The 57671-nt window shown below is 58.1% G+C and carries 51 protein-coding genes (2 of these 51 running past the window's edge); 9 read left to right on the top strand and 42 right to left on the bottom strand.

Annotated features, from left to right (window positions below; all coding sequences use genetic code 11):
• The 4 genes in view from LW136_RS22470 to LW136_RS22485 are tightly spaced (at most 23 nt apart) and all read right to left on the bottom strand, a layout consistent with a single transcriptional unit that may run on beyond the window.
• On the bottom strand, positions 1 to 271 hold the 5' portion of the coding sequence (locus tag LW136_RS22470; protein ID WP_020307713.1) for a hypothetical protein. It extends 47 nt beyond the left edge of the window; 271 of the gene's 318 nt are visible here — the first part of the coding sequence; its start codon is at positions 269 to 271; its stop codon lies off the left edge, out of view.
• A 23-nt stretch (positions 272 to 294) separates the two neighbouring features.
• On the bottom strand, positions 295 to 3417 hold the full coding sequence (locus tag LW136_RS22475) for an efflux RND transporter permease subunit (RefSeq protein ID WP_011914418.1): 3123 nt from the start codon (positions 3415 to 3417) through the stop codon (positions 295 to 297).
• A gap of 2 nt (positions 3418 to 3419) precedes the next feature.
• Positions 3420 to 5057: an efflux RND transporter periplasmic adaptor subunit gene (locus LW136_RS22480; protein ID WP_003298499.1), complete on the bottom strand. Its 1638-nt coding sequence runs from the start codon at positions 5055 to 5057 to the stop codon at positions 3420 to 3422.
• Positions 5054 to 6340, bottom strand: a complete 1287-nt coding sequence (locus LW136_RS22485) for a TolC family protein (protein ID WP_003296208.1) — start codon at positions 6338 to 6340, stop codon at positions 5054 to 5056. The genes LW136_RS22480 and LW136_RS22485 overlap by 4 nt, the downstream gene beginning before the upstream one ends.
• Before the next feature lie 804 nt (positions 6341 to 7144).
• Between LW136_RS22485 and LW136_RS22490 the strand changes: the two genes are divergently transcribed.
• Genes LW136_RS22490 through LW136_RS22510 form a run of 5 tightly spaced genes read left to right on the top strand, consistent with a single transcriptional unit; the run spans position 7145 to position 11437 of the window.
• A complete protein-coding gene (locus LW136_RS22490) occupies positions 7145 to 7417 on the top strand; it encodes a hypothetical protein (RefSeq protein ID WP_181063899.1) in 273 nt (90 codons plus the stop codon).
• A 14-nt stretch (positions 7418 to 7431) separates the two neighbouring features.
• Positions 7432 to 9600 carry a 2Fe-2S iron-sulfur cluster-binding protein gene (locus tag LW136_RS22495; RefSeq protein WP_234174297.1) on the top strand — a complete coding sequence of 723 codons (2169 nt, stop codon included), beginning with the start codon at positions 7432 to 7434 and terminating at the stop codon, positions 9598 to 9600.
• The gene (locus tag LW136_RS22500) at positions 9601 to 10290 is read left to right on the top strand and encodes a hypothetical protein (RefSeq protein ID WP_003292130.1); all 690 of its coding nucleotides are present in this window, start codon (positions 9601 to 9603) and stop codon (positions 10288 to 10290) included. It begins immediately after the preceding gene.
• On the top strand, positions 10287 to 11090 hold the full coding sequence (locus LW136_RS22505; protein WP_003298494.1) for a multiheme c-type cytochrome: 804 nt from the start codon (positions 10287 to 10289) through the stop codon (positions 11088 to 11090). The genes LW136_RS22500 and LW136_RS22505 overlap by 4 nt, the downstream gene beginning before the upstream one ends.
• An 11-nt stretch (positions 11091 to 11101) precedes the next feature.
• Positions 11102 to 11437 (top strand): DUF1622 domain-containing protein, encoded by a 336-nt coding sequence (locus LW136_RS22510; RefSeq protein WP_003298493.1) that lies wholly within the window; start codon positions 11102 to 11104, stop codon positions 11435 to 11437.
• Positions 11438 to 11670: 233 nt separating this feature from the next.
• Here the strand turns inward: LW136_RS22510 and LW136_RS22515 are convergent, their stop codons facing one another.
• The 3 genes from LW136_RS22515 to LW136_RS22525 form a co-directional block, all read right to left on the bottom strand.
• A complete protein-coding gene (locus LW136_RS22515) occupies positions 11671 to 12000 on the bottom strand; it encodes a DUF2790 domain-containing protein (protein WP_003292133.1) in 330 nt (109 codons plus the stop codon).
• Between the two features lie 1010 nt (positions 12001 to 13010).
• Complete coding sequence (locus LW136_RS22520) at positions 13011 to 13346, bottom strand: hypothetical protein (RefSeq protein WP_011914422.1); 336 nt, start codon at positions 13344 to 13346, stop codon at positions 13011 to 13013.
• A gap of 195 nt (positions 13347 to 13541) precedes the next feature.
• A complete protein-coding gene (locus tag LW136_RS22525; RefSeq protein WP_011914423.1) occupies positions 13542 to 13835 on the bottom strand; it encodes a hypothetical protein in 294 nt (97 codons plus the stop codon).
• A gap of 604 nt (positions 13836 to 14439) precedes the next feature.
• Between LW136_RS22525 and LW136_RS22530 the strand changes: the two genes are divergently transcribed.
• Positions 14440 to 14895 (top strand): DUF305 domain-containing protein, encoded by a 456-nt coding sequence (locus LW136_RS22530; protein WP_003292136.1) that lies wholly within the window; start codon positions 14440 to 14442, stop codon positions 14893 to 14895.
• Between the two features lie 202 nt (positions 14896 to 15097).
• Here LW136_RS22530 and LW136_RS22535 read toward each other — a convergent pair whose 3' ends face one another.
• The 9 genes from LW136_RS22535 to LW136_RS22575 form a co-directional block, all read right to left on the bottom strand.
• The gene (locus LW136_RS22535) at positions 15098 to 15910 is read right to left on the bottom strand and encodes a c-type cytochrome (RefSeq protein WP_014853004.1); all 813 of its coding nucleotides are present in this window, start codon (positions 15908 to 15910) and stop codon (positions 15098 to 15100) included.
• Positions 15911 to 15918: 8 nt separating this feature from the next.
• Positions 15919 to 17079: a copper resistance protein B gene (locus tag LW136_RS22540; protein ID WP_003292138.1), complete on the bottom strand. Its 1161-nt coding sequence runs from the start codon at positions 17077 to 17079 to the stop codon at positions 15919 to 15921.
• On the bottom strand, positions 17069 to 17380 hold the full coding sequence (locus tag LW136_RS22545) for a hypothetical protein (RefSeq protein WP_003298487.1): 312 nt from the start codon (positions 17378 to 17380) through the stop codon (positions 17069 to 17071). Before LW136_RS22545 ends, LW136_RS22540 begins: the two co-directional genes overlap by 11 nt.
• Before the next feature lie 12 nt (positions 17381 to 17392).
• Complete coding sequence (locus LW136_RS22550) at positions 17393 to 19174, bottom strand: copper resistance system multicopper oxidase (RefSeq protein WP_014597614.1); 1782 nt, start codon at positions 19172 to 19174, stop codon at positions 17393 to 17395.
• Between the two features lie 645 nt (positions 19175 to 19819).
• Entirely contained in the window at positions 19820 to 21583 is a 1764-nt protein-coding gene (locus tag LW136_RS22555; protein ID WP_234174299.1) for a protein-disulfide reductase DsbD, read from the bottom strand.
• A 182-nt stretch (positions 21584 to 21765) separates the two neighbouring features.
• Positions 21766 to 22206, bottom strand: coding sequence for a DUF411 domain-containing protein (locus LW136_RS22560; protein WP_014597615.1), 441 nt, complete (start codon positions 22204 to 22206; stop codon positions 21766 to 21768).
• A 26-nt stretch (positions 22207 to 22232) separates the two neighbouring features.
• Positions 22233 to 22505: a heavy-metal-associated domain-containing protein gene (locus LW136_RS22565; protein ID WP_003292143.1), complete on the bottom strand. Its 273-nt coding sequence runs from the start codon at positions 22503 to 22505 to the stop codon at positions 22233 to 22235.
• Positions 22506 to 22578: 73 nt separating this feature from the next.
• Positions 22579 to 24846, bottom strand: a complete 2268-nt coding sequence (locus tag LW136_RS22570; protein WP_376785356.1) for a heavy metal translocating P-type ATPase — start codon at positions 24844 to 24846, stop codon at positions 22579 to 22581.
• A gap of 92 nt (positions 24847 to 24938) precedes the next feature.
• Positions 24939 to 25109, bottom strand: a complete 171-nt coding sequence (locus tag LW136_RS22575; protein ID WP_080505060.1) for a DUF2933 domain-containing protein — start codon at positions 25107 to 25109, stop codon at positions 24939 to 24941.
• 584 nt (positions 25110 to 25693) lie between these two features.
• Between LW136_RS22575 and LW136_RS22580 the strand changes: the two genes are divergently transcribed.
• From LW136_RS22580 to LW136_RS22590, 3 genes are all read left to right on the top strand, one after another.
• Entirely contained in the window at positions 25694 to 26371 is a 678-nt protein-coding gene (locus tag LW136_RS22580; RefSeq protein WP_003292145.1) for a heavy metal response regulator transcription factor, read from the top strand.
• Positions 26372 to 26409: 38 nt separating this feature from the next.
• On the top strand, positions 26410 to 27747 hold the full coding sequence (locus LW136_RS22585) for a heavy metal sensor histidine kinase (RefSeq protein ID WP_272878071.1): 1338 nt from the start codon (positions 26410 to 26412) through the stop codon (positions 27745 to 27747).
• A 185-nt stretch (positions 27748 to 27932) separates the two neighbouring features.
• Positions 27933 to 28262 carry a four-helix bundle copper-binding protein gene (locus LW136_RS22590; RefSeq protein WP_024162553.1) on the top strand — a complete coding sequence of 110 codons (330 nt, stop codon included), beginning with the start codon at positions 27933 to 27935 and terminating at the stop codon, positions 28260 to 28262.
• Positions 28263 to 28481: 219 nt separating this feature from the next.
• Here the strand turns inward: LW136_RS22590 and LW136_RS22595 are convergent, their stop codons facing one another.
• From LW136_RS22595 to mnmE, 26 genes are all read right to left on the bottom strand, one after another.
• Complete coding sequence (locus LW136_RS22595) at positions 28482 to 28781, bottom strand: hypothetical protein (protein ID WP_085987739.1); 300 nt, start codon at positions 28779 to 28781, stop codon at positions 28482 to 28484.
• A gap of 508 nt (positions 28782 to 29289) precedes the next feature.
• Positions 29290 to 30966 carry a TniQ family protein gene (locus tag LW136_RS22600; RefSeq protein ID WP_234174302.1) on the bottom strand — a complete coding sequence of 559 codons (1677 nt, stop codon included), beginning with the start codon at positions 30964 to 30966 and terminating at the stop codon, positions 29290 to 29292.
• 290 nt (positions 30967 to 31256) lie between these two features.
• A complete protein-coding gene (locus tag LW136_RS22605; RefSeq protein WP_234174304.1) occupies positions 31257 to 31796 on the bottom strand; it encodes a TnsD family Tn7-like transposition protein in 540 nt (179 codons plus the stop codon).
• Between the two features lie 249 nt (positions 31797 to 32045).
• A complete protein-coding gene (gene istB, locus LW136_RS22610; RefSeq protein ID WP_003291621.1) occupies positions 32046 to 32795 on the bottom strand; it encodes an IS21-like element IS1474 family helper ATPase IstB in 750 nt (249 codons plus the stop codon).
• On the bottom strand, positions 32683 to 34368 hold the full coding sequence (istA, locus tag LW136_RS22615) for an IS21 family transposase (RefSeq protein ID WP_234173096.1): 1686 nt from the start codon (positions 34366 to 34368) through the stop codon (positions 32683 to 32685). The genes istB and istA overlap by 113 nt, the downstream gene beginning before the upstream one ends.
• A 189-nt stretch (positions 34369 to 34557) precedes the next feature.
• Positions 34558 to 35571 carry a TnsD family Tn7-like transposition protein gene (locus tag LW136_RS22620; RefSeq protein WP_234174305.1) on the bottom strand — a complete coding sequence of 338 codons (1014 nt, stop codon included), beginning with the start codon at positions 35569 to 35571 and terminating at the stop codon, positions 34558 to 34560.
• A 15-nt stretch (positions 35572 to 35586) separates the two neighbouring features.
• Positions 35587 to 37047: an ATP-binding protein gene (locus LW136_RS22625; protein WP_042925938.1), complete on the bottom strand. Its 1461-nt coding sequence runs from the start codon at positions 37045 to 37047 to the stop codon at positions 35587 to 35589.
• Complete coding sequence (locus LW136_RS22630; RefSeq protein WP_042925937.1) at positions 37044 to 39212, bottom strand: Mu transposase C-terminal domain-containing protein; 2169 nt, start codon at positions 39210 to 39212, stop codon at positions 37044 to 37046. The genes LW136_RS22625 and LW136_RS22630 overlap by 4 nt, the downstream gene beginning before the upstream one ends.
• On the bottom strand, positions 39209 to 40063 hold the full coding sequence (locus LW136_RS22635; protein ID WP_042925935.1) for a TnsA endonuclease N-terminal domain-containing protein: 855 nt from the start codon (positions 40061 to 40063) through the stop codon (positions 39209 to 39211). The genes LW136_RS22630 and LW136_RS22635 overlap by 4 nt, the downstream gene beginning before the upstream one ends.
• Positions 40064 to 40345: 282 nt before the next feature.
• Positions 40346 to 42196: a glutamine--fructose-6-phosphate transaminase (isomerizing) gene (gene glmS, locus LW136_RS22640; protein WP_228207886.1), complete on the bottom strand. Its 1851-nt coding sequence runs from the start codon at positions 42194 to 42196 to the stop codon at positions 40346 to 40348.
• Positions 42197 to 42198: 2 nt separating this feature from the next.
• Complete coding sequence (locus tag LW136_RS22645) at positions 42199 to 42981, bottom strand: DeoR/GlpR family DNA-binding transcription regulator (protein WP_023446459.1); 783 nt, start codon at positions 42979 to 42981, stop codon at positions 42199 to 42201.
• A gap of 130 nt (positions 42982 to 43111) precedes the next feature.
• The gene (glmU, locus tag LW136_RS22650; RefSeq protein ID WP_234174307.1) at positions 43112 to 44473 is read right to left on the bottom strand and encodes a bifunctional UDP-N-acetylglucosamine diphosphorylase/glucosamine-1-phosphate N-acetyltransferase GlmU; all 1362 of its coding nucleotides are present in this window, start codon (positions 44471 to 44473) and stop codon (positions 43112 to 43114) included.
• A gap of 138 nt (positions 44474 to 44611) precedes the next feature.
• Positions 44612 to 45040, bottom strand: a complete 429-nt coding sequence (locus tag LW136_RS22655; protein ID WP_003303687.1) for a F0F1 ATP synthase subunit epsilon — start codon at positions 45038 to 45040, stop codon at positions 44612 to 44614.
• A gap of 74 nt (positions 45041 to 45114) precedes the next feature.
• Complete coding sequence (gene atpD / locus LW136_RS22660; RefSeq protein WP_003303688.1) at positions 45115 to 46491, bottom strand: F0F1 ATP synthase subunit beta; 1377 nt, start codon at positions 46489 to 46491, stop codon at positions 45115 to 45117.
• Positions 46492 to 46521: 30 nt separating this feature from the next.
• Positions 46522 to 47388, bottom strand: coding sequence for a F0F1 ATP synthase subunit gamma (gene atpG / locus LW136_RS22665; RefSeq protein WP_234174308.1), 867 nt, complete (start codon positions 47386 to 47388; stop codon positions 46522 to 46524).
• Between the two features lie 50 nt (positions 47389 to 47438).
• The gene (atpA, locus tag LW136_RS22670; protein ID WP_003291823.1) at positions 47439 to 48983 is read right to left on the bottom strand and encodes a F0F1 ATP synthase subunit alpha; all 1545 of its coding nucleotides are present in this window, start codon (positions 48981 to 48983) and stop codon (positions 47439 to 47441) included.
• Between the two features lie 15 nt (positions 48984 to 48998).
• Positions 48999 to 49535, bottom strand: a complete 537-nt coding sequence (locus tag LW136_RS22675) for a F0F1 ATP synthase subunit delta (protein ID WP_003291824.1) — start codon at positions 49533 to 49535, stop codon at positions 48999 to 49001.
• Between the two features lie 12 nt (positions 49536 to 49547).
• Entirely contained in the window at positions 49548 to 50018 is a 471-nt protein-coding gene (locus tag LW136_RS22680) for a F0F1 ATP synthase subunit B (RefSeq protein WP_014822271.1), read from the bottom strand.
• A gap of 92 nt (positions 50019 to 50110) precedes the next feature.
• The gene (gene atpE, locus LW136_RS22685) at positions 50111 to 50338 is read right to left on the bottom strand and encodes a F0F1 ATP synthase subunit C (RefSeq protein ID WP_003290909.1); all 228 of its coding nucleotides are present in this window, start codon (positions 50336 to 50338) and stop codon (positions 50111 to 50113) included.
• Positions 50339 to 50395: 57 nt separating this feature from the next.
• On the bottom strand, positions 50396 to 51250 hold the full coding sequence (atpB, locus tag LW136_RS22690) for a F0F1 ATP synthase subunit A (RefSeq protein WP_234174309.1): 855 nt from the start codon (positions 51248 to 51250) through the stop codon (positions 50396 to 50398).
• Between the two features lie 14 nt (positions 51251 to 51264).
• Positions 51265 to 51669, bottom strand: coding sequence for a F0F1 ATP synthase subunit I (locus LW136_RS22695; protein WP_376785360.1), 405 nt, complete (start codon positions 51667 to 51669; stop codon positions 51265 to 51267).
• 127 nt (positions 51670 to 51796) lie between these two features.
• The gene (locus LW136_RS22700) at positions 51797 to 52669 is read right to left on the bottom strand and encodes a ParB/RepB/Spo0J family partition protein (protein ID WP_014822274.1); all 873 of its coding nucleotides are present in this window, start codon (positions 52667 to 52669) and stop codon (positions 51797 to 51799) included.
• Positions 52670 to 52678: 9 nt separating this feature from the next.
• Entirely contained in the window at positions 52679 to 53467 is a 789-nt protein-coding gene (locus tag LW136_RS22705) for a ParA family protein (RefSeq protein WP_125860632.1), read from the bottom strand.
• Positions 53468 to 53485: 18 nt separating this feature from the next.
• A complete protein-coding gene (gene rsmG / locus LW136_RS22710) occupies positions 53486 to 54133 on the bottom strand; it encodes a 16S rRNA (guanine(527)-N(7))-methyltransferase RsmG (RefSeq protein WP_014822276.1) in 648 nt (215 codons plus the stop codon).
• Complete coding sequence (mnmG, locus tag LW136_RS22715) at positions 54133 to 56025, bottom strand: tRNA uridine-5-carboxymethylaminomethyl(34) synthesis enzyme MnmG (protein ID WP_234174310.1); 1893 nt, start codon at positions 56023 to 56025, stop codon at positions 54133 to 54135. The genes rsmG and mnmG overlap by 1 nt, the downstream gene beginning before the upstream one ends.
• Positions 56026 to 56509: 484 nt before the next feature.
• A protein-coding gene (mnmE, locus tag LW136_RS22720; protein ID WP_234174311.1) for a tRNA uridine-5-carboxymethylaminomethyl(34) synthesis GTPase MnmE crosses the window boundary here: on the bottom strand, positions 56510 to 57671 show its 3' portion. It continues 206 nt past the right edge of the window; only the last 1162 of its 1368 coding nucleotides appear in the window; the start codon falls outside the window, past its right edge — the gene reads right to left on this strand; its stop codon occupies positions 56510 to 56512.

Raw genomic sequence — 57671 nt, forward strand, 5'->3', positions numbered from 1 at the left:
CCAGATCGATTTCGGCAACGTACTTCACGTGCGCCATGCTGCACGGCACATCTATCAGGCGATGCAACGTCTTCTCTATTTTAGCCTGGGGCCTTTTGGTTGTTGACGATACCGTCGATGGGAATCGCGCCTGCACAGTCAGCAGCGACACCGTTTCGCCTCCAAGATCTATGGCTCCATTAGCGTCGCGAATGACTGATGGAGGATGCGAATCGGTGTCGGAGTCGATGCGATTACCCACCGGCCGGACGATCAGGGCGGATTCGAACAAATCGATGCTCGAATCCGCATCATTTAGCAAGCCGAACGGGCCAGGCCACGCTGTTTCACGAGCGTATAGATCGCCGGAATAACAACCAGCGTAAGAATCGTCGAAGAAACCATGCCGCCCACCATCGGCGCGGCGATGCGCCTCATCACCTCCGATCCGGTACCGGTGCCCCACATGATTGGCAACAGACCGGCCATGATGGCAACCACAGTCATTATCTTCGGCCGCACTCGATCCACCGCGCCAATTATCACTGCCTGGTAAAGGTCATCCACCGTCAGCTTTTCACCGGCAGCCTCCCGCTCTGCTCGACGCTCATCGAGCGCGTGGTCAAGGTAGATCAGCATGATCACGCCTGTCTCCGCGGCAACGCCAGCCAGAGCAATGAAACCCACCGCTACTGCAACGGAGAAGTTGTAGCCCAACGCCCACATCAGCCAAACGCCACCTACCAGCGAGAATGGCACTGAGAGCATGACGATCAGCGTCTCGGTAAGCCGCCGGAAGTTCAGATACAGCAGGAGGAAGATCACCACCAGCGTCAACGGCACTACGATTTTCAGCCGCTCGGCCGCTCTCTCCATGTACTCAAACTGGCCGCTCCAGGTGACATAATACCCAGGCGGGAAACTCACTTGCTCCTGTACAGCTTGCTGCGCCTCGCGCACGTAGCTACCGATATCCCTATCACGAATATCCACGTAGATATAGGCCGATAGCAATGCGTTCTCAGTGCGGATGCTCGGCGCGCCCTTAGTGATGCTGATGTCCGTAAGCTGGCCGAGTGGTATCTGTGCACCGCTCGGCGTCGGCACTAGCACTTCAGTGCCGATCCGTTGGGGATCGGAACGCAGCTCTCGCGGATAGCGCACATTGACGCCGAATCGCTCCCGCCCTTCGACAGTGGTGGTCACAAGCTCGCCGCCAAGGGCGGTGCTAATCACCGTTTGCACTTCCCCTACCGTCAAGCCGTAGCGGGCCAAGGCGTCATAGTCGGGCGAAATGTCGAGGTAGAAGCCGCCTGTAATACGTTCGGCAAACGCGCTGGTGGTGCCGGGCACTGCCTGCACAACCGCTTCAATCTGAGTTGCTAGCCGCTCGATCCCGGCGAGGTCCATGCCAAATACCTTGATGCCAATGGGCGTTCGAATGCCGGTGGAGAGCATGTCCAAGCGCCCTTGGATGGGCATAGTCCAGCTATTTGCCACGCCCGGAAATTTCAGCGCGTCGTTCATCTCGGCGATGAGCTTGTCCACCGTCATTCCTGGCCGCCACTCTTTCTCCGGTTTGAGGTTAACCACCGTCTCGAACATTTCCACCGGCGCCGGGTCGGTGGCCGTGGCCGCGCGGCCCGCCTTGCCAAACACCGAGGCCACCTCTGGGAAGCTCTTGATGATCCGGTCCTGCGTTTGCATGAGCTCAGCGGCCTTGGTAATAGACATACCAGGAAGCGAGGCTGGCATATACAGCAGCGTGCCCTCGTTGAGTCGCGGCATGAACTCGCTACCGAGCTGCCGCGCCGGCAAAATGCTAACGACCAAAACCACCAGCGCTACAACGATTGTCATCACCTTCCAACGCAGCACACCTTGGATGATCGGGCGGTAGACCCATATCAGAAAGCGGTTCACCGGGTTCTTGTGCTCGGGGATTATCCGCCCTCGCACGAACAGCAGCATCAGCACCGGCACCAGGGTCACTGATAGCAGCGCCGCAGCGCCCATAGCGAAGGTCTTGGTGAGCGCCAGCGGCGAGAACATCCTCCCCTCCTGCGACTCCAGCGTGAACACCGGTAGGAAGGAGACTGTGATGATCAGCAGCGAGAAGAACAGCGCAGGGCCTACCTCCCGACAGGCCTCGATTATAATATGTACACGCGGCTTCTCCGGCGGCGCTCGCTCCAGGTGCTTGTGGGCGTTCTCGATCATCACAATAGCTGCGTCCACCATCGCACCGATGGCGATCGCGATGCCGCCCAAACTCATGATGTTGGAGTTGAGCCCTAGCCAGCGCATGGCGATGAAGGACATTAGGATGCCAATCGGCAGCATGAGGATGGCCACCAGCGCACTGCGCACGTGCAGAAGAAACACAACGCACACCAGCGCAACGATGATCGACTCTTCAAGAAGCGTGAACTTGAGATTGTCGACAGCGCGCTGGATAAGATCCGAGCGGTCGTACACCGTCTCGATATTCACTCCTTCCGGCAGGCCGGGACGGATCTCCTCTATTTTGGCCTCAAGATTGTCGATCACGGACATAGCATTCTCGCCGTAGCGGGCAACGGCGATGCCGCCGACCACCTCACCCTCTCCATCGAGCTCAACGACGCCGCGACGCTCGTCCGGGCCGAGTTCGACGCGAGCTACATCACGCAGCAGAACCGGAATTCCGCGTGAAGCTTTCAGCACCAGTTTCTCGATGTCCTCTGCACCGCGCAGGTAGCCACGACCGCGCACCATGTACTCGGTCTCGCTCATCTCTACGATGCGGCCACCGACGTCGGCATTGCTGGTACGGATGACTTCAGATATCCGGCTCAACGGGATGTCATAGGCCTGAAGCTTCTGCGGGTCAACGGTGACCTGGTACTGCTGGACAAAGCCTCCGATGCTCGCAATCTCGGATATGCCTTCGGCCTTGGTGAGCTGATAGCGCACGAACCAGTCTTGCAGGGTGCGTAGCTCAGCAAGGGTATGACGTGTGCTGGTCAAGGCGTATTGGTAGACCCAGCCCACACCTGTGGCATCTGGCCCTAACGCGGGTGTCACCCCCGCTGGCAGGTTCTTCGAAGCGAAGTTGAGGTACTCCAGCACCCGCGAGCGGGCCCAATAGATGTCGGTACCGTCCTCGAAGATGACATAGACGAAGGAGGCACCGAAAAACGAGAAGCCTCGCACCACCTTGGAGTTGGGCACCGATAGCAGCGCCGTGGTAAGCGGATAGGTGACCTGATCCTCTACCACCTGCGGGGCCTGCCCAGGATATTCGGTGTACACAATCACCTGCACGTCGGATAGGTCCGGCAGTGCGTCCAGTGGGGTTTTCATTACCGCGTAGATGCCGGCGCCGATGATAATCAGCGTGGCGAGCAACACAAGGAAGACGTTGCGCACCGACCATTCAATGATTTTGGCAAGCATGCTTAATGCCCTCCATGGGAATGGCCGCCGTCCGGCATCACATGATCTGGGTGACTCCCAGACTCAGCGTCGCTACCGTGGCCCGCATCCACCTCACCCGCCGGCTTATGAAGCTCGTTGCTCTCGTAACTGCCGCTATCACTGTGATCGTCGTGTCCAGCATGACGATGAAGTGCATCGGCATTGCCTGGCGCGGCGGGACCGTCAGGCCCGACGGCGGCTCCATGGGCATGGGGATCCGCTTCTGCAGTCGAAGCCGACTTCCCACTCATGCCGCTTAGCGCTGCCTTTAGGTTGCTCTCGGCGTCTATCAGGAAGTTGGCGCGCGTGACTACTGACTCGCCCTCCCCCAGCCCTTCCAACACCTCAAGGTAGCCGTCGGCACGCCTGCCTGTGCGCAGTTCGCGCGGCTCAAAGCGACCTTCGCCCAGGGCAACCAGCGCAATCCGGCGAGTACCGCTGTCGATTACCGCCGAGTCAGGCACTGCGAGCACCGGCGCCTGCTCACCTGCTGCGAGCTGAGCGGTGCCGAACATAGCCGGCTTAAGCAGGCCGTCGGGATTGGTTAGCTCGATGCGAACCCTGGCGGTGCGAGTCTCCGGCGACAGATCGGGATAAACGAAGGTTACCTCGCCCCTAAAGCGCCGGTCGGGATAGGCGCTTACCGTAAGCTGCGCCTTCTGCCCAAGCTGAACTAACGCCAGATCCTGCTCGAAAACCTCAGCGATAAGCCAGACGGTATCGAGATCCGCGATTCGGTAGAGGGCATCCCCTGGCTGAAAGCGCATACCTTCAACCGATGGCTTATCCAATACCACGCCATCCACGGGCGCGGCGATCGTCAAAGTGCGAGTTACCTTGCCAGTACGACGCAACCGTTCAAGCTGTGCTTCCCCGATATCCCAATTGCGTAGCCGCTCAAGGGCAGAATAGGAGAGGGAGGCGAGCCCCTTTTGCGCGGCCGCGCTGCCGCCGGCAAGACTTTGCTGCCCGGCATTGGCGATCAGGAACTCCTGCTGCGCCGACACCAGCTCGGGGCTGTAGACCTCCATAAGTGGCTGGCCTTTGCGAACCGGCTCACCGGTCGTGTTGACGTAGAGCTTTTCGATCCAACCCTCAAACTTGGGCGCCAAGGTGTATTGGCCGCGCTCGTCGACCTGCACCGTACCGACTGCACGCACTGTACGGGTGAGCACGCGGCGCTCAACTGGCGAAGACAGTACACCCAGCAACTGCACCTTCTCAGGGCTGATTACAACGGTGTTTCCCGATTCATCACCCTCATAAACGGGGATGTACTCCATACCCATGGAGTCCTTCTTCGGCACCGGGGAGGTGTCCGGCAGTCCCATGGGATTGCGGTAGTACAGGATCTTGCGCTCGCCCTGCGCGGCAGCAGGCCCCTTGTCGGCGTAGACCGGGATGTAGTCCATCCCCATCGGATCCTTCTTGGGCACTGGCGACGTGTCGGGCAGCCCCATGGGGTTGCGGTAGTACAGAACCTTGCGCTCTTGTGGGGCGGTGCTTCCAGCTACCTCCGAGGAGCCTGTCCTTTGCGCCACCATGTAGCCACCACCGAAGCCGGCGATTGCCGTCGCAAGGGCGAGCGCACCTGCGCCGAAAATCATGCTGCGATTCATAGTTCTGCTCCGACAAGACGTTCCAATTCCACCACTTGGACTCGTTGCTCCAGCGCCAGCGAGAGCAGCGACAGCCTCAGCTGGCGAATCTGTCGCTGGGCATCAAGCAAGGTCGCGAAATCGACGTTGCCGGTCTGATAGCTGGCGAGCGCCGATTGATAGGTGAGCTCCGCCTGCGGCAGGAGCGTTCTGTCAATCAGTTCGTGCTGTCGAAAGGCTGTCTCCAACGCCGACCACGCTTCACCTACGCTGCCCGCGAGACGGCTGTTGACCGCCTCGCGACGAGCCTCGGCGGCGTAGCGCAAGGAAACGGCCTCGCGCTGCTCTGCGCTGCGGCGTTTGCCCCACAGCGGGATATTCATCTCCAGCATCAACTCGAACTCTTCGGCCCGGTTACCCATCTGGACGACGGCAGTGCCGACGGTGATATCCGGAATCCAGTTTCGGCTGGCAAGCGCCTCAGCACGCTGGGCCTCTTGAATTCGTGCATTGAGCTCAGCCAGTTGAGGATTGCCACCGAAGATACGAGCCTGCAGCTCAGCCAAGGTCGGCACTGATGCAGGCAGAGCAGGCCAACCGGCGGGCTCCGCCAGCGGCGAGTTCGCAGGGCGCGCCAAGATGCCGTTCAACCGCGCCGCCGTGCCGCGTCGGTCGCGTTCCAGCGTCAGCAGCTCGCTCTGCAGACTGGTGTGCTCGGTCTGAGCCTTGATCACGTCCTGTTGCGGCGCAAGCCCCACTCTGTAGCGAGCTTGGGCAATACTCTCAAGCTCATCCACCAGCGCCCGCAGCTCCTCGGTGACCTGGATGGCTGCGTGGGCATACTGGTATTCGTTGAAGGCAAGCTTGACGAGACTCCTGAGCTCGACTCGGCTCAGGCGCTCGCGGGCCGCTGCCTGCTCGGCGCCCGCCTCTGCGATCTCGCGAGCAAGCCCCCGCTTGCCGCCAATAGGAAAAGTCTGACGGAACGCGTAACGTGTGCTGCCAACGCCGCTGGGCGATAGGCTCGGGTCGTCGCGGGCGATGCCCATTTCCTCAAAAGTGAGCATCGGGTCCGGGAGCGCACCGGCTACATCGGGACGCTCCCAGGCGGCCTGCCTCTCATGCCCGACAGCCCGGAGCTCTGGGCTCTGCCGTTCAAGCAGGTCTAGCAGCGGAGGCAACGTGGCGCCAAGCTCGGCTGACCCTGGCGAAGCCTGCGCGCCGCTGCTCAGAGCAAGGCCTAGGATGACGGGTGCTAGCAGCCCCCAACTGCGGACGGGCAGCGGCTGAACGATCCAGTTCATAGAATCTCCTTACTGCAGTGCCGGTCCCGTTGATTGCAGCAACGACAACTAGAATATTCGAGGACTTCGGCTTGCGCACCACGCCAGTCATGAGCGGAGAGCGGAAACGGGTGTGCCGACCAGGCGCGATATTTGATCAAGTCATTCATCATGTTTAACTCCGAAGCACGCAAATTTCGGCACAAGGGAAAGCTTGGACCCGTTTATGAGCGAGCCTCGAATAGTTCGTAAATATTGTTTGGCTTTATTGCAGATCAGACCTGTCGTTTATATAACCTAAACTTTACATTTATGTCAGTTACCTAAACTAACATATTTTCAGCGTACTACTCGCAAAACACCTGCTATCTCCGCCGCCGCAAACCACAAATAACCTGCTACCTCCTCTTCAAAATCAATACAACTATTTCACCAACAAACGTGAAAATGTAATGCACAAGTAAGGTTTACGACAGCTTCTTCTCCGTAGGCTATTAGTAATAGCCTGATCTGTAAGGTAGTTTTTCCTACGCCCACAGCCAAAGTCAGAAAAACAACCATTAGGAGGTTGTCATGAGACCGCACCGACGCACACCCCTCGCTCCAATTTGCTTCGTGGGAATACTCCTCGCTGGGACGACGCTCGCTGATGATGACATGCACAAGAAGGATGCCATGCCAGGCGCCATGGGGCAGCAGCCCGCCAGCACCCCGGCGGCACCTCACGCTCCAGCGGCGCACCCTACCGATCCGAAGTCCCCTGCTTCTCAGAATGCGCCCGCAACGCCCGATGCCATGGCCACGCACATGGAGGAGATGGCAGCCATGATGCGCGAACGGGGGCAAGCCATGGAGGCCATGGGCCGACAGATGCAGGAAGGCAGCATGCAGATGCATCAGCAGGCCATGGCGATGAAGGCTGGCGATGCCTCCGCGCATAAGGACATGGACATGCCCGCCACGATGCAGCACATGCAGCAGATGAAGGAGGACATGGAGCACTGCGAGATGCAGATGCAGAAGGTCGACGCCACCATGCAGAAGATGGATTCGAGCATGGGCGGGGGCATGGCCAAGAAGAAGATGGGCCATATGTAGTGGAGGCCGCCGCGGTGCTGACGGAAGGCTTCGTGGGGTGGAAGCGAGTCGCCGCCCTGGCCACGCTGGCGATGCTGCTGGCTCATGGAGCGGCCGGCGCTCAGTCGGCTGCTGATCCACACGCAGCCCATCCGCCAGACAAGACCGGCGGCACGACGGCTGCGCAGCCGGACGCTGCCGGCACGTCATCGGCCCGGGACAGCGGCTCGATGGCTGGTATGCCGATAGGCACCACGCCGCCGGCTGGCGCGCCGATGGGCGATGACGATCACGCCGCGCATCATCCGGACAAGGCCGGAAGCATGGCGGTACCGCAGCCGGCGCCAGCCGATGGCATGCCGGCGCAAAGCAGCAGCTCGATGAACGGCATGCCGATGAGCGCCACACCGCCGGCTGACGCATCGGCGGGCGATGACGATCACGCCGCGCATCACCCGGACGCGACTGCCAGCATGCCGGCTTCGAGTGGTGCATCGATGGCCGGTTCCATGGGCGGCATGATGGACGACATGATGCGCGGCTGCCGCGGAGACGAGTGCGGTCGGGATCGGCGCCTCAACAAGCTGCTGTATCCGCAGCTGATGGCGCTGCCGGATCTACCGCCGGAGCGGCGCGCGAGCGTTGAGCAGCTCGCCCACCACCGGATGCACGAAGGGATCCAGCTATTGGCGTCCCTGTCGTCGGAGGCGTCGCACGCGGTCCAGCGCAACGACTACGGCGGCCTGCAGGAAGCATCCGACCGCATGCGCGTGGCCTGGGGCGAATTCGACAGCGGCTTGTCGGCCTACCGCGCACTGGCCGAAGGACAGGCGCCGCGGGGGATCGCGCTGGCGTGGTTCCGGCGCGAGATGAACCTGACCGATCCCCTGACCACGGCCCCGGCGCACGGCGTCTTCGGCCTGTCGGGCTTCCACTACTTCACGATGGCGTTGCTGCTGGCCTTTGCGCTGCTGGCCGCCTGGATGTACGTGGCGCGAACCCGACGCACGAATGCGGTCCTCGCCACGTTGCGCACCGGGGCACCGGTGCCTCCGGCCCCCGCCGCTGCGCCTCGTTCCGGTGTGGCGCCGGCCCCCGCGGCGTCCGTGTCTCCGGGCGTGCCGGCCGAGGGCGAGCCGCAGGCACGCGCACCCGTGTCCACCATGGGCGGCTGGGTGGGCAAGCTGCGGGTCGCACGCGTCTTCCAGGAGACGCCCAAGGTCAAGACGTTTCGGCTGGCGCCAGTGGAGGGCGTGGGTGCGCTGCCGTTCGAGTTCGAGCCCGGCCAGTTCCTCACGCTTTCGGTGCATTCAGGCGGGAACCAGGTCAAGCGCTCGTATTCGATCGCTTCATCGCCATGCTGCCACGGCTGGTGCGACCTGACGGTCAAGCACGAAAGCGGCGGCATCGTCTCGGGTTACCTGCACGAGCAGGTGAAGGAAGGCGATCTCCTCGATGCGTCCGGCCCCTACGGCCGCTTCACCTTCCGCGGCGTCGAGTCCGACAGTGTCGTGTTCCTGGGCGGCGGCGTCGGCATCACGCCGCTGATGAGTTCCATCCGCTACCTGACCGACCAGAGCTGGAACGGCCGGATCGACCTGGTCTACGCCTGCAAGGACCTGGAAAGCGTGATCTTCCGCGACGAGCTGAACCAACTCGCCCGCCGGCATCCGAACCTGCATGTGTCCATCGTGCTGAGCGACGAGTCATCGGCGGCATGGACCGGCCCGCGTGGGTTCATCACCGCCGAACTGCTGGGGCAGATTCCGCAGATCCGTTCGCGCCGCATCCACTTGTGCGGTCCGTCGGTGATGATGGACGCGGTCCGCAACGAACTGGGCAAGCTGGGCATCGACCTGGCGTCGGTTCATTCCGAGCTGTTCCTGAGCCCCTCCAGGACAGTGCCTCCCGGCCTGGAGGTGTCGGCGGGCGACACGGCGACGGCCGTCACCTGCAGCTTCGAGCGGTCCGGAAAAAAGGCGCCGCTGGCGGCCGGCCAGACCGTTCTCGAGGCCGCCGAAGAGGTCGGCGTTCCGATCGAATATGCCTGCCGGCAGGGTTACTGCGGCCTCTGCAAGATCAAGCTGCTGTCGGGCGAGGTCACCATGGACGTGGACGACGGTCTGACGCCACTCGATCGTTCCTCGGGCGTGATCCTGGCCTGCCAGGCGAAAGCGTCGGCCGATATCTCGGTGGATGCGTAGATGCGCAACCAGGATCGCATCATCGCGACGATCATCTTCTCGATGCTGGTGGTCCTGTGGCTGGGTTTCCTGGTGCACCGCTCTTCCTTCTTCGCCGGAAGCCTCCTGGGTGGCGTGTTCGGCGTCGTAGGCGCGGCGTTCATGCTCGTCCCGCTCACCTACACCGTAATCAAGCGCAGCGCTACGCTGCGCCGCGCATTCACCAGGAAGCATGGCTTCGGCGCATTGCTGCAGGCGCACGTCTATTTCGGCTTGGTAGGCGCGCTGTTGGCCATCCTCCATAGCGGGCACAAGTTCCAGAGTGCGCTCGGCGTCGCGCTGACGGCATCGATGCTGCTGAGCGTGCTCACTGGGTTCATCGGCCAGCATTACCTGCGCTACGTCGCGGAGAACATCCGCGAGAAGAAGGCGCAGATCGACGGGCTGTGGCGCCTTCTGGATGGGCAGTACTGGGCCTACGCGCAAGGACCAACAGCGGGCGTTGCCGGTACGCCCAAGGCCAGCGCCGAACTGCTGCCACTGGCATCCGCCGCCGCCGATCTGCAGTACTCGATCCAGTTCCAGGAGCGGGTGCGCAGGCTGTTCAACGCCTGGCTGTCGGCACACATCGCGTTCTCGATCATCTTCTATCTTCTGCTGGCGTTGCATATCTGGGCTGGCATCTACTTCGGGTTGCGGTGGTTCAGATGAGTCGAAAGGGAAAGATCCTCGCCGCGCTGCTCGCGGTCCTGGCGCCGGTGTCGGCAGTCGCACTGTGGACATACCTTCCGCAAATGCAGCGCGCCGCGACGTGGCAGAACATGGCCTCTCCGGGCCCCCTGTCCAGCGCACATGCGTTTCTCAAAGAGGACTGTGCGGCGTGCCACACGCCGGTGAAGGGCGTGGAGGACGCGACTTGCGTGGCCTGCCATGCAAACGAGACCGTCCTGGTCCAGCGACAACCGACGGCATTCCATGCCGACATCGCCGGCTCGAACAACTGCGTGGCCTGCCACAAGGAACACGACGCCGGCCGCAGCCTGCGTGGTATGGACCATGCGGCTTTGACCGACATCATCGTGCGATGGCTCGATCGGGCCCCGGAGGGTCATGAGGGGGCGGTGCTGCTCGCGCACCTCAAGGCACACCGGCCCGAGGCGCTGCCGGGCAACCTCTCGCTTGCCAACGGCATGACTTACAAGGAGACGCTGCTGGACTGTGCGAGCTGCCACAAGACCACCGACCCGCACGTCCAGGTCTTCGGAAACGACTGCGCGACATGCCACGGCACGACCACATGGTCGATTGCCGAGTACCGGCATCCACCGCCGAGTTCCACCGAGTGCGGCCAGTGCCACCTCGCGCCGCTCAGCCACTACAAGGAGCACTTCGGAATGATGTCCAAGCCGATAGCGGGTGTCAGGAATGCGGAACCTGAGCAGTGCTATCTCTGCCACCAGACCACCTCATGGAACGATATTCGGGGAATAGGCATCTATGACCACCATTGACGGGTGTTTCTATGAACCTTGAGGCACCTCATGCAGCGATTGAGATCGCGGTGATCGGGTTCGAGATTGCAGGGGTGCTCGCTATAACTTTCGGAAGTTTCATAGCGCTCTATCGCTTTTTTTTCAATTACAAAGGGGCCGCATTGACGGATCGCTCCCGGTCATTACGGCAAGATATTGGCGGCGCGATTGTGCTAGGACTAGAATTCCTCGTTGCTGCCGATGTCATACGAACGGTTGTAATTGAGCCCTCGCTACGAAACGTTGCAGTACTTGGTTTGATAGTACTTGTCCGAACATTTCTCAGCTACACGCTCCATATGGAAAATAAAAGCCGCGAGTCGTAGGCACCCCTCGCGGCTATGTATGTACTACTAAGCACATCGCTCAGCTGGGCAGTTTCCCCAGACGGCCCCATGCCAGTACCCGCACCGATTCGCCATAAAAACGGCAAGGCTAGTAACGATTGTATTGCTGAAATGCTTATGACCACCGCCGCACCAGGAGCATGTCTCGGGCTGCGACTACCGCCTCGGACTCTTACGTTTATGCAGGCTTCGATGGGTCGATAGGTGGTGTCTTATCTCCGACAGTTCGTTCCGGCGACCCGATACTCAACAATCGCCAAATCACCCTTAGAGTCCTCATAGGTAATTTGGGCCGGCATCACATCGTTGCAGGTCATATCGGTTCGCGTGGTACGAATTACCTTGGCGATGTCCAACTTCATCCCATAACGATAATGGACAACTTCGGGAGGCTTCTTTCCGACAGAAGTAGCGTACTCCCGCATAGTATTTTCGTTCGCGCGTATCATTTCGCCATACTCGCGATCTGAGCTACCCTCTGCCAAGGATAATGAGCTCACGCTCATAAAAAACACTGCTGCCGTAATCTTGAAAGCTTTCATAACCAGCTCCTAACTTAACGTGTGTGATGAAATTATAAGAGCGGCAAGCTGTTACTCATATGACACGGTAATTACACTGGTGTTATGAATCAAATTACCCAAGGATTAAGTGGGGCCGGTAGCATTCGAGCAAGCATAGCCATCCCGATTAATTGGCTCAGTTACCTAGCGGCCACACCATATGAAAATCATTCAGCCGTTGAGCTGGGGGTTGCAGGCGCTCAAGTTTTAAATTTGAGAGGCCCATCCACGCAGCGCTTCTGGCTAGGACGGGCCGACGGGTGACAGGCGCCCCTCGGCTCTTGATGAAGGGGCATAGAACTGGCACTGCCGGAGCAGAGAACAGCATCGGCATCGACCAGGGGCGTATTCTCGATATGCGCCGCATCAGACTTTCCCGGCTCAAAGCTGGGATACTGACCGCTGCGATCTCAGACCAAAAGATGGGTCTCGTCGATCACATGCATCGCTTTGCGTGACGTCCGCGTTTGCAAGCTACCCGCGGCAATTATCGGTGCCTTTTGGAAGACATCACGAGGAAGACCACATACTGCTCGACAATGACAGACTCAACTTGGTAATAGCCTATGTAGGAGGCGATAGCGGCGCGGCCATAAGGGGCGGCATTCAGAATGGCAATGGAGCTTCAAAACGCTGCGTATCGTCACACTTTTGGTCAGGGCCTCATATTCGCGGCAGAGAACGCGATCGCGATCGGCGGCATATCAGAGCGGACTGGTGGTTTTCCACAGCGACTGTAGTGATTTCGTAGCAGCACCACTGGGTCCCCCACAGACATTCGCTCAACTGGTGAAGTAGACGCCAACTGAATGTAAAAATTGTATGTGCTGTGGAAAAATTAAATCACTCGCTCATGTTGCTTTGAGCTGAGCCGAGAAGGCCGACTCAGCCCATTGTTGCATGACACGCTGTCAGGATCCTCCTCCCGTGTAAGGAGACGTTATGATCCGGCTTACCCCTGTGGCAGCTACTCAGAAATAACTTTCTTGTCATTTATTACCATGTGAGCGGTTGTTTATTTTGGCTGGCATTCCGCGGAACTCTACCGCGTGAAGTCGCCCGTCTGGAGTACGAATTTTTATTTCATATGGCCTAACATTTCCCTTAAGTGTGTTATTTATAGCTTTATTATCCGAACGCTCTTTATTCATAGGGGCCACACTCACCACCTCGCCGCGCTTCAGCAGATCCAGCATTACTTGGTGACCATCCCCAACAGTGTGATCGTGCCGCATAGCACTTTCTTGTTCCGTGCCGGCGACGGCTGCGAAAGCTGCCGAAATTAGCGAAATCGTCACCAGTGCTTTACTAATTTGGTTCATCATTTATCCCTCTTCCCCAATTTGCGTTTAAAAAACTATTGCTCGCTTTCTGTCTCAAACATCCCAAGTATAAACTGCACGTCTAGGGTTCCCTTAGCAAAGGGAAGCCTAAGCATCGATGATTGTTGCAGGGTAAGTGCTGATACCTGCAACAACCATAATCGTATTAATATCGCGGAGGTGTCCGTTAAAGTGGTATCAGCCGTTTTTAACGCCTACTGGGGCACCGAGAAATTCGACCGAATGGACGACTCCGTCAGGGGTTTTAATTTTAATCTCATACGTTCTTACATCACTTCCGGACACTGGTGAATTACCCATTGGGGTCACGCTTAGCACTTGCCCGGTTTTTAGCAGATTGACCATCACTTCATGACCATCGCCAACAGTATGGTCGTGTCTCATGGGTTGATCGCCTTTATTTGCAGCGATGAGAAAAGGAGATGTAGCGGTTAGAACAAGGGCGATAACGAGCTTTTGCATGCTTTTCATTGTGCTTTCCTCAGTGTTGGGGCCTGATTTGAGTGTGGCGGGTGAATACTTACGGGATGCTGTCCCTAAAATTACATTGGCGTAACCTCAGTGACAGCCAACAAACGTTCAGCTCCTGCGCTTTGGAAACTGGAAACAGGTCTGAACGACCTGATCTTCCACAAATCGCAATTACTGGTTACCGCAAGGATCTCGATGTCGCCCCTTACCCCTTAAAGGCTTACCTCTTCTACATTCGACAGCGAATATCGAGGAGACATCCACAGTTCGACAGGTCGTACAGCGTCACCAGGCGCGCCGTGTTCCTCACCAAATCACGGAAGCGCGTCACGCAGCCAGACTGGCGCATGGTCACTTCGACTTGGAGCAGCGCTGCGCAAACCCGAGAGCGAGTAAACTTGGTGCAGATTACATTTTTGTAAGCTTTTTAAAAAAATCGAAACCTCACAGCCTCCCGGCTTGTCCGTTCTTAGGTAACACCGAGGGCTGATTATCAAATCTGAGCTCTCACAGTATTAGTAACGCAACTGCCCGGCATGATCGAAAAATACGCAGACTTTAGTCAATGCAATACTGTGGCAGCACATCACCAAGAGGAGTTGATATGAAAATGTCTTATTGGCGTTTCGCTGCGATGGTGGCCACATCAACCGTCATCATGTACGGCGTTATGTATTTGAATACTTACGCTTTTGAGCATGTTCTATGGAGTGAGACCCGTGCTTGGATGGCGTTAGTAATGGGAGCTGTCATGGCGATAGTCATGCTCGCCTTCATGCTCAATATGTACAAGAAAAAGCCCATGAACATAGCGATATTCGCCGGCGGAGCAGCTTCCTTTGCTATTGCCCTGTGGCTTGTTCGTAGCCAGGCAACTGTCGACGATACGGACTATATGAAGGCCATGATTCCTCACCATTCCATAGCCATCATGACAAGTGAGCGCGCTCAGATTTCAGACCCGCGCGTTCGCAAGCTGGCAGATCAAATCATTGAGGCTCAGCGCCGAGAGATCTCTGAGATGAAGTTCCTGATCAATGATCTAGAGAGGGCTAACTGAAAAAACGTATCGAGCAACTTTCTCGCCCCGGCCCGTTTTTCCTTCAAGCGTCACGCGATCCCGACGAGGTCATTGCGCTTATTGAGTTCGCTGACCTGAGCGGCCAGCACACGAACTAACCCGCGATGACGGCGGTGTAGCAAGACGCTCGTCGCGGTAAAAGCTCAACTACTGCTTGACCACCAAACGTGCCCCGTTGCTTTTAGCTGTCATGTACGTGCTCTTTGCCATCCGCATGAGTGTGAGCGTTGGACGCCGGCTCGGCATGATGGTCGCTGGCGCTACTGCCTTTCGTGCTGGAGTTACTTCCACCATGGTGATCATCGCCGTTACTGCTCGAAGAATGGTGATCGGCCTCTGGAGCTGAGCCGCCGTGGTGGTCTGCAGCCGCTATACCGCGACGTCCAGACTCTCCTCCAGCGGCAGCATTGCCATGATGGTCAGAATTGCTGCCATCCAAGCTTTCATGATTGTGCGTCTGGCTCTCACCGCCACCATGCTGGTGACCGCCACTCGCAGCGACGAGCGCTTGGTATTGCGTAGCGTCGATCTTGGGCAACTGGCTGATGAAGGCAACCATGCCCCAGATATATTCGTCGCCCATACTCTTACCCCAGGCCGGCATGCCTGTTGCTTTGATTCCATGCTTAATGACCCAGAAGGCGGATGCAGGGCCTGCGTCAATGCCGATCTTGGCCAGGTTAGGCGGGGCTGGATACAGCGCCTGACTCAGCTCTGTTTGTTCGACACCGGGCGCCAGATGGCACCCAACGCACATGGCGTTGTAGTTCCCGGCCCCGCCACGAATGAGAGCCTCGTCATCTAGATTGGGAATCTCAATGTCCTTGGACCGCGCTTCGATAGAGCGATCACGCGCCATTGAAAGGAACGCATGCACGGCTGGGTAATGAGGATCGTCAGCACCAACGTTGATCAAGCCGGAATAGGCTCCGGCTAATATTGCTGCACTACCGACAGCGCCTGCTACCACCAGGGTTGTAATTGTTTTTTTCATATCAGGCTCTAAAACCACATTCGAATGCCGGCGACAAAGCGCGCCTCTTCAACATCTTCTCCTTCGTCGCGCAGCATGTCTGCGGTATTACCGTATGAGCGACTCCAAGAAATCCCGATGTAGGGCGCAAACTCGCGAACGATTTCGTAGCGCAGGCGCAAACCCAGTTCGGTATTCGCCAGGCCCGAGCCCACTCCTCTTTCAGAATCATTCTTACCGTAGAAATTGGCTTCCGCAGTTGGCTGGAGGATCAGCCGATTGGTAAGCAAGATGTCATAGTCGCCCTCAAGACGCGCCGCAGTCTGGCCGTTTTCGCCGACGAAGGCTGTGGCCTCGGCTTCAAAAGCGTAAAGCGCCATGCCTTGCACACCAAAGGCAGCCCAGGTCTGTGGAGACTCGGGTTTGAAGTCTTGGCGAACGCCAGCAACGACGTCCCACCAGGGGCCGACCGAGCGCCCATACAACAGCTGCAGCTCGGCATCCTCGGTTACGCCGTTAGTACGCTCTCCCTCGGAACGAAACCAGACCCGATTGATATCGCCTCCCACCCAGCCTGAGGCATCCCAGGCCAGGGTGCTGCCCTCATCAGCGTCCTGATATTCAAGCTGATCGAGCAGAAAGAAGCTGTTGATGCCGCTATCGTGCACTGTGTGTCCAGGCAGAGGCGCGAAGGCCGCTTGGCGATCAGCATCCGTGAGGACGGGGATCGGTGTACGACTGGTGGTTCTCGGGGTATCAGCGGAGCTATGGTTCATTTGGGAGTGATCCATGTTGCTGTGATCCATCCCTTTCATTTGCTCTTGCATGGCGCCGTGGCCCATCTTGCTATGGTCCATAGCCGCAGCTTTACTCTGATTTTGGCCATGGTTCATCTGGGAGTGATCCATACTGCCCATCTGGCCTTGCATGGCCTCATGATTCATCTTGCTGTGGTCCATAGCAGGAGTCCCATCCTGCGAATTCTGGCCCTCGGGCATCTGGCTATGATCCATGCCCCCCATCTGCACCTGAGCAGCCCCGTGGTTCATCTTGCTATGGTCCATCGGCATGGAGCCGTGGTCCATAGTCGAGTGATCCATCTCTTCTGCGGCAAAGGTAAAGCCGCTACTCAGTGCGCTCATTGACACCGCCAGCGCAATGAGCGATGGACGTGAAAGCTTAATGGTCATGGTTCGAATCTGCCTCGGCATGGTCGCTGCCATGCTCACCGGTCATTTTTTGGTGGTCCATGCCGTCATGGTCCATCGAGCCGTGATTCATCGAGCCGTGATCCATTTGCTGATTGGCGGGGCCCTGGCCTCGCACCTGAGGAGGCTGCTTCTCACTTGCAGCTTTGGAAGAGTCAACGGCGTGCCGTCCGTGATCGCTGTGATTTTCTTCGGCCAGCGACACTGGGATATACAGGGCAGCCAAAAGGCTCAACATTGCGGCACTGCAGAACAGGTGGTTTCGTTTCGGGGAATTGCTCATTAGATATCTCCTTTACTCATCCACACGAACTTCACGGAACATGCCCATTTCCATGTGGAGCAGCAGGTGGCAGTGATAGGCCCAGCGCCCTAGCGCATCTGCGGTTACGCGATAGCTGCGCTTCGAGCCTGGTGGTACATCAATGGTGTGTTTGCGAACTAGGAAGTTGCCGTTCTCATCCTCCAGATCGCTCCACATGCCATGAAGGTGGATGGGGTGGGTCATCATGGTGTCGTTGACTAAGGTGATACGAACACGCTCGCCATACTTCAATCGCAACGGTTCCGCATCAGAGAACTCAATGCCATCGAATGACCAAGAGAATTTCTCCATGTGACCTGTGAGGTGCAACTCGATGGTACGGCTCGGCTCGCGCCCATCCGGATCGAGGAAGGTGCTGTGCAGATCTGAGTAAGTCAGCACACGGCGACCGTTGTTGCGAAGCCCGATTCCCGGGTCATTCAGCTTGGGAGTTGGCGTCATGGTCTGCATGTCGACCAGAGGGTTATTGGTTTCGGAGGCCGGATGGGGCTGCATCGCTCCACCCATGCCTGCCATCGCTGAATGATCCATGCCAGCCATGCTGTCGTGGTCCATACCTGCCATCTTGCTATGATCCATGCCTGCCATGCCGCCCTGCATGGAGCCATGATCCATTCCCTCCATGCTGCCGTGATCCATTCCCATATCGCTCATGGAGATCAACGGGCGAGGATCAACTTCAGGAACAGGCGCGCTCAGCCCTTCGCGAACGGCCAGGGTGCCGCGTGAATAGCCAGTGCGGTCCATGGACTGCGCGAAGATGGTGTAGGCCTGCTCGCTATCGGGCTCGACTATTACATCGAAGGTTTCGGCCGCAGTAATACGGAACTCATCGACGCTAACAGGTTTGACGTACTGCCCATCGGCCGCCACCACCGTCATCTTTAGACCGGGGATGCGGACATCGAAATAGGTCATGGCCGATGCATTGATGAAGCGCAGACGGATTTTCTCACCCGGCTTGAAAATACCAGTCCAGTTGTTATCCGGCGCCTGGCCATTCATCAAGTAGGTGTAGGTATAGCCACTGACATCGGCAAGATCAGTCGGGCTCATTTTCATCTCGGCCCACATCTTCCGATCAGCGATCGCTGCGGACCACCCCATCTCGCTCACGTCATCGACGAAGTCGCCGACAGTACGTTTGTGGAAGTTGTAGTAATCCGATTGCTTTTTGAGCTTGGCCAGAACCCGTTCCGGATCTTCGTCAGTCCAGTCACTTAGTAGCACGACGTAGTCACGGTCGTAGCTGAACGGCTCCGGCTCTTTAGCATCGATCACCAGAGCACCATAGACGCCAGCCTGCTCCTGCAGTCCCGAGTGACTGTGGTACCAATAGGTGCCGTTCTGGTTAACCTTGAATTTGTACTCATACATGCCATCGGGGGCGATGCCGTGGAAACTCAGGCCAGGTACGCCATCCATGTTCGCCGGCAGGATGATGCCGTGCCAGTGAATCGAGGTATCTTCCTGCAGACGATTACGAACGCGCAGAGTCACGGTATCGCCTTCCCGCCACCGCAGGGTCGGCCCCGGAAGTGAGCCATTGATGGTCATCGCGGTACGAGCCGCGCCAGTAATATTTACCGGGGTTTCACCGATGAACAGATCAAAATCGGTACCGGCCAGCACGTTGGCCTGACCGGGACTGGTCACGGCCCAGACCGGCATACGCCACATGCCTAAGCCGCCGAGAATACTGGTGGCGGCTAGCCCCTTGATGAAAGTGCGCCTTGTGGTTTTGCTTTGCATCCCGTTATGTCCATTAATCAGATGAGCCGGTGGTGAGCAATCCGGTCTCGGGTTCGTTGACTGCCCCACTATCGAGATTCCACCTTCAACCTTTCCCACTGTTGTGTGAACTCGTTCCAGCGAGCAGCGCCTCTTCAGCAGTTGGTAAGCTCAGCTTATTTGGCGTCGCAATTTGCAACAGGCGCCTCGGCTTATGCTGCTTGGAGGCGACAGATTCTCAAACCGCCACTCAGGTGCCCCATATGCCAACTGACACATTCGCCCCTGCCAAGTCGGAGTACTCGGCAACGCATGAAAACAGGGGCATTGTTCGATCCCCCTCGAAATACCCGTTAATTCGGTTTCCGTTTGAACGGAGTGCTTTGTTCTTCAGGCACGACGCCAACTTAACCGCGGCATCCTGTCACAGGCCTTAGCGAAACATTACAGTTCTGTCAGGTTCTAGTTTTTCTGACTGTTAAGTTCCGGTGTGGCTGTTCAACAAATGGCTGACTTCAGCCGTCACGGATTTTGAAAGTGGAGCATCGGTAAAAACGATCAAGTCATCTGCCCACGTCTTAGCTTTCAGCCGCCGCAAGTACATGCTGCGGCGGGCTGCGATCTGCCAGCTGACGTCGACTTCCGGGAGCGACCAGGTTGCATGCTTTACATTCGGTCGTCGGCTTGACGCAGTCGTTCCAGAAAACTCTCGGCGTCGGTTTCACCAACCGTGCGAAGGTCCTGCCACTCATCACCACTGGGGGCAAACAATTGCAGTGCCGGCGGGCCAAACAGCTGGTAGCGATCAAGCAGCGCGCGTTGCTCGGCATCGCTACGCGTCATATCGAAGCGCACCAGCCGGTAATCAGCCAGCTGTTCGCGCACAGAGGACACTTCGAGTACTTCTCGTTCGATTACTTTGCAACTGATGCACCAGTCGGCGTACCAGTCCAGCAGCAAAGGTTGGCCGGCAGTTTTCGCTGACAACAGTGCCGCATCCAGGGCTGCTGGGGTGTCCAGGGTCTGCCAGCCGACGGTTGCGCCGATTTGATGCAAGCCTTGGGCGTCCAGGCGACCCAGTGGGCGCAGCGGGTCGGTTTGACCTTGCAAAGCGCCCACCCAACTGCTGATGCCGTAAACCAGCAAGGCCACACCAAGCAACTGGGCAAGCTTCTGCTTGCCGGGCTTAGGAATAAATTCCAGGGCGCCCAGCCACAACGCAGTGCCAACCGCCAACAGGCCCCACAAGGCCAGCGTCACGGGAGCTGGTAACACACGCTCCAGCAGCCATACAGAGACACCCAGCAACATCAGACCGAAAACCTTGCGTACGCCGACCATCCAGGTCCCGGACTTGGGCAACAAGGCGGCGCCACCAGTGGCGAACAACACCAACGGCGCCCCCATGCCCAGACCCAGCGAAAACAGCTTCAGCCCGCCGCCCAGGGCATCGCCGGTGGCGCTGATGTACAGCAGCGCACCGACCAGTGGTGCTGTCACGCAGGGTGATACAAGCAGGCTTGACAGCACGCCTAGCGTTGCGGCCCCTATCATTGAACCCCCGCGGGTTCGGCTGGCCAGGCGATCCATTCGTTCGGTAATAAAGCGCGGCATACGCAACTCGAACACCCCGAACATGGCCAGGGCAAATACCGAAAAGAACAGCGCAAAGGGCACCAGTAGCCACGGTGACTGCAGGCGCGCCTGCAGGTTGAGGCCAGCTCCGAACATGCCCATCAGCGCTCCGAGCAGTGCGAAGCAGGCAGCCATGGGAAGTACGTAGGCAAGCGACAGGCGAAAACCTCGTAGCCCACCGAGTTGTCCACGCAGCACTACGCCGGAAAGGATGGGCAGCATCGGCAGCACGCAGGGAGTGAAAGTCAGCCCCAAACCGGCCAGAAAGAACAGTGCCAGACTTCCCCAGTCCAAGGTCGTTTCCGGTTGCGCAGGCGATACCGGGGGCGAGTTACCGATCTGAAAAGTGCGCATTTCAGGTGGGTAGCACAGTCCCAGATCGGCGCAGCCCTGGTAGCTCACCTGCAGGGTGAACGGCCTGTTCTGAGGGTTATCAATCGGTAGTTCTAAGTCCGTAATGCCGTAGAACACCTCGACATCGCCGAAATACTCATCGGTTTTCGGTTCGGCTGCAGGCCATTGCGGGGTGCCGATTGTTACTTGCGGATGGTCGCTGTTGAAGGCGAAACGATGTTTGTAGAGGTAATAGCCATCGGCATTTATGAACCGCAGGCGAATACTGTCGGTGTCGGCTTCTATCAGATCAAGGCCAAAGGCCAGATCCACCGGCAGGAAGTCCTGGCTGTTATTCAGGGGGGCGTTGAACAGGGCCGGCTGTGAGCGAGGCAGATCAAAAATCCCAGCACTGACCGGCAGTGGGATCAGTAAAAGCAGGCACAGCAAAAGGCGGAACATGGGTATCTCGCGGAACAAGAGTTAACGAAAGGCTCCGGACATAATTCCGCCTCGCAAGTCAGGAAACTGTCCTGAGCAAGCGAGCCGGACGGGGTGATCGCTGCGATCATCCAGTGATCACCCCCGCGTTCTCTTTGCTGCCACCCGCCTGGGAAAGCCGGTCAGCGGCACGGAGCCTGAATTTACGGGTACTTGGCGAGGACCTCATCCTGCCCTGAACGGGTAAGCCCGATTACCTCGTAGGCATGTTTGGCATCACCGTGCTCCATACCGGGCGATCCAGCCGGCATGCCGGGCACGGCAATACCTAGCAGGTCGGAACGCTTGCGCAATTCGAGTATCTGCGCCACCGGCACGTGGCCTTCAACGAACTTGCCGTTGATCACACCGGTGTGACAGGACGCCAGACGCGGCTCCACTCCTAGGTCTTGCTTCACCGAACGCATGTTGCGTTCAACATGGTCGCGGACCGCAAAGCCGTTGTCCTCCAGATAGGAGATCCAGTCCTTGCAGCAACCACAGTTGGCGTCTCGGTGTACATCGATGATCAAGGGTTCAGCGGCATGGATCGCCCCACTTACCAGCAGCGCCGCAAGGGCTGATATACGCAGTTTTCTAGACATATAAGAACCTTGTTTGCCTCTCGTTTTCAGTTGCAGCCGCAGCCACCGCTGCCACCGCAACCCGTCTTTTTCATGTTGTTCGTCCCGGCTGCCGGACTGGCCAGCTGCGCGGGATATCCCGCATCAGTCAGGGAAGCAATCAGCACTTGGCTGTCGCTCTGGCCGCTAACCCGCACCCTGGCGGCTTGCAAATCGACATCCACCTTGGTGACGCCCTCGACAGTGTTGAGCGCCTCGGTGACATGCTTGACGCACGAGCCGCAGCTCATGCCTTCGACGTTCAGTTCAATGGTGCTCATGAGAATCTCCTGGGAAGTCACCGTAATGGTTGAGCAGATGTTCAACCTTGCCAGAGCGGCAAGGTCAAGCGTTTCAATCGATCGATACCTTGCGCAGCCTCAACGCGTTAAACACCACTGAGGCCGAACTCAGGCTCATCGCCAGCGCGGCGATAATCGGCGACAGCAGCAGGCCGGTCAGCGGGTAGAGCAGGCCTGCGGCCAGCGGGATGCCCAGAGCGTTATAGAGAAAAGCAAAGGTCAGGTTCTGGTGCATATTGCGCACGGTGGCCACTGACAGGCTCCTTGCGCGCAAGATGCCCAGCAGGTCGCCCTTGACCAGCGTGACTTGAGCGCTGTTCATCGCCACGTCGGTGCCGGTGCCCATGGCAATGCCGATATCGGCGCGCGCCAGGGCTGGGGCGTCGTTGATGCCGTCGCCGGCCATGGCCACGCGGTGCCCTTCTTGTTGCAGGGCGGCGGCCAAGCGTTCCTTGTCCTGTGGTTTGACCTCGCCGTGCACCTCTTCGATGCCTAGCTCGCGGGCCACTGCGCGAGCAGTAGTCAGGCCATCACCGGTGGCCATGATCACCCGCACGCCGTCTGCCTGCAGGCGCTCTACCGCCAGTTTCGACGTCGGTTTGATCGGATCAGCCACTGCCAGCAGACCAGCCAGGACGCCGTCCACCGCCAGGAACATGATGCTCACGCCTTCGCCGCGCAACTGTTCGGCCCGCGCACTGAGGGAGCTGGCATCCACGCCGGCATCATTCATCAGCGCGGTGTTGCCCAGTTGCAGGTGGTGGTCATCAACCTGGCCACGTACGCCGATGCCGGAGGCTGATTCGAATGTCTCGGCCGTGCTCAGTGCCAGGCCGTGCGCGCGGGCATGGTCGACGATGGCGTGGGCCAGGGGATGTTCGCTGCCCTGATCGAGGCTCGCTGCCAGGCGCAGCACCTCATCCGGAGTGAAACCAGGCGCCGCCTCTACACTGTGAAAGGCCGGGCGACCTTCAGTCAGGGTGCCCGTCTTGTCGACGATCAGCGTGTCAATCTTGCGCAAATTTTCGATGGCGCCCGCATCGCGGAACAGTACGCCGCTGCCGGCCGCCTTGCCGGTCGCGACCATTACCGACATTGGCGTGGCCAGGCCCAGGGCGCACGGGCAGGCAATGATCAGCACCGCCACCGCGTTGATCAAACCGAAGACCCAGCTCGGCTCCGGACCCCAAAGCCCCCAGACAAGGAAGGTTAGTATGGCGATAGCGATCACCACCATCACAAAGTAACCAGCAATAACATCAGCCAGTCGCTGCATCGGTGCTTTGGAGCGCTGCGCCTGGGCAACCATCTGCACGATCTGCGCAAGCATGGTCGAGCTGCCGACCTTCTGCGCCTGCATCACCAGACTGCCGTGGGCGTTAAGGGTGGCACCGATGAGACTGTCACCGACGTGCTTCATGATCGGCACCGGCTCGCCTGTCAGCATTGACTCGTCCACCGCGCTTTCGCCTTCCAGCACCAGACCGTCGACTGGCACCTTCTCTCCAGGGCGTACGCGTAGCCTATCGCCCGCATGAACATGGGTGAGCGGAATGTCGTCCTCTGTACCGTCGGGATTGATGCGTCGCGCGGTCTTCGGCGCCAGGCCGAGTAGTGACTTGATCGCCGCCGAGGTCTGCGAGCGTGCCTTCAGCTCGAGGAGCTGGCCGAGCAGAGTCAGTGAGATGATCACCGCCGCCGCCTCGAAGTACACGCCGATGCGCCCGTCTTTCAAGAAGTCGGCGGGAAACACGCCCGGCGCGAGAGTGGCCACGACGCTGTACAGATAGGCGGCGGCGGTGCCGAGACCGATCAGCGTCCACATATTCGGACTGCGCAGCAGGAAGGAGCGTACGCAGCGCTCGAAGAACGGCCAGCCGGACCAAAGCACTATTGGAGTGGCCAATATGAGTTCGACCCAGTTCTGCGTGGAGCCGTGAAATAGGTTCAGAGAGTGCCCCCCCATGGCCAGCACGGTGACGATCACCGTCAACGGCAGGGTCCACCAGAAGCGCCGAGAGAAGTCCTTAAGCTCCGGGTTCTCTTCTTCGTCTAGTTCCGGAATCACAGGCTCCAATGCCATACCGCAGATTGGGCAGCTTCCTGGTCCCGCCTGGCGAATCTCCGGATGCATCGGACAGATGTATTCAGTGCTCGGTTCGGACGGCGCTTGAGCTACATTCTGATTCTCCTCACGCGACCGTGCGCTTGCGAACCGCTGAGGGGCAGCCTGGAATTTCTCCTGACACCTTGCGCTGCAAAAGCGATAAGTCTTTCCTTCGAAGGTCTCGTGATGAGGACTATCTGGCTTGACCGCCATTCCACACACCGGGTCGTACTGTTTACCGTTTTGATCGTGCGAATGGTTAGCCTGATGCCGGTCGTGGTTGCTGGAAGAATTGTGCATGCCATTTACTTCCTATCTTTGTCCTTGGAGACACGGGTGGGATTGGAATGGCCACCATGGTTGTGACCAAACAAATGGAGCAACGGGCAAAGCAGCAAGATTATGTATGGCAGTCCCTGCAAGAGATGACCGTAATGCTCGCGTGCCAAGTAGAAAAAACCGATTATTGCCAGCATTAAGAGCGCTACGCCGGGTCTAGTCTTCCAAAAAGATATTTCATTATTCCGATGAAGATGGCGGTGATACACGGCAGTGACCTCCAGTGCTGGTATTTTTAGTACGTTGCGTCAGCATGAGCCGCTCGTCCCGATAGATATAGCATGCCAACTAAGGAGATTAACGGATCCTCACCTTGCCGACCCTCCTTGCTTGATAGCCGACTGATGGATGTCGCGCCCAATCTAAGCATTGAAAGAAACTCCGTGCAGAGGAATGAATTAATTCACTTCAAGTTCAGAGGTGCGCACACTTAAATTACTATCTGTAAGGCTCGCCCGCCTGATCAGATCATCAAAAAAAAAGGCGCCGTTGAGGCGCCATTAGGCCAAGGGAGCAATGTGGAAGGCCTGGAAAAACCAGCTGCTAGCATTCTTAGAGTCACTGCTCATATTTTGCTCGAACATAGATTCCGACTTATGTGAAACACTATCACCTCCGCCTGTCAGCGAGCTGATTTATACGTTACATTTTTGTAAGCTTCTAGATGGCGGCCTCGTTAACCTGCACACTGAGTCGAAACAAACTTTCGGAATCTGCCTGCATGAAATTACTGGTCGCTGAAGACGAACCCAAAACTGGTTCTTACCTGCAACAAGGACTTACCGAAGCTGGATTTACCGTCGACCGGGTCACGACTGGCACAGATGCGCTCCAATATGCGCTGAGTGAGGTTTATGACCTTTTAATCCTTGACGTGATGATGCCAGGGTTAGATGGATGGGAGGTGCTACGCATGGTCAGATCAGCAGGGCACGAAATACCCGTACTGTTCTTGACCGCACGTGATGGCGTGGAAGACCGCGTCAAAGGCCTGGAGCTGGGCGCGGACGACTACCTGATTAAGCCGTTCGCGTTCTCCGAACTTCTGGCAAGGGTCCGGACATTGCTTCGCAGGGGCAGCGGCTCCCCCACCCAAACCACCGTGAAAATTTCAGATCTCGAAGTGGACCTGCTAAAGCGCCGCGCCGTTCGTGCTGGGAAGCGAATTGATCTGACGGCGAAGGAATTTTCACTGCTGGAATTGTTGATGCGCCGACGCGGCGAGGTGCTTCCGAAGTCTCTGATTGCATCTCAGGTATGGGATATGAACTTCGACAGCGACACCAACGTTATCGAGGTCGCGGTACGCCGTCTGCGCGCAAAAGTCGACGACGACTTCGAGCACAAACTGATCCATACCGTGCGTGGCATGGGCTATATGATGGATGCACCGGAGTGAGACTGCGTCACCTTTCGCTGACCGCCCGAATGAGTGTCATGTTCATGTCTGTGGTGGTTGTAGTTCTCACCATAGCTGGGCTGAGCTTCAATTTGCTTAGCCAGCATCACTTCGAAGTGTTGGATCGGCAGGCCTTGGTGGAGAAGCTCGAATCGACCAAGAAAATTTTCAATAACGTACGCAGCAGCGCAAACCTTGCTGAGGAGCTACCGCAGTTGCGAGCTCTGCTAGGTGCCCATCATGATTTAGCGGCGACCATCTTGAGCGAAGATGGCAGAGTGCTCTTTTCTGATCCCAAGACAGTCGACGTCCCGGAAAGCTATAGGGACGCAGAACAGCAGAATATGTGGGAATGGAAATATGCCGGCCGCCTGTATAGAGGATTGACTGCCCGAATCTCGGTAGCAGACCAGCCCGAACCACTTACAGCACTGTTGATTCTTGATGTCACTAACCACGCGCATTTCTTTCAGACTTTGCAGCGTTGGTTCGGCGTTGGATTAAGCGTCAGCGCTCTAATTAGTGCTGCGCTTGGCTGGATGGTAGTTAGAAGCGGTCTCAGGCCTCTGAGGCAAGTTACCCATCTCGCCGCATCGATGTCAGCAAGGTCGTTGCAGGAACGAATGCCGCTTGAACCGATACCGCTTGAGTTACAGCAATTGGTTCTGTCCTTCAATGCGATGTTAGGTCGCTTGGAAGATGCCTTTGTTCGGCTTTCCAATTTCTCGGCGGACATTGCTCATGAACTGCGAACCCCTGTTAGCAACCTCATGACCCACACCGAGGTGGTGCTGACCAAAAAGCGGAATATTGATGCTTATGAGGAGAATCTTTACTCCAATCTAGAGGAGTTGAAGCGTATGTCACGCATTATTGACGACATGCTCTTTTTGGCCAAATCCGACAACGGCTTGATTATTCCCAAACAAGCGTCTATCGAACTAGCTGATGTCGTTGCTAAACTGCTTGCGTATTACCACTTAGTGGCTGACGAACGCGATATCCGTCTCTCAGTCTCAGGCGCAGGAAATGTGCTGGGAGATAAATTAATGATTGATAGAGCGGTCTCCAATTTGTTATCCAACGCGCTGCGTTACACCCCGGTAGGGGAAACTATTTCTGTAACGATTCACGAGGCGGAAAGAACGGTAACCCTCAGCGTCGAGAATCCCGGAGGGACGATCGAGCCCGAGCACCTGGACAAGCTCTTTTATCGCTTCTATCGGGTCGATCCTGCCCGGCGCGAGGGTAGTCCAAGCAACGCTGGCCTCGGCTTGGCTATTACCAGATCTATTGTTGAGGCCCATAAAGGCAGAATCTGGTGCACCTCATTAGACGGCGTGACGGGCTTTCACATGGAATTTCCCCGCCAATAATAAAATATCGAATAAAGGTAAATATTTTAAAATCAGCCGCATAGCGATCATAAGGGACCTTACACGATTGTAATGTTAACCATTGGAACGGACGAACTCTGAATATGTCGGATTTATGAGCTGCTAGAGGATCACCTCAGGCCAGCTCAAGACTATACGCTAAAATACGAACTTTGGAGGAAGTCATGACTGAAACAATGTTCAATAGCTGCATTCAAGCTTGTTCTAACTGCGCTCTAGTTTGCGAAGCATGCGCATCTGCCTGTTTACTTGAAGACGACGTACAAACGATGGCCCGTTGCATTGAGCTCGACAGAGATTGTGCTGACATATGTGCTCTGGCAGCCAGACTCATGAGTCGCCAGAGCGAGTTGGCTAAAGAGTTCTGTGCATTGTGTGCAAAAATTTGCCGAGCCTGCGGTGAAGAGTGTGCCAAGCATCAGATGGATCACTGCCAAGAGTGCGCGAAAGCCTGTATGAAGTGCGCTGAGGAATGTGAACGTATGGCTGTATAACCAGCAAGCCGCTTTCCTGCCAAGATGGTATCTTATGGACTTGGTAGGAAAGCGCTTTTATTCAGTGGCAGGACACCTACGCTCTACCCACTGAAATGACGCCTTGGCTTCTATTGTTACTCTTGTGCAAAAAAAAGAATGCCATTTGAAAAATCAGTCATAAGCCAATCGTAACGATCATACAATTGGCTTATATCGTATTAATTCCCTTATAAATAATTAACCGTTATTGATGCCAACTGGCGCGCTACGGAACTCCACTGAGTGGACAACTCCATCAGGAGTACGAATTTTGATTTCGTATGGCTGCGCACGATAGCTTGGCCAGCCTAGAATACTATCTTCGCCCATTGGCGTCACACTTAGTACATCACCGCTTTCAAGAAGAACCTTTAAAGCCTGTCTACCCTCGACTGCAGCATAGTCATGCTGCATCGTTGAGTTTCTATCAACCTCAGCCATTGCGAAGGAGGAACTTACGGCTATGCCAACAGCAAGAACTGCCGCAAATTTTTTCATCGTTAACACCTCTTGGTCATTGATGTTGGATAGTTTAAAGGTGTCAACCTTACACAAAGCTGAGTCTTATATTACATTAATGCTAAGCGGAGCTTACGTGTGATGTGCTCTTAACCTCATCACTTGCACTGAAAAACAGCAGAAATTTTTGTTCGATGGCTGCTGCTCGTGGTCTTCAAATTCCGGCAGCAAGAAGCGGATACTCGAACAAGGCGTAGTTCCCCCAAGCGCAACAGAATCTCAAGACAACACTAGCATTTATGCCGTGAGCCAATTTATTCTAGATAATTTCTCCTAGATTAATCAGATGTAATACCGTCTGTGGCCGGCCATGACATCTGGATGCAAAAAGCACATGCATCCGACCGCGTAGCGGTAATTGCTGTGGAGAACCGCGTCCGGTTGAATGGCACAGGCTCTGAAAAAGCGCGCGGCGTCGGTGAGTGAACATATTGCAAATTACTTTAATCCAACGGAAGCGTTACAGGCTTCACTCAGCGCGTTTTTTTCAGGTGCTCTCAGCTACAGACTTATTCCGATAGTACGCAGTGCCTCCCAGGACTTGGTTGAAACCAGGTGGTCCCTGCCAATTCCTTGGTAAACCGGTGGACTTAAGCAGAGTTTCTGCGTCCACTCCATTTCTCGCAAAGTCCTCTAGGTCCCACTCGAAAAAGCTAACAAGGGCTTGAAAAACAGTATTCGGAACACTGGAAACCATACCCAGACTTCCAGTGTTCATCGGAAGGTTTAGCCTTTTCATATTGGCAAGAGCGAAAATTAGCCGTCTCAATCTAAAGTGCCAGACAGACTCCATAAGAAGTTCAGCCTGCTGGGACGCCAAGGGAAATCTACGCTTACGTAACTTTGGACACCGCGGTAAACGCACGGGTAGGAGTTTCTGCAGGTTGTTGAGATTAACCCGCTTCTGTCCTTTGGAAATCCGATAGAGATTCTCAGCACCCGATAGGAGAATGGCAGCATAAGCGCTGTCTCGGAGATCACTAACCTCCTCGACTACTTCAGGTAAGCGCTTTGGCGTGCTGAGCTTTCCCATCAACCATGCGTTGTCATGCTCCGCTAGCCAGCGGGTGGCTTGATAAGCGTTATCCCAGAGGTACTCCAAATCGACATTCGCTCGAACAGCTAAAATGGTGGCTATTTTCTGACGGTGTTGCGCCTTCCTACCAACTTTCGGCCTCTCCAGCTTTAAACGTAATTTTGCACCTGCCGCGTGCCGAAGAATGAGCTCTTTATGCAAGGCAGCCTCAAAGTCATCCGCGCCCCCAAATAAATGCTGTGCAATGATCATATGCCGGGCGAGTGGCATATCCATCTGGCCATTGTAAAAACTAAACCGTATCCATTGGTCGTGTTTACCTGCTTCATAAGCTTTGTCCATTCGCGACAGGGCTTCATCTCCATACTTTGAACGGATGCTGTCAAATAGTTTTGCAGTACCGACAAATTTTCCGTGTATGAAACCGCGTTTTCTGCATTGTCGTACATAGCTTGCGGCTAACGTTTCACAACTCATTGGCGGTAAGTTACGCTGCAGTAATTCGTAGGCGAACTCCGCAAATGTCTTTTCAAGCACAGTGCCCTGCTTTCCTGTCGCGGGATCTAGGGCGCTCCAACCGCATATGCACGGATCAGTCGGATTCGGAAGTAACCGAAGCTTACGGAAGAACGGATGAGAGCATTTGGGGCACGCATGCATCAGCGACTCACCATGACGCCAACAGACAGACACACCTGGCAAATGGTGTGAGCGATGCCAGTATGCATAGCCCGTTTCAAGCAGATCCTGCTGCACGCAGGTGTAGCAGAGCTTAGCCTTACCGTGGACAGCTGCCTCACGACGGGGAATACGAGCCACCCCCGATATACTGGAGCCTGTAGGAGCATTTTCCACGCCTTGGCCTAGCCCCAGAAAAGGCCTGTATGCTGGAAACATAGTATTCGTGCTGATCAGATCGTCGAGATTGCTCTCTGTGTCACCAGGTAGTCTGGTAGCAAGCACTTCAATCTGCTTTGGCAGAATCCCTACGCTGAACGGCGCGGACCCAAACAGATCCCGGAAAGTTTCAGCTGCAGTTCTGTTACCTGACAGGAAGTGGTAGCGCGTGATACGAGAATGCAACATCTCGTCCGGCATGGACATGGGAAAAAATAGCAGATCAGACATGGATATTAGCTAGAGATATAAGACTTGAAAGTACACGCACTCTGCAGTGCGGTGTATTTCTAACACACCATATCGTGTTTCAGGCAGGGATATTGAAAATATATGGCGGACGAGCGCTGTATCAATTCGGCACTCCCACACATTTTTTTTGCAAAGCAATTAGCTGATATAAATCAGGTTTACGTTAGCAATATCGCGGGCTACACCCAAAAAAATGTCATACGGAGGCTCACACTTTATTAGAAATATGCACGAAAAAGTGGAATAGTTTCCGCCCAGAGGAAACATGACTACGGCCTGATGCAAGCAGTTCGATACAACGCTGATCGAGTTACGCTTCGCTGCTCGTCTTCCAGCTTCGCCTTGGCCCACTGTAGGCGCCGAACGTGAAACTGCTCGATAGACTCACACGCCTGCTCCAATGCCAGGGCACACAGAGGTAGCTTGGAGAGCTGTTTCTCAAGACGTGAGAGGACATGTAGATCCCGCCCTATCCTAGCGCGCGAGATCAAGACAGGCTTACCCGACGCGGTTAGAAGGCGCTGTGCATAGCACCTGATCTGTTCAGCAAGTTTCGCATCGAGAGTAGCGAATGTATCAGTGTTATCAACGCGGTTTGTATGAGCACCCGCATGTTTGGCGATGTAGCCTGAGAGCCAGGGTCGATCACAACGATACAGCCACATGTATCCTTTGCATTGGTGAGCTAGCAGGCCCCCATATTCAACCTCGAAGGTTGCTCGGCGCCTGAGACGCTCGCTTTGAAATCTTGCATCTCTCCAGGCCTGCGAACCGCCGTTGACGGCACGGATGGTTCGATAAACATACACTCGGGTGACTCCAAGCGCAGAGGCGATCTGCCGAGCCTCGCACCCGGCAATAGCTAGTTTCCAAACCGCAGCAGGCAAGCCTTCCAGTCCATCTAGCAGGACCTCAGAAAGCTTCGCTTTTGGATAGCCAACACCAGTTGGCGATGGTCGCTTAACTGCGGATTTCGGTGAACGTGACCGAGCGTTTCGCTAATACGTGACCGGTGCTTCCGTCCCGGTTGCGCGGTTTTGAGATTGTAATCGCATCGGTCACGATGCGGTGTCTTCCTCGGCTTTTTTCCGGCGCAGTGACTCGCCCTTCATCGTCAGTCGGTAAGCGTTGTGCACCAGGCGATCAAGGATGGCATCGGCCAAGGTCGGGTCGTTGATCCAGCCGTGCCAGTGTTCGATGGGCAGTTGACTGGTCAGGATGGTGGAGCGGTTGCCGGCGCGGTCGTCGATCACCTCCAGCAGGTCATGCCGGGCCCCTTCCTCCAGCGGGGCTAGCGCCCAGTCGTCCAGAACCAGGACGTCGACCTTTGCCAGCTGTTGCAGGGTGCGGCCGAAGCTGCCGTCGCCGTGGGCGATGCGCAGTTGCTCCAGCAGGCGCGGGGTGCGCAGATACAGGGTGCTGTAGCCCTGGCGGCAGGCTTGGTTGCCCAAGGCACAGGCCAGCCAGGTCTTGCCGGCACCGGTCGGGCCGGTCAACAGCAGGTTGTGCTGCTGGCGGATCCAGTCACCGTTGGCCAGGGCGGCGATCAGGCGCTCGTCCAGGGCGCGGCCGGGACGCCGATCGAGATCCTCTAGGCAGGCATTGCTGTACTTGAGCTTGGCTTTCTTGCGCAGCCGCACTAGGCGCTGGTTGTCACGCCAGGCCAGTTCACGGTCAAGCAACAGGCCGAGGCGTTCATCGAAGCTCAGGCTGTGGCTGGCCGGCAGCGTCCATTGCTCCTCCAGTGCGCGGGCCATGCCGTCCAGGCGTAGCTGGTGCAGTTGATTCAGGGTGTGTTGCGGCATCATCGAACAGCTCCTGTTGCGGGGGTTGGTAGTAGTCGGCTCCACGGACGTTTTCGTGGTGCTCGGGGAGGCTCGCTTCGGCCGCACGCTTGGGCAGCGGCTGTCGATCCAGGCCTTGCTGAAGCAGGTTGCGTACACTACGCCCGGTGAAGGCGCGCAGCTGGACGGCCCGTTCGGCGGCGGCTTCCAGGCGCGCATTGCCATAGCGACGAGCCAGCGAGAGCAACCCGAGGCAGGCGCGGTAGCCCATTTCCGGGTGCGGCTTGTGGGTCAGCTGGTGATCGATCAGTTGGCGCGTGTAGGGGCCGATCCGCTCGCCCCAGTCGAGCAGTCGTTGCGGCGTCCATTCGCGATGGGCCTGGTGTGCGGCGGGCATGTGCTCGCGCTGGGTGCTGTAGGCACCGCGGCGACCCAGCAGCAGGTGGCTGGCCACCCGCCGGTTGCCATGCAGCACCTCCAAGGTGTGCGCTGTCAGCCGCACATCGACGCTCTGCCGGGCCAGAGCCGAGGGCACGCTGTAGAAGCTGCCATTTACCTCGATGTGGTAATCAATGTTGACCTTGCAGCGCTTAAAGCTGGCCACCTCGTAGGGATGTGCCGGCAGCACGCGCAGAGCCGGCCGATCCAGGCGCTCGAACCAGTCGCGCCGGCAGCCATCGAGCCGCTTGAACGGGCGTTGATTCAAATCCTCCAGCAACTCCGCGATGGCCTGATTGAGCGCATGCAGGCTGAAGAACTGCTGATGGCGCAGCCGCGCCATGATCCAGCGCTCGACAACCTGCACCGCTACCTCTGCCTTGGCTTTGTCCTGTGGTTTGCGTGGCCGTGCCGGCAGAATCACCGTCTGGTAATGGCGCGCGCATTCCAATGTCGCGCGGTTCAGGCCCGGCTCGTAACGATCCGGCTGAGCAACCAGGGCACGTGGATTATCCGGCACGACCATCTCCGGCACGCCACCAAAGTAGGCAAGCGCCTGCCCCAGCGAAGTCAGCCAGTCCACCTGGGTTTCGCCCGGCGTCGCGCAGGCATAGGTGTAATTCGAGGCGCCCAGGGCGGCGACGAAGATGTGCGCCCGGCGGACTTCGCCGGTGCCTGGATCGACCACCGGCAGCGTCGGGCCGGCATAGTCGATAAACAGCTTCTCGCCCGCGCGGTGCAGCTGGCGCATCGAACGCTTGAGCGTCTGTGCGTAACGCCGGTAGTGCTCGACGAACTGGGTGTAGCGGTAGGTCGGCTGCCCCGCATGCGCGGCGAGATACTCCTCCCACAGCAGCTGCAAGGTCACGCCCTTGCGCCGCAGCTCGCGATGGATACTTAGCACATCGGGCAGTACCCGCTCACCGCGCGGCTTGCCCGGTGGCATCGGCGCAAACAAGGCGGCTGCCAACACGGCCTCATCCATCGCCACCAGCGCCGGCCAGTCCAGCCCGGCCACGCACGCCGCCGTGACGTACTTGCTGACAACGCCCTTGGACAGCTGCAAGGCGCGGGCAATCTTCTCGTGGGACAAACCGGCCTCAAGCTTGAGGCGCAGACATTCTTTGATGTTTCGCATGGCTACTCGCGGCGCCGCCATCCCTCGTCTCCCGAAATCGGGCGAGGGTGACGGTCGCGTCAGGTCATGCGCAACGCAGGGGGAAGGTTTTCGCTAAGCCGTGACCGACGATTTCGGTAAGCCGTGACCACCTGTTTCGGAACAGGTGGAAAATCGGTCACGTTGTTAGCGAAATCAGCGGTCACGCGTTAGCGAAATGACCGGTCACGATCAACCGAAACGGCCGGTCACGATGCTCCGAAATCCGCACTTAACAGCTTGCGTTGATGGCTTGTCGCTGCACTGGAGAAGAGCCAGATCAACCCCCAGGGCGGTGGCCAGCACAATGTATTTGAGTGGATGATGCGTATGCCTTGGCCTCCGTAGCAGCTTGGTGACCCAAGTCGCGGGCAGATCTGAGGGTGAATCTCCGAGAATCGAGTATTCCCAAGCTGCAGGCAGAGCGTTGAAAACGCCGTCCATATGTGCGGCCAAACGGCATAGATCCAGCCGCTGCGATTTACCCCGGGTTAGGCCTGACTCAGCAGCTCTCCGCATCAGGCAAGCGCGCAAGGCAATGGGTGAAAGGGGATCGAGGTCTAGCGTAAGCAATTGCATCGATCGTAGCGCGATCTGATGCAGCGTTGGAAAAGCCTCCAGACCAACAGTGACCTGATGTGAATGAGCTTGTACTTCGGCATCGTCAGGCAGGTGGAGCTGCCATGAATTACGGCTATACCAGCTCGGATCCACCGTCCTGAGCGAATCGCCGTGGTGAGGGCATACCAACACACCGGGAAGCTGGTGAACGCGGTGCCAGTACGCTGCTCCAACCCGAACGACGTCCTCATTGAGGCAGGCCGGACAGAACCGTACCCTCGAAGCTCCTTCGATCCGACTGGCATTGATTCCTAGTTTCAGCATTAGCCACTTGCCGTCCCCGGCCATTGAGGTGCGGGCATGCTGCATCTGCTCATCGGTGAGAAAAGGCGCGTAATAGGGCAGAACGGTATGGCGCGTGATGATTTTGGATACCGAGAGATCTGTGCCTGGGGGAAGCAACTCGGCCAAATCATCCAACCGACAGGGAAACGCTACATTTTGCGTGAACGAGACCGCAGCTCTGTTGCCGGTGAACGCAGCTTTGCGGCTATGCCCGCCACAAAGCCGGGCATAGCGAGAGAGAACGCTGTGTAGCGTCTCGTCGGGTAGTGCTGCAGGGAAGAAATGGAATTTCAGTTCCATTACGCGACCCTCGAATCATGATCGACGGTAGGTCGGCGAGAACTCGAAGATATCCTTGGTGACCCAGCCAGCTGACTTCAACTCTGCAAGGGTGTCAGGATGCTCACTGAACGCCTTTGCTTGCGACGCCTCAACGGCGACTGCTACAGGCGTACCGGCTTTCTTAACAGCGGCTTCTGGTACTGCAGTGTTTGCGCGTGCAGGAGGGGTGACACCTCGAAGCAAAGCAAGACGGTCAGCTCGCCCAAGCCCACTGAACGCCATCATTTCCATCAGCTGCTCCTCTATGGGAAGCAGGTCGTCGAACTTGCGCATGCGATTAAGATCACGACTACGCAGAGCTGATAGCGCTGGCCTGAGTATTTGCATCTTGGAATTGCTTACTTTGACGATCGTCTCGGCAGTCACACGCTCGGAGCCGCTCTGAATGGCATAGCGCTGGCTCAGCACCAATAACTTAACCAGGAAGTCGGTCACTCCCTGGGTGTGCTCGTACAGCGCTTCAAAAATCTCCGGTGTCAGTTCAGCCGTCTGCTTGCACCACTGATAGCTCCAAAGGTTCTCGACCAGAAAACGCCACTCGTCATCCTCCTTCTCGAAGCGCTTGAACTCTATCATCCCCCCACCGCAACTGCGCCTGGCGACACGCATTACGTCCGAGAACAGGCTGATCATCGAATTCGTCCCTATGAACACGACCGGGATACCGATGTTGTTCACCAAGTGAAGGAAGAAATTCAGCATGCTTTCCTTACCCCCGGTCTTGGCCAGGTGAAGGTTCTGCAGCTCATCAATGAGCAAGGCGCCGATAAAAAACGTGCTGGCTACCTGTTCCATCTGCTGAAGCGCATCGTTGATGTTTCGATGCCGATGGCGCTTGTGGTAGTCCTTGTCGCCCAGTGCTTGGCCGACCGCGTGGAAGAACTGCTGACAAAAACCAGCCAACGAGCCATCTCGTGGACAATCAAGCTTGAGCCAGGTGATCTGGGTGTGGACGAATTGCTGGCCCTCATAATGCTCATGCCGGATCGTCTGAGGGTACAGGCTTAAAATGGCATGCAGTGCAGTGGACTTCCCAATACCACTCAGGCCCACAACGCTGAAGGTGTCAGCTGTTGATTTGAAAGCATCGTGATAGCGCTGAGCCCCTGACAAGGAATGAAGGTGCCTGACAGTTGAGGCACTAGTTGGATTACGGCCAACATATCCGCGGCGGATCAGCAGAGATAACAGGGACTCTAGTTCCAAATGCAGCAGAAACGGCTGCACGACCGTCCTCAAGCGATCAATACAGTGAATCCGCGTTGCCCCGTCGAGCTCAAGCTCTTCAGGAGTTACCGGCTGGGGAAAATTAGATATCAGCTCGGCAGCCGCCGTTTCGTCAAGAATAGGAGGCAGCGCTTCGATCAGCGGGTTTCCAGCGTATTCAGTGATGACTTGCTTCGTATAGCTCGCAAGAGCTTTGGCACCTCTCATTTAGTCTGCCCCGGTCGAACTCTGTTGAGCAAGTCGATAACCTGCGCGGTACGCGGTCCAGCGTACGAATCTCGGGCAATGGCGGGACCCTGCGCATCAGGTTGAACGGGTTCTGCGCGTACGCCGTCTGGAACAGTAGCGTTCTCACGCTCAAGCAGTCGCTCTTCAACACGATTCTCGCGTATGTTCGATACCGCTTCAGCCTTGGTGCTAGCAGCTGGTTCAAGCTTCCGCTCGGCCAATGCATTACTGATAATTTGCCCCACGGTGTCGGCCAAGCCCACTCGGCTTTCGAGTTCAGCGCGCTTATGAGCCGGAGGCATCTGCCGATAGGCCTCCAGAAGATCGTAGATCTCGTCCGAACGATAATTTGCATACTTGGCATCCGACCGTCTGAGGTCGCAGCGCAGGAATTCCTTGTTCTCGCCCTTGATCCAGATGTGCGCTGCGGAGTTCGGATCAAACCAGCAATCAATAGACCAAACGCCATTGCGACGCGCTTTTGCGAACCAGTTTTCCTGGACAGCCATCTCGCAGGAGTAATGCATACCGCGGAACAAAACTCCCCCCTTCTGGACGGTGGCTCGCTCTCGAGGCAGCAAGTTGAGATAAATCAGCTCGTCAGGACGCTTGTTAGCCTGGATAAGGTCATTTTCCAAAGCCCACCTCCAGATCTCCATCGGGGTGGGTTGAACGCCATCGTTCATCATCGCTTGGGTGAGCCGATCAGGCTGCCGGTGATGACGGTTGTAGTGAAGAATGCACTCGATCATGATCTGGGTGAACTCCTTCAGAGTCAGCGTCGCATCGAGCCGATAATCACGCTCGCCGCGCTCCTTCTCTCGGGCCGCAACCCCGCCGGGGAGCCACCTAATACCGGTCAAGTCATTCAGGATGCCGAAGCGGCTCTCGACCATGGGCTTCCAATCCGGTCGATACGGAGGAGCCGTCCCCATATCGATACCCAGGCCAGCCGCGAGACCCTCAGCTGCTAACCCCAACATTTCACCTCTATCGGAGTAGATCTGATGTGGCAGGTGATGACAATCCCAATCCTCAGGACTGATATCCACGCCGTTCTGCGCGCAAAATTCCACCTTGGAGGTGAATGCGTTGAACAGTGCCTGTCGAGCCCCGTTCCAGCTAGGCCCCTCAAGGCCGACATACAGGCCAACAATCATCCCCGAGAAACTGTCAACCACGATGTACACCACGGGCCGCCCGATGAGCATCCGTCGGGAGTAGCTGTTGACCAAGTAAATGTCAGCAATGGTCGCGTCTACTTCGAATTGATGACCTGGCCCTCTAAGCCAATCGCGGACGGTACCGGACAACGGGCGGCAGTCCTTCAGCCACCTCCTCATGCCCATACGGCCACGATCGGTGTCGATCTCATCAAAGAATTGCTTGCCCCAGTAATCGAACTGGTTGAATGTGGGAATCTCAGATTCAGGAAGCAAGCGAACTCGATTCTCGGCGTATTTTGAAAGCTCTTTTTCCGAGTAGAAGTTGCTCAGCATTTTGTCGTAAGCGCTGCGGATCGTTGATGTCTTGTTCTGCGCATAAAGTGCGTAAGACAGCCGAATGCATCGTTTGTCGATTTCGCTTAGTAATTTGGCACGTGAGACTAGCACCCCTTGATACTTAGGCTTTCGTCCTGGCGGGTTATCAACGGAATAATTGCGACTCCCAACACCTACAGCAGAATAGTTTTTTAGAAGCGCATTTCTTACCTGGCCATAGAACCAGTATCTATACAACAGGCGATAGATCGTCTTTCGCTGCACGCCTACCTCAGCAGCACGATTTCCGACCAGCCGGCCCATCTCGCCTTGAGAGAATATCTGTCCTGGATACGCCGGATCCAAAAGTGGCGCAATCAAAGCCCATTTTTCGTCCCTATCGCGCCTAGCACTCTCGTCTAGATCATCTTCCAAAACCAAAAGAAATTCTGGCACCGCCGTAACTACAGGCTTTGTATGGCCCGATGCCAATGACGCCCTGAGCTCCTCCAGGCCAATGGAATAGGGCTTCCTGGGAGGTTCAGTCAGATCGATTATGACCAGTGCATCGTTTTTTTCATCAAGGTGAAGTGCTCTCGCCGTAGTATAGAGCACGGAGAGTTCTGTGAGCGGCTCGAAGACATCATTGACTGAAATATTCATGACGACCTCTCGCTAAGTTTTATCATTTCGGTGGCGGGAACAACTTTGAAATCTGGTAAGGGCGACTTAAGATGTAACGGCGCACCGCTTAAGTCGAGTCTTATAATCTTCCGCCAGATCAAATTAAAGAAAATGTCGCGAGCTTCGCTATACGGTATAGATAATCGGTTGCCAATTTTTCTCAAGCTTTCTGAGGTTGACCAAGGGCAAATCCTTACCGATTCAAGAATCTCGATAAATTCCGAATGCAGCGAGACATCCATCAGGGCACGAGGCAATTTTGCGTATTTTCGAAGGAATCCAAGATTCTGGATTAAGTCGGGCGTAAATAGCTCCTCCGTTACGATGCTCCAATCAACGCCTTGGCTGATCCAGAATCGTCTCTCGACATCCAACTTCTCCAAAGTTCGAGCACAGTCTCTACCTTTAAGGTCTTCCTGATATTTGATCGTCCGAGCAACCGACTTGAGATCCCCGTTTGGCTGCTGAACGGTCAGCAGAAAGTCAGTGGTCATTACCATAGGAACAGAAGTGGGTCTGTACCTTGGGTACCGAACACCGATTGCTCTGGCTATAGCCTGGGTGCTTTCCAACGGCAGCAGGGGATATTGCTCGCGGATGTCGACTACGTCCTCTGAAAACTCAGAGAGTAAAAAGTACGCTCGTTCAAGATCGGATAGGAGGTGATGAATCCGGTCAATCTTAACGCCTGGGATTTTCCAGGAACGACCCCTTGAAGGAACATCTTGAACACGCAGCCAAGGCACGTACTCAGCTCCGGCACCTGCTCCAAAACCATTGGCAATGTGCCGTTCAATATCCTGACTTGAAGCAAACCTACGACCTCGCACCCTCCCTCCTCAGTCCGTCCGGACCGTTCCCTCAGACGGCAAAAGTATAGTTCTAGGAAAACGCAGGGCTGCCAAGCAGCCATGTCGAAGGGCTTTCCAGACTACTCCTACTAAAATCTAACGTGGCGGTCGCTGACAAACGGCTTAGCCCATAAACGGAAAACCCCTGTAGATACAGGGGTTTAGGCATTGTGTCAGACTTTAATAGCTTGTGTCAGACTTTATTATATTGTGTCAATCTTTATTCCGTGCAGCCAACACGCTCTCTGGCGCGCCCGCCGGTCACTCCACCGTGACGGACTTGGCGAGGTTACGTGGCTGGTCGACATCGGTACCGCGCAGCACGGCAACGTAGTACGACAGCAGTTGCAGCGGCAGGGTATAGAGGATCGGCGCAAGAACATCGTGGATATGCGGCATGTTCACCACGAAGATCCCTTCACCGTTGTCGAACCCGGCTTCACGGTCGGCAAAGACGATCAGCTCACCACCACGGGCGCGCACTTCCTGCAGGTTGGACTTGAGCTTTTCGAGCAACTCGTTGTTCGGCGCCACCGTGACCACCGGCATGTCGGCGTCCACCAGCGCCAGCGGGCCGTGCTTGAGCTCACCGGCCGGGTAGGCCTCGGCATGGATGTAGGAAATTTCCTTGAGCTTGAGCGCACCCTCCATCGCCACCGGATATTGAGCGCCGCGGCCGAGGAACAGGGTGTGATGCTTCTCGGCGAAGTGCTCGGAAATCTTCTCCACCGTAGCATCCATCGCCAGCGCCTCACCCAGGCGGGTCGGCAGCCGGCGCAGCTCGTCGACCAGTTCGGCCTCGAGCGCAGGGGAAAGCGTGCCCCGGACCTGGCCCAGCGACAGCGTCAGCAACAACAGGCCAACCAGCTGGGTGGTGAAGGCCTTGGTCGAAGCCACGCCGATTTCCGGGCCGGCCTGGGTGAGCAGGGTCAGGTCCGACTCGCGCACCAGCGAACTGATGCCGACGTTGCAGATCGCCAGGCTGGCGAGATAGCGCCCTTCCTGCTCGGTGCGCGCCTTGGCGTTACGCAGCGCTGCCAGCGAATCTGCCGTCTCGCCGGACTGGGAGATGGTGACGAACAGGGTGTCCGGCTGCACCACTACCTTGCGGTAGCGGAATTCGCTGGCAACCTCGACCTGACAGGGTATGCCGGCCAGCTCCTCCAGCCAGTAACGCGCGACCATGCCGGCGTGATAGCTGGTGCCACAGGCGACGATCTGCACATTGCGCACTTTGGCGAACAGCTCGGCGGCTTGCGGTCCGAACGCCTGCACCAGCACCTGATGATCGCCTAGCCGGCCTTCCAGGGTGCGCTGCACCACCTTCGGCTGCTCGTGAATCTCCTTGAGCATGAAGTGGCGGTACTCGCCCTTGTCCGCCGCCTCGGCACCTTCGTGGTACTGCACGGCCTCGCGCTGCACCGGCTGGCCGTCGACATCCCAGATCTGCACCGCATCGCGGCGGATTTCGGCGATGTCGCCCTCTTCCAGATACATGAAACGGTCTGTGACCTGACGCAGCGCCAGCTGGTCCGAGGCGAGGAAGTTTTCGCCCAGGCCCAGACCGATCACCAGCGGGCTGCCGCTGCGCGCGGCGAGCAGGCGATCCGGTTGCCGCGCACTGATCACCGCCAGTCCGTAGGCGCCATGCAGTTCCTTGACCGCCGCCTTCAGCGCAGCGGTGAGGTCGCCGAGCGAATCGAGCTTGTGGTGCAGCAGGTGCACGATGACTTCGGTGTCGGTATCCGAGAGGAATACGTAACCCATCTCCTTGAGCTGGGCCCGCAGCGCCTCGTGGTTCTCGATGATGCCGTTGTGCACCACGGCCAGATCGTCACCGGAGAAATGCGGATGGGCATTGCGCTCGCAGGGCGCACCATGGGTAGCCCAGCGGGTATGCGCAATGCCCAGGCGGCCGGCCAGCTGCGTCTGCTGCTGAGCCTGCTCCAGTTCGGCGACCTTACCGTTCCGGCGCAGACGCTCGAGTGTGCCGTTCTCGTCCAGCACGGCGACGCCGGCACTGTCATAGCCACGGTATTCCAGGCGCTTGAGGCCCTCGAGAAGGATCGCGGTGATGTTGCGTTCGGCGACGGCGCCAACGATGCCACACATGCTCAAGTCTCCAGATTGGTTTCGACGGCCACGCAGATCAGTTTGACGCCGCGGGCCAGGATGCTGCTGCGCGCCTCGTCGCTGAGGCGCTCATCGGTAATCAGGGTATGCACGCTGCTCCAGGGCAGCTCGAGATTGGGGATGCGCCGACCGATCTTGTCGGCCTCGGCGAGCACGATGACTTCGCGCGCGACGTCGGCCATCACTCGGGACAACCCTAGCAGTTCGTTGAAGGTGGTGGTGCCCCGCTCCAGATCGATGCCATCGGCACCGATGAACAGTTGGTCGAAGTCATAGGAGCGCAGCACCTGCTCGGCGACCTGGCCCTGAAAGGACTCCGAATGCGGGTCCCAGGTGCCGCCGGTCATCAGCAGCACCGGTTCATGCTCCAGCTCACGCAGGGCATTGGCCACGTTCAGCGAGTTAGTCATCACCACCAGGCCATGTCTGTGGCCCAGTTGCGGAATCATCGCCGCCGTGGTGGTGCCGCTGTCGATAATGACCCGCGCATGCTCGCGAATGCAGCCGACAGCGGCGGCGGCAATTGCCTGCTTCCAGGGCGACACCGGCTGCACGCTGTCGCCGATCAGCTCCTGTGGCAACTGTACCGCCCCGCCGTAACGGCGCAGCAGCAGGCCGTTCTTCTCGAGTGCGGCGAGGTCCTTGCGGATGGTGACTTCCGAGGTTTCGAAGCGCCGCGACAGCTCGTCCACACTGACCTCGCCGAGCTCGTTGAGCAAGGCGAGGATCGCGTGGCGACGTTGTGGAGTGTTGCGCTTCGACATAGATATGTTTCGATTCGAAAGATAACGGCGCGAATCAAAACATAAGTGCTTACGGGCTGCAAGCTGCTGGCGATCCGGCGTCACCCACCAACAGCGGGAAGCAGGCCCGCATCCCGCGCCGAACGCGGATCTACGACTGCTTCTTCGGTCGCTGCCAGCCTTCGATATTGCGCTGGCGACCGCGGCCGAGGCCCAGGGTATGGGCCGGCACGTCCTCGGTGATCGTCGAACCGGCGCCGGTCGTTGCGCCATCACCGAGATTCAGCGGTGCAACCAGCGAACTGTTGGAACCGATGAAAACGTCCTCGCCCATCACCGTCCTGAATTTGTTGGCGCCATCGTAGTTGCAGGTGATGGTACCGGCACCGATGTTGGTCCGCGCGCCGATCTCGGCGTCACCGAGGTAGCTGAGATGCCCGGCCTTGGCGCCATCGCCGAGGGTCGCGTTCTTCAGCTCGACGAAGTTGCCGACATGCGCCTTGGCGCCGAGCACGCTGCCTGGACGCAGCCGCGCGAACGGGCCGCAATCGGCACTCTCGCCGACTACCGCACCCTCAAGATGGGAGTTGGCCTTGACGATCGCACCGCGACGCAACGTGCTGTCCTTGATCACGCAGTTCGGTCCGATCTGCACGTCGTCTTCGATGACCACCGTGCCTTCGAGCACCACATTCACGTCGATCAGCACGTCTCGCCCGACCTCCACCTCGCCACGCAGATCGAAACGCGCCGGGTCGCGCAGCGTCACACCCCGGGCCATCAAACGACGAGCGGCACGCTGCTGGTAATGGCGTTCCAGCTCGGCCAGCTGGATACGGTCGTTGGCACCTTGCACTTCCATGGCGTCCAGCGGCTGCTCGGTGGCAACGCGCAGGCCGTCGGCCACAGCCATGGCGATGACGTCAGTCAGGTAGTACTCGCCCTGGGCATTGCTGTTGGACAGGCGACCCAGCCATTCGCCGATACGGCTGCCCGGTACGGCGAGAATCCCGGTATTGCCCTCGCGGATCGCCTTCTGCTCGTCGCTGGCATCCTTGTGCTCGACGATAGCCTGCACTTCGCCGCGCGCGTCGCGGACGATGCGTCCATAGCCGGTTGGGTCGTCCAGCTTCACCGTCAGCAGCGCGAGTTGCTCCGGCCCTACCTTCTGCAACAGGCGCTGCAGGGTGTCGGCTTCGATCAGTGGTACGTCACCGTAAAGGATCAGCACGCGCTCGGCCGACAGATTCGGCAACGCCTGGGCCACTGCATGCCCGGTACCCAGCTGCTCGGCTTGAACCACGTAATTGAGGTCTTCACCGGCCAGCCGCTGGCGCACCTGCTCGGCACCGTGGCCGATGACCACTTGAATGCTCTGTGGCTGCAGCGCGCGGGCCGTATCGATGACGTGCCCAAGCATGGATTTTCCGGCAACCGGGTGCAGCACCTTGGGCAGGGCCGAGCGCATGCGGGTGCCCTGGCCAGCGGCGAGAATGACGATATCGAGAGACATGCAGCGATTCCTGAACGGTATCGGCCCGGCAGTTCACCCATAAGTAGTCAGGGTGCAGCTGCGCCGACAAATGGCAGAAAAAGAAAAAGGGTAGCCAAGGCTACCCTTTTACTCGTGCGCGATGAAGTCGCGAGTCGGTCAGTGCCGACCGTACTTCTTGCGCATTGCCTCGATGGTTCGCAGCTGGGCTGCGGCCTCGGCCAGGCGAGCGGCGGCGGAGCCGTAATCGAACTCCGCGCCCTTCTCGTGCAGGGCCTTCTCGGCAGCTTTGACGGCAGCCTGAGCGGCAGCTTCGTCGATGTCCTTGGCGCGCGTAGCGGTATCGGCGAGAACCTTCACCATGTTCGGCTGCACTTCGATGAAGCCGCCGGAGATGTAGAAGATCTCCTCGTCACCACCCTGCTTGATCACTCGAACCGGACCCGGCTTGAGATCGGTCAGCAGCGGCGCGTGACCCGGCAGAACGCCGATGTCACCCAGGTTGCCGTGGGCGACGACCATTTCCACCAGCCCCGAGAACAGCTCTTCTTCCGCACTGACGATGTCGCAATGCACTGTCATAGCCATGTTCATGCCTCGGTAATCAGCCTGACCAGCAGCTGCCGGTCAGGCTGGTTGGCGCCCGCGAACGGGCGCGCCAGTTACAGTTTCTTGGCTTTCTCGATGGCTTCGTCGATGCTGCCGACCATGTAGAACGCCTGTTCCGGCAGATGGTCGTAGTCGCCATTGAGGATGCCGGAGAAACCACGGATGGTTTCCTTCAGCGGAACGTACTTGCCTGGCGAGCCAGTGAAGACTTCGGCCACGAAGAACGGCTGGGACAGGAAGCGCTGGATCTTACGAGCGCGGGATACCAGCTGCTTGTCGGTCTCGGACAGTTCGTCCATACCGAGGATCGCAATGATGTCCTTCAGCTCTTTGTAGCGCTGCAGCACGTACTGAACGCCGCGAGCGGTGTCGTAGTGCTCCTGGCCAATCACCAGCGGATCCAGCTGACGCGAAGTCGAGTCGAGCGGGTCGACCGCCGGGTAGATACCCAGGGAGGCGATGTCACGCGACAGCACGACGGTGGCGTCGAGGTGGGCGAAGGTGGTCGCCGGGCTCGGGTCGGTCAGGTCGTCCGCAGGTACGTATACGGCCTGTACCGAGGTGATCGAGCCGTTCTTGGTGGAGGTGATACGCTCCTGCAGAACGCCCATCTCTTCGGCCAGAGTCGGCTGATAACCTACCGCGGAAGGCATACGACCCAGCAGCGCGGATACTTCGGTACCGGCCAGGGTGTAGCGGTAGATGTTGTCGACGAAAAGCAGAACGTCACGACCTTCGTCACGGAACTTCTCGGCCATGGTCAGGCCGGTCAGTGCAACGCGCAGACGGTTTCCCGGCGGCTCGTTCATCTGGCCGTAAACCAGGGCAACCTTGTCCAGAACGTTGGAGTCCTTCATCTCGTGATAGAAGTCGTTACCTTCACGAGTACGCTCACCCACACCGGCGAACACGGAGTAACCGCTGTGCTCCATCGCGATGTTACGGATCAGCTCCATCATGTTTACGGTCTTGCCTACACCGGCACCACCGAACAGACCGACCTTACCGCCCTTGGCGAACGGGCAGACCAGGTCGATAACCTTGATGCCGGTTTCCAGCAGCTCGTTGCCGCCAGCCTGCTCTGCGTAGGACGGAGCAGCGCGGTGGATGGTCCAGCGCTCTTCTTCACCGATCGGGCCGGCTTCGTCGATGGGGTTACCCAGGACGTCCATGATGCGGCCCAGGGTCTGCTTGCCGACCGGTACGGAGATACCGGTGCCGGTGTTGACGACGTCCAGGCCACGCTTGAGGCCTTCGGTCGAACCCATGGCGATGGTACGGACAATGCCGTCGCCCAGCTGCTGCTGGACTTCCAGGGTGGTCTCGGCGCCTTGAACTTTCAGCGCGTCATAGACGTTCGGTACCACATCGCGCGGAAATTCCACGTCGATAACGGCGCCGATGATTTGAACGATACGTCCGCTACTCATGTTTGGTTCCTCTGAATATTTGAACCGTTCTTAAACCGCGGCAGCGCCGCCGACGATTTCCGAAATTTCCTGAGTGATCGCAGCCTGACGGGCCTTGTTGTAGACCAGTTGCAGGTCGCCGATCAGCTCACCGGCGTTGTCGGTTGCGTTCTTCATGGCAATCATCCGCGCGGCCTGTTCGGCTGCGCCGTTCTCAACCACCGCCTGATAGGCCTGGGACTCGATGAACCGTACCAGCAGAGCATCCAGCAGCTGCTGGGCGTCCGGCTCGTAGAGGTAGTCCCACTGACCTTTCTTGACCGGCTCGGCGTTCTCGTCTGCGGCCAGCGGCAGCAGTTGGTCGACCGTGGGCTTCTGGGTCATGGTGTTGATGAACTTGTTGGATACCAGGTACAAGCGATCGATACGGCCATTGTGGAAGCCTTCCAGCATGACCTTGACGCTGCCGATCAGATCATTGATCGACGGCTCTTCGCCGAGGTTGCCGATCGCTGCGACGACGTTGCCGCCGAAGCTGCGGAAGAAGCTCGCGCCTTTGTTGCCGATCACGCAGAGGTCGACTTCGACCTTCTGATCGTGCCACTCCTTCATGTTCTTGATCAGGACCTTGAACAGGTTGATGTTCAGGCCACCGCAAAGACCACGATCGGTCGACACGACGATGTAGCCGACACGCTTGACCGGACGCTCTACCATGAACGGATGACGGTATTCCGGGTTGGCAAAGGCCAGATGGCCGATTACCTGCCGGATCCGCTCCGCATAAGGGCGACTGGCAGCCATGCGCATCTGTGCCTTGCGCATCTTGCTGACCGCCACCTTTTCCATGGCGCTGGTGATCTTCTGCGTGCTTTTGATGCTCGCAATCTTGCTGCGAATCTCTTTTGCGCCTGCCATTTGACACCTATCGGGTTAGCAGGCGGGAGCCTCACGGCTCCCGCTGCGGCTTACCAGCTTTGAGTGGCCTTGAACTTCTCGATACCGGCCTTCAGGCCTGCGTCGATTTCGTCATTGAAGTCACCCTTCACGTTGATCTTCGCCATCAGATCGGCGAACTCGCGGTTGAAGAAGGCGATCAGGGCCTGCTCGAAGGCGCCAACCTTGGCCACTTCCACGTCCGTCAGGAAACCGCGCTCGGCGGCGTACAGGGACAGGGACATGTCGGCGATGGACATCGGCGCGTACTGCTTCTGCTTCATCAGCTCGGTAACGCGCTGACCATGCTCCAGCTGCTTGCGGGTCGCTTCGTCGAGGTCGGAAGCGAACTGCGCGAACGCAGCCAGTTCACGGTACTGAGCCAGAGCGGTACGGATACCACCGGACAGCTTCTTGACGATCTTGGTCTGAGCAGCACCACCAACACGGGATACCGAGATACCGGCGTTGACGGCCGGACGGATACCTGCGTTGAACATGGCCGATTCCAGGAAGATCTGACCATCGGTGATGGAAATCACGTTGGTCGGAACGAACGCGGAAACGTCGCCCGCCTGGGTTTCGATGATCGGCAGAGCGGTCAGCGAGCCGGTCTTGCCAGTTACGGCACCGTTGGTGAACTTCTCGACATACTCTTCGGAAACGCGCGACGCACGCTCCAGCAGGCGGCTGTGGAGATAGAACACGTCGCCCGGGTAGGCTTCACGTCCCGGCGGACGACGCAGCAGCAGGGAGATCTGGCGGTACGCCACGGCCTGCTTGGACAGATCGTCATACACGATCAGCGCGTCTTCACCGCGGTCGCGGAAGTACTCGCCCATGGTGCAACCAGCGTAAGGCGCCAGGTACTGCAGGGCAGCGGATTCAGAGGCGGACGCAGCGACAACGATGGTGTTGTGCAGCGCGCCATGCTCTTCCAGCTTGCGAACCACGTTGGCAATGGTCGACTGCTTCTGACCGATGGCAACGTAGACGCAGCGGATGCCGCTGTTCTTCTGGTTGATGATGGCGTCGATGGCCAGGGCGGTCTTGCCGATCTGACGGTCGCCGATGATCAGCTCACGCTGGCCACGGCCTACCGGGATCATGGCGTCGACCGACTTGTAACCGGTCTGCACCGGCTGGTCGACGGACTTACGCCAGATCACGCCCGGCGCAACCTTCTCGACCGCGTCAGTTGCCTGAGCGTTGATCGGGCCTTTGCCATCAATCGGGTTACCTAGTGCGTCGACTACGCGGCCCAGCAGTTCCGGACCAACCGGAACTTCAAGGATGCGGCCGGTGCACTTGGCGCTCATGCCTTCGGTCAGGCCCAGGTAGTTACCCAGAACCACGGCACCTACGGAGTCCTGCTCCAGGTTCAGTGCCATACCAAAGATGCCGCCAGGGAACTCGATCATTTCGCCGTACATGACGTCGGCCAGACCGTAGATACGTACGATACCGTCAGAAACGCTGACGACGGTGCCCTCATTACGGGCTTGAGCAGCGACATTCGATTTCTCGATGCGCTGCTTGATGATTTCACTAATCTCGGAAGGATTCAGTTGCTGCATGCCATGACCCTCAAATCAGGATTTCAACGATTCGGCCAACTGGCTCAGTTTGCCGCGGACCGAACCGTCGACAACCACATCACCGGCGCGAATCAACACGCCGCCGATCAGCGCAGGATTCACGGCCTGCTGGAGGTTGACGGTGCGATCTAGCCGCTTCGACAGGGCGGCAGCCAAAGTTTGGAGTTGCTCGTTGCTGAGCTCGAAGGCGGTTTCAACTTCTGCCTCGAGCGTTTTCTCGGCTTGCGCCTTGATGTCCTCGTACAGCTCCCACACGGTCGGCAGTACCGACAGGCGATCATTCTCGCCAAGGGTCTGGACGTAGTTGCGGAAAGCTTCGTCGGCGTCGTCACCGAGTAGACGCACCAGCCCCTGGACCTTGCTTTCGCTGGTCAGGCGGGGGTCGTTCAGCAACGCTGCGACTTCTGGGACTTCAACAGCGATGGCGGCCAGGTTCAGCATTTTCGACCAGGACTCGGTCGTTCCTGCGGCGCTGGCAAACTCGAAAGCGGCTTTCGCGTAAGGCCGAGCAAGCGTCTGGGTATTGATCATCGCTTGCCTCGCTTAGAGTTGGGAGGCCAGTTTTTCGACCAGCTCGTTGTGCACCTTGGCGTCCACCTGGGACTCCAGGATCTTCTCTGCACCGGCGACGGCAAGAGCCGCTACCTGATTGCGCAGTTGGTCCCTGGCACGGTTCACTTCCTGTTCGATCTCGGCGCGGGCGCCGGCGACCAGTCGCTCGCCTTCGACACGTGCCTGCTGCTTGGCTTCCTCGATGATCGCATTGGCGTGCTTGTTCGCCTGCTCGATGATCTGGGCTGCCTGCTCCTTGGTCTCGCGGAGGGTGTTGGACACCTTGTCCTGAGCCAGTTTCAGGTCTTGCTGCGCACGGCCTGCCGCATCCAGTCCTTCAGCGATCTTCTTCTGGCGCGCTGCCATGGCTGCCGTGATTGGCGGCCAGACGAGCTTCATGCAGAACCAGACGAAGATAGCGAAGGCGAGCGTTTGACCGAACAGCGTCAAGTTAATGTTCACAGCGATTTACCTCGTGCTATCTCGTTCAACGCGGGAGTCATTCCACGGCGACGGGGCTCGCCCGGCGAACCCCATCTCAAACCGGAAAGTGATTAACCGGCGACAACGAAGATGAGGTACATCGCGATACCAACGCCGATCATCGGCACGGCGTCGAGCAGGCCGGCCATCAGGAAGGTTTTGGTTTGCAGCTGGGGAGCCAGCTCAGGCTGACGAGCAGTGGATTCCAGCAGCTTGCCGCCCAGCAGGGCGAAGCCAATACCGGTGCCCAGGGCACCCAGACCGATCATGATAGAGGCGGCGATGTAGACGAGTTCCATGTAAAGCTCCTGAAGCTAAGGGGGGTTAAGGTTTTTCGGTTAAAGCGTTAGCGGTTTTCAGTGATGTTCTTCATGGGCAGAGCTCAGGTACACCACCGTCAGTACCATGAAGATGAAGGCCTGAAGCGGGATCACCAGGATATGGAAGATCGCCCAAGGCACATTCAGGGTCCACTGCACGTAGAACGGCAGCAGAGCGATGAGGATGAACACCACCTCACCGGCATACATGTTGCCGAACAGACGCAGCGCGAGGCTGAGCGGCTTGGTCAGCAGGCCGAGAATCTCGAGGAACAGGTTGAACGGCACCAGCGACCAGTGGTTGAACGGAGTGAACGCCAGCTCCTTGCTGAAGCCACCGAAACCCTTGACCTTGACGCTGTAGAAGAGAATCAGGATGAACACGCCGAGCGAAAGACCGAAGGTACCGTTCGGGTCGGCGGTTGGCACGATCTTGAACGCCGGAAGGCCCAGCAGGCTGGCCAGACCCGGGATGTAGTCGACCGGAATCCACTTCAGGCTGTTCATCAGGAACACCCAGACGAAGATGGTCAGCGCCAGCGGAGCGATCAGAGCATTGCGGCCGTGGAAGGTGTCCTTCACCACGCCTTCGACGAACTCGACGCACATCTCGACGAAGTTCTGCAGCTTGCCCGGTACACCGGTCGTGGCGGACTTGGCGGCGCTGCGGAACAGCAGGATGAAGATGGCGCCCATCAGCAGCGACCAGCCGAGGGTATCCAGGTGGAATGCCATGAAGCCCATGTCACGAGCTTCCAGACCCGTCTGAGCGATGGTCCAGGTGGCCTGATCGAGAACGGAGCCATCAGCACGCTCGTAACCTGCCGGCAGCTTGCCGTAGGTGAGGTTTTGCAGGTGGTGCTGGATATATTCAGCGGAGGTACTCGCCATAAACGCCTCAATGCTCAATGCTTCGGATTGTTTTTCATCAGCAGGAGCGCGCTTGCTCCGACACCCAGAACCAGCAGATAGCCGGCAAACAAGGCGATCGGTTCCAGCGGTTTCACTCCCACGAACACCAACGCAAAAAGCGCTGCTGCCAGAATCTGTTTACCCATCTCGCCAGACCAGAACGACTGGATGATCGCCTGAGTCGAACGTGCGCCAAAGTAACGAAAGGCCTTGTACGCGAAATACACGTTCGCTGACAGCGCAATCAAACCACCGCACAGCGCGGAGTAGCCGGCGACCATACCAAAAACCAGGCCACATGAGACAGCGGTCACTACTACGGCCATTGCCTGCATCAGCAATACGCGAAATGCCGGAAGGCGATGGAAGGGTGTTCTGTTGCGTATGTTCACCTGAATTCCATCGCTGTAGCAGGCCGCGTAAATAATTGTCCGCAGTCAAAAAAGCGCGGCGAGTATAGGAGCAGGCCAGCCAGGGTTCAACTCTCCGGTAGTATTTTCCGACCGGCACTACAAACAATTTGTATCAGCGGATGTGGGCCAATACACCCTGCAGTTCATCCAGCGAACTGTAGCGGATCACCAGCTGCCCTTTGCCCCTCTGTCCGTGCTTGATCTGCACCGGAGAGCCCAGGCGTTCCGCGAGGCGCTGCTCCAGACGGCTGATGTCCGGGTCGACCTTGACTTCGGCTTTCGGTGTTTCCTTGCTGCTCAACCACTGTCGCACCAGGGCTTCGGTCTGGCGCACGGTCAGGCCACGTGCGACAACGTGCCGCGCGCCTTCGACCTGCTGTTCCGCCGGCAGACCTAGCAATGCTCGCGCGTGGCCCATCTCCAGGTCACCGTGGGACAGCAGCGTCTTGATCTCTTCCGGCAGCGCAATCAGGCGCAGCAAATTGCTTATCGAGACACGCGACTTGCCGACCGCGTCGGCAACTTGCTGCTGGGTCAGCTGGAACTCCTGTTGCAAGCGCTGCAGCGCGACCGCTTCCTCGATCGGATTCAGGTCTTCGCGCTGGATGTTCTCGATCAGCGCCATGGCAATGGCCGCCTCGTCCGGCACTTCGCGAACCAGCGCCGGCACCTTCTCCAACCCGGCCTGCTGGCTGGCGCGCCAGCGACGTTCACCGGCGATGATCTCGAAACGGCCACCGCTGACGGGACGCACCACGATCGGCTGCATCACGCCGTGGTTCTTGATCGACTGGGCCAGCTCCTCAAGGGCCTGCGGGTCCATATCGCGGCGCGGCTGGTACTTGCCGCGCTGGATCAGGTCCAGCGGCAGGTGCTGGAGTTCACGGGTATCGACCTTCGCAGCCTCTTCCTGCATTGCCGAAACGCTGGCGCCGCCGAGCAGGGCGTCGAGTCCACGGCCTAGGCCTCTTTTCTTGGTCGCCATGAGTAGTCCTTATGCGGGGGTGCCACGCGCCGACTGGCGCTGGCGTCGCGACAGTTCACCGGCCAGGGCCAGATAGGCCAGAGCGCCCTTGGATTGCTTGTCGTAGACCAGCGCCGGCATGCCGTGGCTGGGGGCCTCGGCGAGCCGGACGTTGCGCGGGATAACGGTGTCGTAGAGTTTGTCGCCGAAATGCGCCTTGAGCTGTTCGGATACATCGTTGGTCAGACTGCTGCGCGGGTCGTACATGGTGCGCAGCAGGCCTTCGATCTTCAGGCTGGGGTTGAGCGCCTGGCCGATACGCTGGATCGAATTGACCAGATCGGTAAGCCCTTCGAGCGCGTAATACTCGCACTGCATGGGAATGATGACGCCGTCCGACGCAGCCAGCGCGTTGATGGTCAGCATCGACAGCGACGGCGGGCAATCGATGAGGATGTAGTCGTAGTTCTCCCGCACCGGTGCCAGTGCTTCACGCAGGCGTTTTTCCTTGGCCGGCAGATTCAGCAGGGCCACTTCCGCCGCGGTCAGGTCGCGATTGGCCGGCAGCAACTGATAGCCGCCATGCTCGGAGAACTGCATGGCATCCACCAGGCTGCATTCGCCGATCAGTACGTCGTAGATCGAGTACTCCAGCCCGAGCTTGTCCACACCGCTACCAGTGGTGGCGTTGCCCTGGGGGTCGAGATCGATCAGCAGCACGCGACGGCGCGTGGCAACCAGCGAAGCCGCAAGGTTGATGCAGGTGGTGGTCTTGGCGACACCGCCCTTCTGGTTGGCAATGGCGAAAACTTTAGCCATGGTCAGTGTCTGTCCGGGTCATGAAGTGCGGCGCAGTATCAGCAGATGGCGCTGGCCTTGGCAACCGGGAACCTTGAGTACGTGACAGGCATCGAGGCGGAAGTCGGCGGGCAGCCGTTGCAGTTCGTCGTCCGGCTGCACGCCCTTCATCGCCAACCAGCGCGTCTGGGTATTGCCCAGATGCCGCGTCCAGCTGGCGAAGTCCTCAAGGGAACTGAAGGCGCGCGAGGTGATGCCGTCGAAGGCTTCCGCCGGCTGGAACTGCTCGACGCGGCTATGCACGACTTCGAGGTTGGCCAGTTTCAGCTCCAGCTTCACCTGCGTCAGGAATCGCGTTTTTTTCCCATTGGAGTCCAGCAGCGTGAAGCTGCGATCAGGAAACATGATTGCCAGCGGCACGCCAGGCATGCCACCACCGCTGCCGACGTCCAGCCAGGTCTGTCCGGACTCGGCAACGAAGGACACCACGCTCAGGCTGTCGAGCAGGTGTCGCGAAACCATTTCGTCGGGATCGCGCACCGCGGTGAGGTTGTAGGCCTTGTTCCACTTGATCAGCAGTGCCAGGTAGGCCAGCAACTGCTGCTGTTGCCCTTCACTCAGCTCGACGCCGAGCGCCTGGGCGCCGCGCACGAGTTCGGCGGCATGGGATTCGCTGACCAGACTCATCAGGCGCTCTGCTCCAGCTGCTGGCCGGCATTGCGCTTCTTCAGATGAATCATCAGCAGCGACACCGCAGCGGGAGTGACTCCCGGAATACGCGAGGCCTGCCCGAGCGTCTCAGGCCTTGCCTGACCGAGCTTGTGCTGAATCTCCTTCGACAAGCCCGGAATCGTCGTGTAGTCGAGATTCTCCGGCAAGGCGATGTTTTCGCTGGCACGCAGTCGTTCGATCTCGTCCTGCTGCCGTTCGATGTAGCCGGCGTACTTGGTCTTGATCTCGACCTGCTCGGCGACCTGAGGATCCTGCGCACCGTCACCGGTCAGTTCGATCAGGCTCTGGTAATCGATTTCCGGACGAGCCAGCAGATTGAGCAGATTGTACTCGCGGGCCAGCGGGCTGCCGAAACGCTCGGCGATGGCATCGCCCTGTGGTGTGCCGGGACGAACCCAGCAACTCTTCAGGCGCTGCTCCTCGAGCTCGATACCTTCGCGCTTGGCGCAGAACGCAGCCCAGCGGGCATCGTCCACCAGACCCAGTTCGCGGCCCTTCTCGGTCAGACGAAGATCGGCATTGTCCTCACGCAGGATCAGCCGGTATTCGGCACGCGAGGTGAACATCCGATAGGGCTCCTGGGTACCGAGGGTAATCAGGTCATCGACCAGCACGCCTAGGTAGGCCTCATCGCGGCGCGGACACCAGCTGTCCTTGCCCTGCGCCCGCAGCGCAGCGTTGGCTCCGGCGAGCAGTCCCTGGGCACCAGCTTCTTCGTAACCGGTGGTGCCATTGATCTGGCCGGCGAAGAACAGCCCGCCGATCACCTTGGTCTCCAGGCTGTACTTGAGATCACGTGGGTCGAAGTAGTCGTACTCAATGGCATAGCCCGGCCGCACGATGTGGGCGTTCTCCATGCCACGGATGCTCTGCACGATCTGCAGCTGCACATCGAACGGCAACGAGGTGGAGATGCCGTTGGGATACAGCTCATGAGTGGTCAGGCCTTCGGGCTCAAGGAAGACCTGATGGCTGTCCTTGTCGGCAAAACGATGGATCTTGTCTTCGATCGACGGGCAGTAGCGCGGCCCCACGCCTTCGATCACGCCGGAATACATCGGCGAACGATCGAGGTTGGCGGCAATGATTTCGTGCGTTCGCGCGTTGGTGTGAGTGATCCAGCAGCTGACCTGCGGCGGGTGCTGCTCACGATTGCCCATGAACGACATCACCGGCAGCGGTGCGTCGCCCGGTTGCTCGGTCATAAGAGAAAAATCCACCGAACGACCATCGATACGTGGCGGCGTACCGGTCTTCAGCCGACCGACGCGCAGCGGCAACTCGCGCAGCCGGTGAGCCAGGGCGATCGAAGGCGGATCGCCTGCGCGCCCGCCTGAGTAGTTCTGCAGGCCAATGTGGATAAGTCCACCGAGGAAGGTCCCGGTGGTCAGCACCACGGAATCCGCGAGGAAACGCAGGCCCATCTGGGTCACGACACCCCGGACCTGATCCTGCTCGACGATGAGGTCGTCCGCCGCCTGTTGAAATATCCACAGGTTCGGCTGGTTTTCCAGAGTGTCACGAATAGCAGCTTTGTAGAGCACGCGGTCAGCTTGCGCTCGGGTGGCTCGAACGGCTGGCCCCTTGCGGCTGTTGAGCACGCGAAACTGGATGCCGCCCTTGTCGGTGGCCATCGCCATGGCCCCACCCAACGCATCGATTTCCTTGACCAGATGACTCTTGCCGATGCCACCGATGGCTGGGTTGCAGCTCATCTGGCCGAGGGTTTCCACATTGTGGCTGAGCAGCAGGGTCTTCACGCCCATGCGTGCCGCTGCAAGCGCAGCCTCGGTGCCGGCATGGCCGCCGCCGATAACGATCACGTCAAAACGGGAAGGGAAGTCCACCACGCACCTCGTGCCTGTTCAGATGGGAATTCGGGAAGCCGCGAAGTATAGGGATTTAGCCAGTGCTAAAGAAGGGCTCTGAGCAAAAAATGACCAACCATCTGGCGGAGGCGAGTCGGTGGATAAAGATTAGAAATAGAGAAGAAATATATAAGAAGTTTATTTATGTGTTTATAAATGGTGAAGCTCATTTCTGTGGATAACCACGTGGAGCCCTCGGCAGGCCTTCCTTGTAGCGAAGGATAAACCTGTGCTGCGGCTGGGCGCTGACGGTGTGAATACCGTCAGCATCCTGTGGATTAAAGTGAAGCTTATACACAGAGGGGGTTTTCACCAGCTTACGCCCTGACTTTTCTACTGCCCTTAGGCGGCCTTTTCCACAGGGCTCATGGCGGGAATTTCGGCAGCCGAATGCCAGCGCCACGAATTTTCAGCGTAGCGTTGTAGATGAAAGGGGACGGGCGTGGTTAGCGCCCGTTCAGTGTCATTTGCCGATGCAGAAGCTCGAGAAGATTCGCCCGAGCAGGTCGTCTGAGCTGAACGCGCCTGTGATATCACCGAGTGCCTGTTGTGCCAGGCGCAGATCCTCGGCCAGCAGCTCACCGGCGCCGGCCAGCGTCAGTTGGGCATGGCCATGCTCCAGGTACTGGTCAGCCAGACGCAGTGCGTCCAGATGGCGACGTCGGGCGCTGAAGCTGCTTTCAGCGGTCTGCTCGTAGCCCATGCACTGCTTGAGGTGTTCGCGCAGCAACTCGATACCTTCGCCGGATCGTGCGCACAGGCTCAGGGTTGCCTGTCCGTTGTCGTCGAAGCGAATCGAAATCGGCTCACCGCTCAGGTCAGCCTTGTTCCGAATCAGCGTCACCTGGTTCGGCGCAGGGTTGGATTCGAGAAACTCCGGCCAAAGGGCTAGTGGGTCCTGCGCCTCAGGCGCACTGGCATCGACCATCAAGAGTACCCTGTCCGCTTCGCCGATGGCGCTGAGCGCGCGCTGCACACCGATCCGCTCGACCTGATCTTCGGTATCGCGTAGACCCGCGGTATCGACGACATGCAGCGGCATGCCGTCGATCAGGATGTGTTCGCGCAGGACATCGCGGGTGGTGCCGGCAATATCGGTGACAATGGCGGCCTCACGGCCCGCCAGTGCGTTGAGCAGACTGGACTTGCCGGCGTTGGGGCGCCCTGCGATCACCACGGTCATTCCGTCGCGCAGCAAGGCGCCCTGCCCGGCTTCGCGCAGCACTGTGGATAACTCGGCTTTCACGGCATCCAATTGTGCCAGTACATGCCCATCGGCGAGGAAGTCGATCTCTTCTTCGGGAAAATCGATCGCCGCTTCGACATAGATACGCAGCTGAATCAATCTTTCGGTCAACTGATGCACGCGGCGAGAGAATTCGCCCTGTAGCGAACGCACCGCATTGCGCGCGGCCTGCGCCGAACTCGCTTCGATAAGGTCGGCGATCGCCTCGGCCTGGGCCAGATCGAGCTTGTCGTTAAGGAATGCGCGTTCACTGAATTCGCCTGGCCGAGCCAGACGAACGCCGAGCTCGACGCAGCGCTGCAGCAGCATATCCATGACAACCGGGCCGCCATGCCCCTGCAGTTCGAGTACGTCCTCACCGGTGAACGAATGCGGTCCC

It is taken from the genome of Stutzerimonas kunmingensis, assembly GCF_021432085.1.
GTDB lineage: Bacteria > Pseudomonadota > Gammaproteobacteria > Pseudomonadales > Pseudomonadaceae > Stutzerimonas.

Coding starts and splice junctions, on each gene's coding strand:
- LW136_RS22500 (WP_003292130.1), top strand. CDS start 9,601: ATGCGCAACCAGGATCGCATCATCGCGACGATCATCTTCTCGATGCTG.
- LW136_RS22590 (WP_024162553.1), top strand. CDS start 27,933: ATGACTGAAACAATGTTCAATAGCTGCATTCAAGCTTGTTCTAACTGC.
- LW136_RS22705 (WP_125860632.1), bottom strand. CDS start 53,467: ATGGCTAAAGTTTTCGCCATTGCCAACCAGAAGGGCGGTGTCGCCAAG.
- LW136_RS22540 (WP_003292138.1), bottom strand. CDS start 17,079: ATGACCATTAAGCTTTCACGTCCATCGCTCATTGCGCTGGCGGTGTCA.
- LW136_RS22600 (WP_234174302.1), bottom strand. CDS start 30,966: ATGTCTGATCTGCTATTTTTTCCCATGTCCATGCCGGACGAGATGTTG.
- atpB (WP_234174309.1), bottom strand. CDS start 51,250: ATGGCGAGTACCTCCGCTGAATATATCCAGCACCACCTGCAAAACCTC.
- LW136_RS22550 (WP_014597614.1), bottom strand. CDS start 19,174: ATGCAAAGCAAAACCACAAGGCGCACTTTCATCAAGGGGCTAGCCGCC.
- LW136_RS22490 (WP_181063899.1), top strand. CDS start 7,145: ATGATGCGCGAACGGGGGCAAGCCATGGAGGCCATGGGCCGACAGATG.
- LW136_RS22485 (WP_003296208.1), bottom strand. CDS start 6,340: ATGAACTGGATCGTTCAGCCGCTGCCCGTCCGCAGTTGGGGGCTGCTA.
- istA (WP_234173096.1), bottom strand. CDS start 34,368: ATGGCGGCGCCGCGAGTAGCCATGCGAAACATCAAAGAATGTCTGCGC.
- LW136_RS22645 (WP_023446459.1), bottom strand. CDS start 42,981: ATGTCGAAGCGCAACACTCCACAACGTCGCCACGCGATCCTCGCCTTG.
- LW136_RS22630 (WP_042925937.1), bottom strand. CDS start 39,212: ATGAATATTTCAGTCAATGATGTCTTCGAGCCGCTCACAGAACTCTCC.
- LW136_RS22585 (WP_272878071.1), top strand. CDS start 26,410: ATGTTCATGTCTGTGGTGGTTGTAGTTCTCACCATAGCTGGGCTGAGC.
- LW136_RS22505 (WP_003298494.1), top strand. CDS start 10,287: ATGAGTCGAAAGGGAAAGATCCTCGCCGCGCTGCTCGCGGTCCTGGCG.
- LW136_RS22535 (WP_014853004.1), bottom strand. CDS start 15,910: ATGAAAAAAACAATTACAACCCTGGTGGTAGCAGGCGCTGTCGGTAGT.
- LW136_RS22530 (WP_003292136.1), top strand. CDS start 14,440: ATGAAAATGTCTTATTGGCGTTTCGCTGCGATGGTGGCCACATCAACC.
- LW136_RS22595 (WP_085987739.1), bottom strand. CDS start 28,781: ATGAAAAAATTTGCGGCAGTTCTTGCTGTTGGCATAGCCGTAAGTTCC.
- LW136_RS22525 (WP_011914423.1), bottom strand. CDS start 13,835: ATGAAAAGCATGCAAAAGCTCGTTATCGCCCTTGTTCTAACCGCTACA.
- atpE (WP_003290909.1), bottom strand. CDS start 50,338: ATGGAACTCGTCTACATCGCCGCCTCTATCATGATCGGTCTGGGTGCC.
- LW136_RS22625 (WP_042925938.1), bottom strand. CDS start 37,047: ATGAGAGGTGCCAAAGCTCTTGCGAGCTATACGAAGCAAGTCATCACT.
- LW136_RS22475 (WP_011914418.1), bottom strand. CDS start 3,417: ATGCTTGCCAAAATCATTGAATGGTCGGTGCGCAACGTCTTCCTTGTG.
- glmU (WP_234174307.1), bottom strand. CDS start 44,473: ATGTCTCTCGATATCGTCATTCTCGCCGCTGGCCAGGGCACCCGCATG.
- LW136_RS22565 (WP_003292143.1), bottom strand. CDS start 22,505: ATGAGCACCATTGAACTGAACGTCGAAGGCATGAGCTGCGGCTCGTGC.
- atpD (WP_003303688.1), bottom strand. CDS start 46,491: ATGAGTAGCGGACGTATCGTTCAAATCATCGGCGCCGTTATCGACGTG.
- LW136_RS22555 (WP_234174299.1), bottom strand. CDS start 21,583: ATGTTCCGCCTTTTGCTGTGCCTGCTTTTACTGATCCCACTGCCGGTC.
- atpA (WP_003291823.1), bottom strand. CDS start 48,983: ATGCAGCAACTGAATCCTTCCGAGATTAGTGAAATCATCAAGCAGCGC.
- rsmG (WP_014822276.1), bottom strand. CDS start 54,133: ATGAGTCTGGTCAGCGAATCCCATGCCGCCGAACTCGTGCGCGGCGCC.
- LW136_RS22560 (WP_014597615.1), bottom strand. CDS start 22,206: ATGTCTAGAAAACTGCGTATATCAGCCCTTGCGGCGCTGCTGGTAAGT.
- LW136_RS22700 (WP_014822274.1), bottom strand. CDS start 52,669: ATGGCGACCAAGAAAAGAGGCCTAGGCCGTGGACTCGACGCCCTGCTC.
- LW136_RS22580 (WP_003292145.1), top strand. CDS start 25,694: ATGAAATTACTGGTCGCTGAAGACGAACCCAAAACTGGTTCTTACCTG.
- LW136_RS22545 (WP_003298487.1), bottom strand. CDS start 17,380: ATGAGCAATTCCCCGAAACGAAACCACCTGTTCTGCAGTGCCGCAATG.
- LW136_RS22520 (WP_011914422.1), bottom strand. CDS start 13,346: ATGATGAACCAAATTAGTAAAGCACTGGTGACGATTTCGCTAATTTCG.
- LW136_RS22655 (WP_003303687.1), bottom strand. CDS start 45,040: ATGGCTATGACAGTGCATTGCGACATCGTCAGTGCGGAAGAAGAGCTG.
- istB (WP_003291621.1), bottom strand. CDS start 32,795: ATGATGCCGCAACACACCCTGAATCAACTGCACCAGCTACGCCTGGAC.
- LW136_RS22620 (WP_234174305.1), bottom strand. CDS start 35,571: ATGGAACTGAAATTCCATTTCTTCCCTGCAGCACTACCCGACGAGACG.
- LW136_RS22515 (WP_003292133.1), bottom strand. CDS start 12,000: ATGAAAGCTTTCAAGATTACGGCAGCAGTGTTTTTTATGAGCGTGAGC.
- LW136_RS22570 (WP_376785356.1), bottom strand. CDS start 24,846: ATGGCGGTCAAGCCAGATAGTCCTCATCACGAGACCTTCGAAGGAAAG.
- LW136_RS22480 (WP_003298499.1), bottom strand. CDS start 5,057: ATGAATCGCAGCATGATTTTCGGCGCAGGTGCGCTCGCCCTTGCGACG.
- atpG (WP_234174308.1), bottom strand. CDS start 47,388: ATGGCAGGCGCAAAAGAGATTCGCAGCAAGATTGCGAGCATCAAAAGC.
- LW136_RS22675 (WP_003291824.1), bottom strand. CDS start 49,535: ATGATCAATACCCAGACGCTTGCTCGGCCTTACGCGAAAGCCGCTTTC.
- LW136_RS22575 (WP_080505060.1), bottom strand. CDS start 25,109: ATGCTGGCAATAATCGGTTTTTTCTACTTGGCACGCGAGCATTACGGT.
- LW136_RS22510 (WP_003298493.1), top strand. CDS start 11,102: ATGAACCTTGAGGCACCTCATGCAGCGATTGAGATCGCGGTGATCGGG.
- glmS (WP_228207886.1), bottom strand. CDS start 42,196: ATGTGTGGCATCGTTGGCGCCGTCGCCGAACGCAACATCACCGCGATC.